51 protein-coding genes are annotated in these 57671 nt (G+C 60.1%); 13 read left to right on the top strand and 38 right to left on the bottom strand.

Annotated elements, in window-relative coordinates:
- Positions 1-873 precede the first annotated feature (873 nt).
- From F7P65_RS16150 to F7P65_RS16110, 9 genes are all read right to left on the bottom strand, one after another.
- On the bottom strand, positions 874-3066 hold the full coding sequence (locus tag F7P65_RS16150; RefSeq protein WP_150293435.1) for a TonB-dependent receptor: 2193 nt from the start codon (positions 3064-3066) through the stop codon (positions 874-876).
- 246 nt (positions 3067-3312) lie between these two features.
- Positions 3313-3822 carry an aromatic-ring-hydroxylating dioxygenase subunit beta gene (locus F7P65_RS16145; RefSeq protein WP_150293433.1) on the bottom strand — a complete coding sequence of 170 codons (510 nt, stop codon included), beginning with the start codon at positions 3820-3822 and terminating at the stop codon, positions 3313-3315.
- Between the two features lie 38 nt (positions 3823-3860).
- Positions 3861-5099: an aromatic ring-hydroxylating oxygenase subunit alpha gene (locus tag F7P65_RS16140; RefSeq protein WP_162854668.1), complete on the bottom strand. Its 1239-nt coding sequence runs from the start codon at positions 5097-5099 to the stop codon at positions 3861-3863.
- 816 nt (positions 5100-5915) lie between these two features.
- The gene (locus F7P65_RS16135; protein ID WP_150293429.1) at positions 5916-6638 is read right to left on the bottom strand and encodes a TetR/AcrR family transcriptional regulator; all 723 of its coding nucleotides are present in this window, start codon (positions 6636-6638) and stop codon (positions 5916-5918) included.
- 79 nt (positions 6639-6717) lie between these two features.
- Complete coding sequence (locus tag F7P65_RS16130) at positions 6718-7986, bottom strand: MFS transporter (protein ID WP_240334331.1); 1269 nt, start codon at positions 7984-7986, stop codon at positions 6718-6720.
- 241 nt (positions 7987-8227) lie between these two features.
- The gene (locus tag F7P65_RS16125; protein WP_162854667.1) at positions 8228-8734 is read right to left on the bottom strand and encodes an aromatic-ring-hydroxylating dioxygenase subunit beta; all 507 of its coding nucleotides are present in this window, start codon (positions 8732-8734) and stop codon (positions 8228-8230) included.
- Complete coding sequence (locus F7P65_RS16120) at positions 8734-10071, bottom strand: aromatic ring-hydroxylating oxygenase subunit alpha (RefSeq protein WP_150293424.1); 1338 nt, start codon at positions 10069-10071, stop codon at positions 8734-8736. The genes F7P65_RS16125 and F7P65_RS16120 overlap by 1 nt, the downstream gene beginning before the upstream one ends.
- Before the next feature lie 77 nt (positions 10072-10148).
- Entirely contained in the window at positions 10149-10523 is a 375-nt protein-coding gene (locus tag F7P65_RS16115) for a VOC family protein (RefSeq protein ID WP_150293527.1), read from the bottom strand.
- A gap of 80 nt (positions 10524-10603) precedes the next feature.
- Positions 10604-11614 carry an XdhC family protein gene (locus tag F7P65_RS16110; RefSeq protein ID WP_162854666.1) on the bottom strand — a complete coding sequence of 337 codons (1011 nt, stop codon included), beginning with the start codon at positions 11612-11614 and terminating at the stop codon, positions 10604-10606.
- A 692-nt stretch (positions 11615-12306) separates the two neighbouring features.
- Here F7P65_RS16110 and F7P65_RS16105 point away from each other — a divergent pair.
- Positions 12307-13194 (top strand): LysR substrate-binding domain-containing protein, encoded by an 888-nt coding sequence (locus tag F7P65_RS16105; protein WP_162854665.1) that lies wholly within the window; start codon positions 12307-12309, stop codon positions 13192-13194.
- A gap of 43 nt (positions 13195-13237) precedes the next feature.
- On the opposite strand, the gene F7P65_RS16100 is transcribed toward F7P65_RS16105, so the two are convergent.
- From F7P65_RS16100 to F7P65_RS16045, 12 genes are all read right to left on the bottom strand, one after another.
- Positions 13238-13738, bottom strand: a complete 501-nt coding sequence (locus F7P65_RS16100; protein ID WP_150293525.1) for a flavin reductase family protein — start codon at positions 13736-13738, stop codon at positions 13238-13240.
- 15 nt (positions 13739-13753) lie between these two features.
- Positions 13754-14998 carry a M24 family metallopeptidase gene (locus F7P65_RS16095; protein ID WP_162854664.1) on the bottom strand — a complete coding sequence of 415 codons (1245 nt, stop codon included), beginning with the start codon at positions 14996-14998 and terminating at the stop codon, positions 13754-13756.
- Between the two features lie 83 nt (positions 14999-15081).
- The gene (locus F7P65_RS16090) at positions 15082-15804 is read right to left on the bottom strand and encodes a dienelactone hydrolase family protein (RefSeq protein ID WP_205452123.1); all 723 of its coding nucleotides are present in this window, start codon (positions 15802-15804) and stop codon (positions 15082-15084) included.
- Between the two features lie 10 nt (positions 15805-15814).
- A complete protein-coding gene (locus tag F7P65_RS16085; RefSeq protein ID WP_150293414.1) occupies positions 15815-16606 on the bottom strand; it encodes a crotonase/enoyl-CoA hydratase family protein in 792 nt (263 codons plus the stop codon).
- Between the two features lie 65 nt (positions 16607-16671).
- Positions 16672-17892 carry a CaiB/BaiF CoA transferase family protein gene (locus tag F7P65_RS16080; RefSeq protein ID WP_150293411.1) on the bottom strand — a complete coding sequence of 407 codons (1221 nt, stop codon included), beginning with the start codon at positions 17890-17892 and terminating at the stop codon, positions 16672-16674.
- Positions 17893-17923: 31 nt separating this feature from the next.
- The gene (locus F7P65_RS16075) at positions 17924-18400 is read right to left on the bottom strand and encodes a (2Fe-2S)-binding protein (protein ID WP_150293409.1); all 477 of its coding nucleotides are present in this window, start codon (positions 18398-18400) and stop codon (positions 17924-17926) included.
- 4 nt (positions 18401-18404) lie between these two features.
- The gene (locus F7P65_RS16070) at positions 18405-20711 is read right to left on the bottom strand and encodes a xanthine dehydrogenase family protein molybdopterin-binding subunit (RefSeq protein ID WP_205452121.1); all 2307 of its coding nucleotides are present in this window, start codon (positions 20709-20711) and stop codon (positions 18405-18407) included.
- A complete protein-coding gene (locus tag F7P65_RS16065; protein ID WP_162854662.1) occupies positions 20708-22273 on the bottom strand; it encodes an FAD binding domain-containing protein in 1566 nt (521 codons plus the stop codon). The genes F7P65_RS16070 and F7P65_RS16065 overlap by 4 nt, the downstream gene beginning before the upstream one ends.
- A complete protein-coding gene (locus F7P65_RS16060) occupies positions 22270-23076 on the bottom strand; it encodes an alpha/beta fold hydrolase (protein WP_150293406.1) in 807 nt (268 codons plus the stop codon). Before F7P65_RS16060 ends, F7P65_RS16065 begins: the two co-directional genes overlap by 4 nt.
- Before the next feature lie 272 nt (positions 23077-23348).
- Complete coding sequence (locus F7P65_RS16055) at positions 23349-24569, bottom strand: acyl-CoA dehydrogenase family protein (RefSeq protein WP_150293404.1); 1221 nt, start codon at positions 24567-24569, stop codon at positions 23349-23351.
- The gene (locus tag F7P65_RS16050) at positions 24566-25639 is read right to left on the bottom strand and encodes an aromatic ring-hydroxylating oxygenase subunit alpha (protein ID WP_162854661.1); all 1074 of its coding nucleotides are present in this window, start codon (positions 25637-25639) and stop codon (positions 24566-24568) included. Before F7P65_RS16050 ends, F7P65_RS16055 begins: the two co-directional genes overlap by 4 nt.
- Before the next feature lie 79 nt (positions 25640-25718).
- A complete protein-coding gene (locus F7P65_RS16045) occupies positions 25719-26189 on the bottom strand; it encodes a hypothetical protein (RefSeq protein WP_150293399.1) in 471 nt (156 codons plus the stop codon).
- A 383-nt stretch (positions 26190-26572) separates the two neighbouring features.
- On the opposite strand from F7P65_RS16045, the gene F7P65_RS16040 reads away from it, so the two are divergent.
- Both F7P65_RS16040 and F7P65_RS16035 read left to right on the top strand, forming a co-directional pair.
- Complete coding sequence (locus F7P65_RS16040; RefSeq protein WP_150293397.1) at positions 26573-28537, top strand: linalool dehydratase/isomerase domain-containing protein; 1965 nt, start codon at positions 26573-26575, stop codon at positions 28535-28537.
- A 1-nt stretch (position 28538) separates the two neighbouring features.
- The gene (locus F7P65_RS16035; protein WP_150293395.1) at positions 28539-28814 is read left to right on the top strand and encodes a hypothetical protein; all 276 of its coding nucleotides are present in this window, start codon (positions 28539-28541) and stop codon (positions 28812-28814) included.
- 139 nt (positions 28815-28953) lie between these two features.
- On the opposite strand, the gene F7P65_RS16030 is transcribed toward F7P65_RS16035, so the two are convergent.
- Together F7P65_RS16030 and F7P65_RS16025 are read right to left on the bottom strand one after the other, a co-directional pair.
- Positions 28954-30144: a cytochrome P450 gene (locus F7P65_RS16030; RefSeq protein ID WP_150293394.1), complete on the bottom strand. Its 1191-nt coding sequence runs from the start codon at positions 30142-30144 to the stop codon at positions 28954-28956.
- An 83-nt stretch (positions 30145-30227) separates the two neighbouring features.
- Complete coding sequence (locus F7P65_RS16025; RefSeq protein ID WP_205452118.1) at positions 30228-31196, bottom strand: PDR/VanB family oxidoreductase; 969 nt, start codon at positions 31194-31196, stop codon at positions 30228-30230.
- Between the two features lie 325 nt (positions 31197-31521).
- On the opposite strand from F7P65_RS16025, the gene F7P65_RS16020 reads away from it, so the two are divergent.
- Entirely contained in the window at positions 31522-32205 is a 684-nt protein-coding gene (locus F7P65_RS16020; RefSeq protein ID WP_162854660.1) for a TetR/AcrR family transcriptional regulator, read from the top strand.
- A gap of 193 nt (positions 32206-32398) precedes the next feature.
- On the opposite strand, the gene F7P65_RS16015 is transcribed toward F7P65_RS16020, so the two are convergent.
- From F7P65_RS16015 to F7P65_RS15965, 11 genes are all read right to left on the bottom strand, one after another.
- Positions 32399-34861, bottom strand: coding sequence for a TonB-dependent receptor (locus tag F7P65_RS16015; protein WP_162854659.1), 2463 nt, complete (start codon positions 34859-34861; stop codon positions 32399-32401).
- Positions 34862-35366: 505 nt separating this feature from the next.
- A complete protein-coding gene (locus F7P65_RS16010; protein ID WP_162854658.1) occupies positions 35367-36446 on the bottom strand; it encodes an alcohol dehydrogenase in 1080 nt (359 codons plus the stop codon).
- A 50-nt stretch (positions 36447-36496) separates the two neighbouring features.
- The gene (locus tag F7P65_RS16005) at positions 36497-37867 is read right to left on the bottom strand and encodes an aldehyde dehydrogenase family protein (RefSeq protein WP_150293519.1); all 1371 of its coding nucleotides are present in this window, start codon (positions 37865-37867) and stop codon (positions 36497-36499) included.
- A 222-nt stretch (positions 37868-38089) separates the two neighbouring features.
- On the bottom strand, positions 38090-39052 hold the full coding sequence (locus F7P65_RS16000; RefSeq protein WP_150293386.1) for an alpha/beta hydrolase: 963 nt from the start codon (positions 39050-39052) through the stop codon (positions 38090-38092).
- Between the two features lie 108 nt (positions 39053-39160).
- Positions 39161-40576 carry an aldehyde dehydrogenase family protein gene (locus tag F7P65_RS15995; RefSeq protein WP_150293517.1) on the bottom strand — a complete coding sequence of 472 codons (1416 nt, stop codon included), beginning with the start codon at positions 40574-40576 and terminating at the stop codon, positions 39161-39163.
- A gap of 2 nt (positions 40577-40578) precedes the next feature.
- The gene (locus tag F7P65_RS15990) at positions 40579-41712 is read right to left on the bottom strand and encodes an NAD(P)-dependent alcohol dehydrogenase (RefSeq protein ID WP_150293384.1); all 1134 of its coding nucleotides are present in this window, start codon (positions 41710-41712) and stop codon (positions 40579-40581) included.
- 37 nt (positions 41713-41749) lie between these two features.
- Positions 41750-42622, bottom strand: coding sequence for a MaoC/PaaZ C-terminal domain-containing protein (locus tag F7P65_RS15985; RefSeq protein ID WP_205452114.1), 873 nt, complete (start codon positions 42620-42622; stop codon positions 41750-41752).
- Positions 42619-43023 (bottom strand): Zn-ribbon domain-containing OB-fold protein, encoded by a 405-nt coding sequence (locus F7P65_RS15980; protein WP_150293382.1) that lies wholly within the window; start codon positions 43021-43023, stop codon positions 42619-42621. The genes F7P65_RS15985 and F7P65_RS15980 overlap by 4 nt, the downstream gene beginning before the upstream one ends.
- A gap of 2 nt (positions 43024-43025) precedes the next feature.
- On the bottom strand, positions 43026-44165 hold the full coding sequence (locus tag F7P65_RS15975) for a thiolase family protein (protein ID WP_205452112.1): 1140 nt from the start codon (positions 44163-44165) through the stop codon (positions 43026-43028).
- Positions 44162-45367, bottom strand: coding sequence for a CaiB/BaiF CoA transferase family protein (locus F7P65_RS15970; protein ID WP_205452109.1), 1206 nt, complete (start codon positions 45365-45367; stop codon positions 44162-44164). Before F7P65_RS15970 ends, F7P65_RS15975 begins: the two co-directional genes overlap by 4 nt.
- A gap of 71 nt (positions 45368-45438) precedes the next feature.
- Entirely contained in the window at positions 45439-47154 is a 1716-nt protein-coding gene (locus F7P65_RS15965) for a thiamine pyrophosphate-binding protein (protein WP_205452107.1), read from the bottom strand.
- 254 nt (positions 47155-47408) lie between these two features.
- Here F7P65_RS15965 and budC point away from each other — a divergent pair, with 254 nt between their 5' ends.
- From budC to F7P65_RS15930, 7 genes are read left to right on the top strand one after another with little or no spacing between them, the layout of a single operon-like run.
- Positions 47409-48263, top strand: a complete 855-nt coding sequence (gene budC, locus F7P65_RS15960) for a meso-2,3-butanediol dehydrogenase (RefSeq protein ID WP_275897563.1) — start codon at positions 47409-47411, stop codon at positions 48261-48263.
- Positions 48264-48314: 51 nt separating this feature from the next.
- Entirely contained in the window at positions 48315-49067 is a 753-nt protein-coding gene (locus tag F7P65_RS15955) for an SDR family NAD(P)-dependent oxidoreductase (RefSeq protein ID WP_150293372.1), read from the top strand.
- Positions 49068-49080: 13 nt separating this feature from the next.
- The gene (locus F7P65_RS15950; protein WP_150293370.1) at positions 49081-49788 is read left to right on the top strand and encodes a CoA transferase subunit A; all 708 of its coding nucleotides are present in this window, start codon (positions 49081-49083) and stop codon (positions 49786-49788) included.
- Positions 49788-50435 (top strand): 3-oxoacid CoA-transferase subunit B, encoded by a 648-nt coding sequence (locus F7P65_RS15945; protein WP_150293368.1) that lies wholly within the window; start codon positions 49788-49790, stop codon positions 50433-50435. Before F7P65_RS15950 ends, F7P65_RS15945 begins: the two co-directional genes overlap by 1 nt.
- 2 nt (positions 50436-50437) lie before the next feature.
- Entirely contained in the window at positions 50438-51604 is a 1167-nt protein-coding gene (locus tag F7P65_RS15940) for an acyl-CoA dehydrogenase family protein (RefSeq protein WP_150293366.1), read from the top strand.
- On the top strand, positions 51601-52665 hold the full coding sequence (locus tag F7P65_RS15935) for a phosphotransferase (RefSeq protein ID WP_150293513.1): 1065 nt from the start codon (positions 51601-51603) through the stop codon (positions 52663-52665). Before F7P65_RS15940 ends, F7P65_RS15935 begins: the two co-directional genes overlap by 4 nt.
- A gap of 51 nt (positions 52666-52716) precedes the next feature.
- Positions 52717-53751 (top strand): alcohol dehydrogenase catalytic domain-containing protein, encoded by a 1035-nt coding sequence (locus F7P65_RS15930; protein WP_162854657.1) that lies wholly within the window; start codon positions 52717-52719, stop codon positions 53749-53751.
- Positions 53752-53867: 116 nt separating this feature from the next.
- Here the strand turns inward: F7P65_RS15930 and F7P65_RS15925 are convergent, their stop codons facing one another.
- The 4 genes from F7P65_RS15925 to F7P65_RS15910 form a co-directional block, all read right to left on the bottom strand.
- Positions 53868-54668: an IclR family transcriptional regulator domain-containing protein gene (locus F7P65_RS15925; RefSeq protein WP_150293362.1), complete on the bottom strand. Its 801-nt coding sequence runs from the start codon at positions 54666-54668 to the stop codon at positions 53868-53870.
- A 58-nt stretch (positions 54669-54726) separates the two neighbouring features.
- Complete coding sequence (locus tag F7P65_RS15920; RefSeq protein WP_150293360.1) at positions 54727-54933, bottom strand: hypothetical protein; 207 nt, start codon at positions 54931-54933, stop codon at positions 54727-54729.
- A gap of 18 nt (positions 54934-54951) precedes the next feature.
- Entirely contained in the window at positions 54952-55722 is a 771-nt protein-coding gene (locus tag F7P65_RS22650) for a DUF7146 domain-containing protein (RefSeq protein ID WP_420853322.1), read from the bottom strand.
- 81 nt (positions 55723-55803) lie between these two features.
- A complete protein-coding gene (locus F7P65_RS15910; RefSeq protein WP_162854656.1) occupies positions 55804-56232 on the bottom strand; it encodes a sigma-70 family RNA polymerase sigma factor in 429 nt (142 codons plus the stop codon).
- Between the two features lie 289 nt (positions 56233-56521).
- On the opposite strand from F7P65_RS15910, the gene F7P65_RS15905 reads away from it, so the two are divergent.
- Complete coding sequence (locus F7P65_RS15905; RefSeq protein ID WP_150293354.1) at positions 56522-57100, top strand: sigma factor-like helix-turn-helix DNA-binding protein; 579 nt, start codon at positions 56522-56524, stop codon at positions 57098-57100.
- A 63-nt stretch (positions 57101-57163) separates the two neighbouring features.
- Entirely contained in the window at positions 57164-57508 is a 345-nt protein-coding gene (locus tag F7P65_RS15900) for a hypothetical protein (protein WP_150293352.1), read from the top strand.
- Positions 57509-57671: the final 163 nt, after the last annotated feature.

Below are 57671 nucleotides of genomic sequence, written 5' to 3'. Positions count from 1 at the left end.
CCCATAGGGTCCGCGCTGTATCTCGTTGAGTCCCATCAAGCTGCAAGCTGCTGAGGCCAGCCAACCTGAGCATGGCGGTCGTTCGCCAAAGCCCGTTGCCGAACAATCCGGCGATCCCCGGCGATGGGGCTTCATCAGTCCTGAGCGGCATGGGCACGACAATGTTGAGTTCATATCGCAACAGAAGCGCATTGATCCGGTTCAGCGACACCTTGGATCGCTTAGCGATTAGGGCGTAAATTCATAAATGGTGCGTTCGAGGCGCCAAGGTCAGCATCGTCAGCAATCCACCCGTCAGGAAAATCCAACGCCAAGAAAGGAACGACAGAAGAAAAGCTTACGCCAGACCTCCCATCGCCGCACCGATCGTGTCGCCGACGCCAAGCAACGCCGCGGCTCGGTCGCGTCCTTCCTCGTTGGCCGTCCCGGAAGCCAGAGCGGCCGGAGAAGGATTGAGCCTGCACTGCGGGAATCCCCCAGCGCCACCAGCGCCAAGCATCCGGGCGCGATGGTGAGGTGGCCGAACCTGTCGGCGGCGCGCCCGAAAAATGTCGCGCAGCCCTCCGCTCTGCGACTTTGACTGCCAGCAATGCGCCAAGCGCGCCGCCTCCGATGTTTGCTTCACGCGCAAATCCCGTCGCTGCGAGGCCGACCGATATGACGTCAAAACCTTCAACCGCTAGAATGATTGAACACAAACCGACTGCGCGGCGCGGCGCCACGCTCACGGGTTGCGTGCTCAAGGATATGAGGCCGTTTTCCACGGCCATTCCTTCGCCCGTATCGACGAGCATCCGTCAGAAAGACAGGCGGCGTTTACGATGAAGTCCATCATACATCATGCACGCCGCCGCTTTCCTTTAGCTCGCGTACCTAGAACTGCATGCCCAGAATGACGCTGAAGGTCCTGGGGTCCGCCCACGTGCTAGTCAAATTGCCGTTGGATTGGGAGCCCGCAGACGCCAACGTCCGGCGATCCGTCAGATTGCGGCCCACGATCGAGATCGAATAGCCGTCCTTCGACGTCCATTTCAAGGAAGCCCCCAACTTTGCATAACGCGCCTGACGCAGGACATTGTCAGATTCAAAGAAATATCCGCTATTGTAATAGATGTTCCCTGAGGCCTGCAACTCTCCTGATGCGACTTCCCTTGTGTAGTTCAGCGCTCCACTGGCTGTGAACTTCGCCGCGAAAGGCACGTCGTTGCCCGTGCATGACCCGGTGACTTGAGGAATACCGCCCATGGGTTGGGCGATGGGACAGCCCTCAAAGCTCTTGAACTTCGTGTCGATCAGCGCGAAACCGCTGGTAAGCGTCAGATTGTCGGTCAGCGACGCCGTGACATCAGCATCGACCCCATAGATCCGGGCCTTTGCGCCATTGAAGACGATCAGCGCGAAGGTGCCGGTCCGCTGTACTTGCAAATCCTTGTAATCATAATAGAAACCCGCCAGATTAATGCGAAGCCGCCTGTCGAACAGATCCGACTTAAGGCCGACTTCATAGGCCGTGAGACTTTCGGGCTTGAAGGCGGGCTCGCCAGGCGAGTTGGTGTTGTAACCGCCGCTCTTGAACCCGGTATTGACGGAAGCATAGGCCAACAGCTCGTCGGAGAAGCGATGGTCCAGGCTCACGCGGTAAGTGAACTTGCTGTCTGTCCGGCGGCGGTCGGCGACCGGTATCAGGAAGCCGGAGATACCGACCGGATCGATGAACTGGGATGAATTTTTCTCCTCGCGCCGTTCGGACGTATACCGTCCGCCGAGCGTCAGGTTCGTACCATCCGTAATCTCGTACGTCGCCTGACCGTAGACGGCGCCCGACTTCCCCTGCTGTGTCGCATCGATCGTGATGGCCGCAGCGTTCACACTGTTGGAAAGGTCGACTAGAATGCGAGGATAGGCGCTGGTCAGATTGAAATAGAAAACGCCGGCGGTCCATTTCAGTCGCGACGAGCCAATCGAGCTAAGCTGCAGTTCCTGGCTGAACTGCTTGTCGGTCTGAAGCAGGTCGAGGATAGCGACATTCGATGGCGTGAAGTCGAGATCGCGGTCGATGCGCAGATTGGCCTTGCGATATGCGGTCAGGCTCATGAAGCGGATGTCGCCCATATCATGTTCGATCTTCAACGAACCGCCCGCCGTCCAGCCATCCAGCTCGAAGTTGAGATCCGTATCCGTATCATAGCCAAGATCAGGGTTCACCCGACCCGTCCAGCCATTGACAGTGCCCGGGGCTCCGACGCTGTAGCCGGCGCGGTTACGCCCGTCCCAATAATTGCCGATCGCCGTTATTCGGGTGTCTGGCCCTGGCTTCCACAAGATTTTCGAGCGGACTAGAATGTCGTGATGGATGTCGCCTACATCCTCTCCAGTAGTGATGTTCTCGCCATAGCCGTTGCGCGTTTGCGCTCGTACGGCGAGGTCCATCGCTAGGCCATCCGCGATTCCACTGGAAACATATCCCGTCCCCACGAGATTGTTGTAGCTTCCATATTCAGCCGAAAACTTGCCCGACGGCGTTGATTTCGGTTCAGCCGTGCTCACCTGAATAAGGCCGCCCGTCGCATTTCGTCCAAACAGGGTTCCCTGCGGACCCTTCAACACTTCCACGCCGCCGATATTATTGAGCGCGAGTTCGCTGGCGAGCGGTGTAGCGATGTAGACGCCATCGACATAAAGGGCCACGGGCGATTCAAGACCCGGCGAAAAACCGAGCGAGCCGACGCCGCGAATGCTGCTCGAAAAGATGCCGCTGGACGCGGTCGAATTCAGCGCCGGCGCAGCCACGCGCAAGTCGACGACGCTGTCCACGCCTGCCGCCTGAAGCTGTTCGTTGGACGCAACCGTGACCGCAACCGGAACATCCTGAAGCCGCTCATCGCGCCTCTGAGCCGTCACGATAATGTCTCCGATCCCGCCGCTACGTTCCTGCTCGACCGCCGTTGCTTGCGCCAGCGCGGGCAACGAAACGCTCCCGCAAATGATAGTCCCGGCAAGCGCGGCACCCTTGATTGAAAAGATTCTCATCATCACTCCCCACTTATTGAATTTTAATTTGGCCATTCATGTATCGATCGCGGCATTGCTTTCTGACGGCTGTCCATCCGCCTTTCCCAATTCGAATGCCGAACGTGGATCCGGAATTTACGGTCAAGGCCTCCTTCCGGGACGATCAATACATCGTTTCTAATCATGTCTTCCGCAGGTCACCTATATCCAAGAAAAGCGACCTCTGTTCGCATGTCAGGCAAGACGCGATCTGGCCCGCTCCCATCAACCCGGCATCTACATCGCCGGGCGAGATAATACTTAGAAGAAATGATTCATGTTCTTCGCAGTTATGACGGTCTGGTCCAAAAGGATCGTCCTTCGCGCAATTCTGAACCCTTGATCAACCTTGCGCAGAACATCCTCCCTGCGACCGACAAAATAATCCTCCTCGACTTCAAGCGAGCAGCGATAGAAAAGGAAGTTGCAATTGACCGTTATCTCGTCGTCATGTACCTCGGCAATCCTGACATTCGTGCACATGTGCCTTGTGCGGGGCGCCGGACTCTGGCCCCATGCATAGGGGCTCTCCAGCTTCCTTACCCTCTTCTCGAGTTCCGCGCGGCCTTCGTCAAAGAAAGCGATTTCCCCTTGCTGGGAAAACTCCGCGTCCTCCTGCCTTGCAAGCCTCGTTTGTCTAACGGGCATCCAGTAATGGCAGTCCTCAGTAAACAGTTCAAACCACTCAGTATAGCGATGCTCGTCCAACAACGCCGCTTCCATGTATAAAAATTGCTCTACTTCATGACATAGCTCTGCATTCAGGAACATCGATCAGCCTCGATTTGTCAAAAGTATTCGAGTGAATTTCAGATCACCGCCGGATTGCTATGCTTCTCCAGCAAAGCCGGCCAGGATTCCGCATCCATCCACTCCGCCCAGCAACGGAGCTGCCAGCGAGCATATTCCTCAGTGGTGCGCGGCCCGCCGCGCAAAAGCGGAAAGCCCACGGCAGAACCATCATCCATTTCCCCTTTGCCGATCCCCATCTGGTAATTAAATGGAACATCGCGCATGGCGGAAGATGCCGCGCCTTCCGTGCAAAATTCCCAGTTTTCTCCGTCGTCCTGTTCAATCATTCCCGTCGGACCAAGCCTGCTGATGTTCCGCCGGATGACTTCCCGCTTCTGTACTTCAGATGCATTTTTGTCTACGAAGGAGAAATACCATTGCTCGACTTCTGCCGGACCTTTGGGATGACGCACGACAACCGCCTGGAGAAGATCGGTGAAGATGCACATGTGCGGGAAGATATTCGCGTGAAAATGACCGGGAATGGTATCCTGGACATGCCCAAATTCACCCAGGACGAGATCGCCGACATTGTCGTCCCAGTAATTCTTGTTGACCGTTGTCCGCGCCACGCCCCAAGCGTCGAGTGCGGAGGCATGTGTGATCCCGACGTGATAATAGTCCTGATCATTTTCCATTGCCAATTTCCAATTCGCGCGAAGACGATGCCTGATAATTCCGGGAATCACCTCGATCTCTCCGTAATTGGCCAGATTGTCGATCATGTAACGCCCCGCATTGCCGAGGAACACCTCAAGCGAGGGAGCACTTTCGTCCAGAGTCGCGAAGATGAAGCCGCGATAAGATGAAACTTTCGCAGCCTTCTTCAATCCCCATTCGGACCGATCAAGCTTGCGCTCATAGAGTTCATTCATCCCGGGCACCCCGATGAGGTTGCCGCTCAAGTCATAAGTCCATCCATGGTAGGCGCAGATGAAGTTAGGCGTATTGCCGCTGTGTGCTCGGCAAACTGTGGCACCCCTGTGCCTGCATGCGTTGAGCATAACCTCGACGCTTCTGTCGCGAGATCGCACAACGATGACCTTTTCTTCCCCCATATAGGTTTGGAAGAAATCGCCAGCGTTCGGTATTTGGCTCTCATGGCACATGAAAAGCCATGCCCTGGAAAAAATCTGCTCTAATTCGGCTTTGTAGATCGCTTGATCTGAAAAAATGGCGCGGTCTACGAGGCCGTTCTCGTGATCTATGCTTGAGCGAAAGGTGGTTGAAGCGCGTTCCGTTGCGGCTGAAGCCATGATCATCTCTCCATTGGGCCAACTGATGTGTCCCGAAGGCGCGACACAGATCGCACCATCCTAAAAAAATGCGATAGTTGCCCGCGGTGCCGAATAGTTGGACCTACCCGGACCGCCCAGCAGAGAGCCTGACGCTAGTGGCGCCTGGCAGCGTTAGCCTGACGGCGCGAGGGGGAACTGTTAAGCCCGATTCAAGACCGCATCGAGGACATATTATCACATGCACTCACGCGGGAAGCAAAGCTTCACTCCAAATCAAGCCAACTTGCAGGCCTTTTGCAGTCCACCTCCATTTATATTTTTAGTCTTGTTAAGATGGCGTCTGATGGACATTTAGTCAAATTAATTTGCTATGAAATTTTTTCATGGCCATTGAAATATGATTCAGACTTGCCAACTTGAGGAATCATCTCCTCTCCGGGTCGGGGTTCTGGTCCATTTTCGGGCTGACCTAACGTCTCGGGAAGTGACAAGCTTCTTTGCCATCGGCAATTTGTTCACCCGCCAAGGCAGCACCGCGATTGCCAAGAAGGACAGGATTCATCCGCCCAACATATCGCTGTCAACCGATCTCTGATCGATTAAAGCGTTTTCCAAGCAAATGGAATCATCTGCTTGGAAAACACGGCAAAACAAGGAGCTAGAGCAACCGGTCCGATACAATCGGGTGGGAATCTGCTCTAATCTCAAGGTGCGGGCGATGTTAGGATTGGGTCCGCTTTCCCAAAATGCCCTGCTTTCTCCCGCACAATGCGCGAATGATAGACACCCTGATGAGATCAGCCAGGTCGGACCGCTCATCTCCGCAGCTATCTCTTACTTTCTGTGGGGATAAGCAATGAACGGCTCTGTTTCCGTAAGATCATGGCCCAGTTCTAGGCCATGCTCCTTGAGAAACACGAATGGGTCTGGGAGCGACGGCCTGATACATTTTTCGATCAGCGTGTCACTGACCCGCAAGCCTCTATATATTTGGGCGACGATTTGTTCAGGATAATCGCTTTGCCTTTCACTGTTGAGCAGGGTGATCATGGCAGCCAGCGACGTGCCCATCACGAGATCGAAGCCGACCGACGCGTTGGGCGCGGAAAAATGCTCATTGATAATTCCCACCTCTACGCCCGACATAGCGTAACGGGCCGTCTCCTCGCCGAAGATTGGACCTCCGGCGCTCAAATTTACCATCGCCCAGCCCCAAGCGGGATCCTCCCGGGTGCGGTGCAGATAATAGCGCAGGGCGAAAGCCAAGCCGATCGCGCCGCTGGGCAGCCGGATCAGGACGGCCCTGACGGCGTCGTTGAAGTCGTGACTGATCGCGAAAGCAGTCAATCGGAAAAGTTCATCAACGCTTGTGAAATGGTTGTAAAAGGTAGCACGGGATACCCCGGCCGCCTGACAAATTTCGTCTATTCGGCTCGATCTCCCCTCGGGCCTGCCGAGTAATTCGAAGGAAGCGCGAAGAATAGATGATCGCGTACGCGCCCGCCGATCTTCTCCAGCCTTTGCGTGTCCGCTTAGTTCAAGCTCGTTTTTAGACATGGGCGATCTTTGGGCCTAAGCGACCCAAAAATCCAGCCCTCATCGAGCCGGATACCATCGACACTTACTTTCCCCAAGATCAATGCCCGTAATCATTTGCGCGGCCGAGCGGTCGCGCCGCCAGGATCGCCGCAGCCGCAAGCGATCCTGTCGCCATGATCAGCGCGGTCTGCCAGCGATCCAGACCCACGGAGAAAAGCACGCCCGCCGCCGCTGGTCCTAGCACGCTGCCGAACCGGCCGATGCCGATCACCAATCCGATTCCAGACGCCCGCACGGCGGTGGGAAAGCTCGCCGTCATGAGCGCGTAGAAGCCGATCACGGAGCCCGTCAAGAACAGGCCCATGACAGCCGCCGCCAGCTTCAGCAAGGTGAGTTCCCCAGGCGCTCCGCCAAAGACGGCGACCAGCACGGCGGAACAGGCGAGCATGACCGCCATCACCGTCCGAATGGGAAAATGGGAAGCCAGCAGGCCCACGACCATCCCGCCGATAGCGCCACCCATGTTCGCCCAGACTGAAACTTGGGTCGCTTGCGATGCTGAATAGCCCAATTCGGCGACCACGGACGGGATCCATGTTATCGCGTAATAATAGGTCGCCGAGTGTAGAAAATAAGTCGCCAGGAGAACCAGCGTGCGCGCAAGCAGATTGCTCTTGACGACATCGAACCAAACGGCGCGCTGCGCAACTGCCTCCGGCAGGACGGGGACAGGGGCATGTCCCATCATCGCCAGCGCCCTGTTGACTCTCTCCAGTGCGCCGGGCGGCCGCCGCGTCAGGAGGAAGCCGATGGATTCCGGCATGGAACGCCAGACAACCGGCACGGACAAGGCGGTCATCACGCCACCGAACAGGAAAATGCTTCGCCATTCATAGTGGATCAAGAGCCAAGCCGCGACCGCACCCCCGACAAGAGCGCCGATCGGGAATCCGATCGCGATGAACGTGACCGCCAAATGTCGCCGCCTGGCATTGGAATATTCCGCTGTCAGTGAGGTGATGCTTGGAATGATGGCGCCGATGCCCAGCCCGGTGAACAGTCGGAGAGCGAGCAGCGCAGTCCAGGAACTGGCGGCCGACGCCAACAACATGCCGATCGCGATGAAGGAGAGGAACACAAGCGCAACCGGCCGCCGGCCCACTCGATCGGCCATTGGCGCGAACAGCAGCGATCCGATGGCCATGCCCGCCAGCCCGGCGGAAATGAGCAATCCCACGGCGTGGGCATCCAGCGACCATAGCCTCGCGATATTCGGCGCGGCGAAGGTTATCGACAGGAGGTCGAAACCGTCGAGAGCGTTCAGGCTGAATATGACCGCAATCCCCCGGACCTGGAGCCAGCTCATGGGGGAATGGTCTATGATTGTGCGAGGATCGCTGGCGTTCGTCATGTCGATCAGGCTGCTTTCCGTTCATTTCCAAATGACAAACACCACGTCCTCGCGACTATGGTGTAATCCGATCAGACTGGATCGGATCACGCTCCATTTGTCTTTTATTTTTCGCATTTTCTTGGCCAGCAGGTGGTGCCCCCTGCTTCGAAAATACTCTAGACGCAATGATCCGAAACTCCCCGATTTGGGAAGATCAAAGGCAATAAACATCCAAGAAGGTTTCGATATAATCATTCTGGAGCTGCACGATCTTCTCCTTGATCCGCCATTGCGCGTCCGCCTGGACGATCTTGACGCGGAGGTTCCCGAAGCAAATGCTTGGTTTCCTATCCTTGGGAGCATAAAAATGCGTGGCGAAGGATGCTCGAGCCTTCAACATCCCGCCGCTTTGTTCCGCATCCTCCAAACGAACATTGCTCACCAGATGGGTTGTACGCGCCAGTTGCTCTCCCGCTGGCGACTGCCCTGACCTGATCCGGATCACTCGATCCTCCAATCCGCCGCGGCTTGCATAATAGATGAGCGAAAGCTCTCTGCGGGGGTCGGAACATAGCGTACCGTCCCGTCGCCATGCGGGCACCCAATATAGACAATCGGGCGTGTAGAGGCTGAGCCAGTCGTCCCAGCGCTTTTCCTCCAGGAAGATCGCCTCCTGCTCCAATATGTCGCGGACGATCGCAGTCGCTTGCACCCGTTCCATCACGCCGCCTCCATGCGCGCGTCGCCCATCATCGCCGCCCATTGCCGGTAGGCGGCGTGCAGCTGCGTTTCAAAACCGCTCCTGATCGAACCGGTCGCCGACTGGTCAGCCCGTACGCCGAAGGCCCGCGCTCGTTCGCTGTCGCCCGGTTCAAGGCTTTTGACGCCGCGCATATAACCCTGCAGCCATTGCCCATCGCCGCCGGCCAAGCCGCGTTGACACATTTCATAGACGGCGCTGTCATCCGGTGTGGCCAGTCCGGCAGCATTGTAGAAATCCTCGAAGGCCCGCAGCCGCATGGCGCGCCGATCGTCATCCTCCCCAATGGCGCCTAGGCAGAAATAATGCATCTCGGTAAGATCCGGCGACAGCGGACGAATGATCCGCAGCGCGAGCGCGGTATTTTGAATGAGCTGAAGATTGGGAAAGATCAGCGTGTTGTAATTCAAGTCAACCCACCTCGCCCTTTCTTCCGGAATCCTGGAGCGGACTTCCTCCATGTCGATGAAAGGTCGGCGCGCATCCTCGGGCAATTCGTTCACGAGCGCGCAATGGCCGTTTGGAAAGGCGAAAGCGCTCTGGCGAGCATCCATGTTCTTCGCGAAATCAAGCGAGTTTGCGGATGTATTGCCCTGACCCGTCCGGCGGCGCATCATCACCTCCAGAAAGCTCGCATGAGCCGTCGTCAGGTGATAGCCATCCAGCCCATTGTCGAGCTGGAGCTTCCAGTTCCCCCTGAAACTGTAGACGGAACGCCCGGGGATGGGCTCCATGCCGTGGGAACCCTGATCCATAGCAAGATCGATGAAGAATTTCATCGGCCCAAGATGGTCCTCGAGCGAAGCGACGTCCTCGCTCAGGCTGCCGAAGATCAGCCCTCGATAGATCCCCACCCTGGCAAGCGGCGTCAATCCATGCGCCATGGCGTCGAAGTTCGAGGGATAGGCTCCCGCAGATTTTTCCTTCATGCCGATCAACTGACCAGCGCTATCGAATGTCCAGGCGTGATAGGGGCAGACAAAGGCACGCGCGCTGCCCATTTCCTGCTGACATACGGTCGCTCCCCGATGCGGGCATCTGTTGAGAAATGCCCCAACCTCTCCATCCTTGCTGCGGGTGACCAGCACGGGCGTGCGGCCGATGCTGGTAGTCACGAAATCATGCGCTTTCGAAAGGTCTGCCTCGAACCCCAGGAAGTTCCAGGTCCGTGCGAAAATCAGCTTCATCTCCAGGTCGAACAGAGCCGGATCGGTGAAAAGCCGGCTGTGCACCCGGAAAATGCCTTCAGCGGGCCGGTCGTCGATCAGGTCCCGGACGGTCGAGGAAAGGGAGGGCATGATTTTTACTTCCTTCGAAGGGCGACGGCCGGGGGCCGGGAATTTTCCAGGATCGCCGGGTCAGCTAGGGACCGGCATCAGCCCATCTGACAGGATGCGCAAAGCTTGTTCCCGTCGGGATCGCGCAAATAGGCTGCATAGATATTACCCGGCGCTTCCGGCCGATGGCCCGGCTCGCCTTCGCTGGTTCCGCCACTGGCCAGGCCGGCCGCATGCCAAGCATCCACGGCCGCAACATCAGGAGCGGCGAACCCCACCGTTCCGCCATTGGCTGAAGATGCCGCCTCGCCGTCCCGTGGCGCACCCACGCCAAAGCCCAATCCGCCATGACTGTAGAAAGCCCGCCCCTGAAATTCCGCGCCAGGACCGGCGCCGAGGGCGGCGAACACGGCATCATAAAATTGCCGGGCCTTACCGATATCGTTGGTTCCGACCATGACATGCGTGAACATGCTCATCTTCCTCTTCTTGCGTGAATATGCGGAATGTCAAAGTTTGGGCCCGGACGCGACTGCGGCGGGATCAGCTATCTCTAAAACCCGTACCGGCTCGCCCGTCGCCCTGAACCGCTGCGGCCTTGTGGCCGTTGAGTCCCTTCCACATCAGCAAGGCTAAACGCGAAGTGAGCGCGGCGATAGGCGTCGGCCACTTGCGCCAGCACGGAAACCGCGAGCGTCGATGGGTCGCGGGCCGAGTGAAACAGCCCGATGGGGGCTTGGATCGTATCGATCCTGTCCTGGTCCACGCCTATGTTCAATAGGCTCTCGACACGGACCTTGTGCGCCCGCCTGCTTCCCATCGCGCCGACGAAGAAATGCGGCTTGTTGAGTGCATCGGCCAGGAGGAAACGTTCCCAGTCGTGATCGTGAAAAAGAAAGATGATCGCTGTCCACGCGTCGGATTGAATCAGGTCCACGTCCGATGTCTTTTCCAGCCTGTCCGCCTTGTGCCCGTCGCGCCTTAGTGAACAGACCAGGTCCGCGTCGGGGGTACGGACGGCGATCTCGGCACCCCATGCCCTCCCCTGATCCGCAAGGCGGGCAACCGCCGCGCCATGTCCCACTATCAGCAACCGAGGCCGAGGCCAGTGTCCCGTATGAACGACGCGCCGTTCCATGTCCCACACCGTCGGCTGATAGCCGGCAATGAATGCGGGAGCCGACCCGTCCAGAAACAGGTCAAGGCCAAAGGGCTCGCGACGAGTCAGCGCTGCTTCGACGCGATCGTCCAGTTCAGGGAAATCCCAGGGCTGGAAATGAAGGTCGACGCCCCCACCGCAGGGAAGCCTGATGTCGATATAGGAGGAACCCTGTCCAAAGCGCACCAGGCGCGGCTCTGCCAAACGGATCGCCTCAACCGCCTCGGCCGCGACCGCTCGTTCGATGCAGCCTCCCGAAAAGGAGCCAACATAGCGGCCATCTTCGCAAACGGCCATGTGAGCACCAGGCGCGCGGACCGACGATCCCAGGGCAGTGACCAGAGTGACCAGCGCCCAGCGTCCTTCAGCCTTTTTCAGCCGAGCGAAAATCTCGTGATCGTCCATCGCTCGACTCTCCCGTGTTGCCGAAAACTGGTTGGCAGTCGTCTGCGCGCAGCCGTTCCTGTTTCCGACGCCAAAGCCCGTTGGAATGTGGCCAGTCCGTGCAACCTTTCCGTCCAGCACTTCCAAGTTGTTAGAGTGCTCAACCATAAAATGCGCCTGCGCAGAAGCAAATGAAATGGGCTGATTTGCTCATGATTGGATTTCATGACGCCTGTCGAAGGATCAAACGGCTGAGTCATGAACGATGTTGCGGCGTTCCTTCACCATGAACAGGTTTTACCTTGCCGCCCGCCCAGCGCTTCATCCAGCGTGAACATGTGAGGAAACATCATGCTGGCTAGGGCCTCAATGCCAATCAGATAGACAACAATAGCGTCACCGCAGCCCAGCCTAAACCTCCCAGCCTCATACTCAGCGCACTCGCCACGCAGAGCCTAAAGAGGCAGATCTCGCGGGCAAAAAGCCGATCCCACCTAAGCAACTCGCCAAGATCGTCCGCCTGCCGCAGGAACTGCCCCCGTATCAAGCGCTCCATTAACGGGACGCGCGAAGGCGAAGGTGGCTTGCCAGACGAACGACTTCTTCGCGATTTCGATATTTCCCTTGGACCGCATTCATGCCAACGACAAGATCGAGCGAAAGATGAAAGGTTCGAATGCGTGAGTGGAGCAATGCGAAATATCTTCCCTTCCATGACCGGACTTCGCGCGTTCGAAGCTGCCGCGCGCCATCGCAGCTTCACGCGCGCTGCCATTGAACTCAACCTGACGCAGAGTGCTGTCAGCCATCAGATTCGCAAGCTTGAAGAACTGCTGAACATCAAATTGTTCGACCGCGTCGGCAATGAAATTCAGATTACGGAGTCAGGTTCGGAAATCTATACCGTCGCGCGCGCGGCGATCGCCGAGTTGCGCCTGGCCATGGATCGGGCGACGCGCCAGAATAACGACGACGTCCTCACCATCGGCACTCTGGGCACCTTCGGGATGAAGTGCCTGATCCCGCATCTTAAAAGTTTCACCCGCGCCAATCCTGGCATTCACGTGCGGCTTCGGATCCTGCCCCCTTCGCCCGACGCCACTCATGGCGACTGCGACGTCGCGATACTCTACGGAGTGGAAAGCGACTGGCCTGGCTATCAGGTCAGCAGGATAACGACCGAAGAACTCTTCCCCGTATGCAGCCCCAGCCTGCTGGATGGGCCGAACCCGCTTGACGATCCCCAGGATCTGGCTGACCAGGTCATAATCAGGACCGTGTCCCCCCTCATCCTGCGGGACGACTGGCCATTCTGGTTCCGCAAGGCGGGATTGTCCGACCTCGGCCTGTCGCAGGACATCACCTGCGACCTGCTCTTCCCCTCCTACCAACTTGCAATCGAAGGATTAGGCGTTGCGCTGGGTCGCAGCGCCGTCGTGCGGGACGACATTGCCGCAGGTCGGCTGATCGAGCCATTTTCGATCCGGCTCGAAACCTCCTTCGGCTATCATCTCGTTTATCCCTCGATGCGCGAGGAATATACGAAGGTATCGCGGTTCCTCGCCTGGGCCAGGGATGAATTTTCGGAATTGTTGAAATAGCTTCAGGCGACGGCGTCCGCCCGGTTAGGCTCGCGCATCGCTATCAAACCAGGCCGGAGAAGCCGCCATATCTGCCGCAGAAGAAGAGCAGGGGATCGGTGGCGTGAACAGCCTCCATTCCCAAAACCTCTCCCAGCACGAAATAATGATCGCCTGCGTCGTTGACGGAGTGGATGCGGCATTCGATGCTGGCCAGCGCGTTGGCGATGACGGGCAAACCGTGAGTCGATATGCTGTATTCGACGCCGGCGAACCTGTCGCCTTCTCCGCTGGCTATCTGGCGGCAAAGCCGGGCTTGGTCCGCCGCCAGGATATTGGCGCAGAAATGCCCGGCCATTTTTATCGCCGACCAGGTTCGCGATTTCCTGTCGGGAAAAAATCCCACCAGTGGCGGATCGAGCGAAACCGACGTGAAGGTGCCGACCACCATCCCGATCGGTTCGCCCTTTTCCGAAAGGGCCGTGATCACGCTCACCGCCGTCGGGACATGGCCCAATATCCGGCGAAACTCCTTCGGGTCGCGGAAATCGGCCGCTTCGAACATTGGCTGCATCGCTGATTACTCGACGAAGCGCATATGGTTGGGAAGATCGTTCAACTCCTCGCAGCCGGTCGGCGTGACGAGGACATTGCCGCCGATGTTCACCTGCTGGCGTCCGAAGGCGGCATTGGGCTCGAGTTGGATGGACATGCCTGCTTCGAGAACGACGTCCAGCCCGCTTGCCCCCAACTGATCCACCCGCTTGAAAGCCTGAAGGACGCTCGGATCGAGATCTTCGGTAACAGGGCTGACCAGAGTCAGGGGCGTGCAGCTATGCACATGGGGCGTCAAGTGCCAGGCTCCGGCCCGTCGCAAAGGCTCCTGCATCGCCTCGGCCACTTCGCCGAAGGTCACGCCGGCGCGAATAGTGGCAACTGCGGCTTCGTAGGATTCCCGCGCCACTGCTGCGGCGCGATGGAATGGTTCGGCCACCTCGCCCACCCCGATGCACATCTGCGCCTGCCCCTCGACGCCGCCGACGACGGCCATGACTTCGGACATCACCACGTCGCCCCGCTGAATCACGCGGGGCTTCTGCGCGCGGTAGAGCCAGCGCGGTGCGTCCCAGCTAAGATTGTCGGTCCCCGAATGGATGAACAGGTCATGGGCCGGGGTAGCGCAATGGCGGTAATAGACGCTCATCATTGCCGCGTAGATTTCGCTCTCGGCGACGCCGGGCCGCGTCATCTCCAGCATCGTCTCGCACACTTTCTCGCATACGTCCGACACATAGCGATAAAGAGCGACCTCCTCCTCGCTCTTTGTCAGCCAGATGGCGGCGAAATCGTCCCACAGCTCCACGAAGGTCGCGTCGGGTAGGGCGGCGGTCAGGCTGGTCCACAGGCCATGGGGCGTCCAGCCGACCGGGGCGAGATTGGGACCGCCCAGCGCGGCGATCGTGCCGATCCGCGCGTTGGTCAGACCCCTTTCCTTGAGCACTTCGACGATCAGCGCTCCGCGCGGGCCAAACCGCATGTCCTCGATCCAGTCGCCCTCTCCCCAATCGCGCGCCTGCAACCAAGAACCGGCCACAGAAGCGCCCCGATGAAAAGCCACCGGATCGCTGTTGAGCGGGAACACCACAGTGCATCCGGGGATGGAGTTGGTGAAATACTGGTCGGCGGGATAGCGGTGCGAAGCAGGCGGCACCAACAGGCATTCGACATCATTCTTGCGCATCATCTCGCGCAGCAAGCCCCAGCGGCGATCCCTTTCCTTGCTGGTAAGAACGGGCGGGTTGGGAACGAAGGATGTCGCAGTCATGATGGCCTCGAAAATGCTTGTTCGAAAATGGGGCCGCGCGCGCCGGGTGGCAGGTCCATCCATTCTCGCGCGGCGAGGGGCTGTCAGGCGTTCGCCGGCTCGGGCGCCAGATGCCGGTTGAAGAATTCGATCGAAAGGTCAAGCGCCTTGTCGGCTTCCGGCTTGCTGTAGGTCAAGCCGCCGTGCCGGGCGAAGGCATGATCAGCGCCCGGATATTGATGGATTTCTACCAAAGGATTAGGGGACAATTTCCGCAGCAGCAATTCGTTGACTTCCGCCTGGACCCACCTGTCCTTCATCGCCATGTGCAGCATGAAGGGGCGGTGCAAATTGCCCACCTCGCGGATATTATGTTCGATATAGGTGCCATAATAGGCGACCGCACAGTCGATTTCGGTGCGGCAACACATCATGTAGCAGAGCTTGCCGCCAAGACAGTAGCCCACGGCCCCCACCTTGCCGTTCGATTCCGGCAGCGTCCTCAAATAGGCTTCGACATCCTCCATGTCCTCGACTCCCAGATCATAGTCGAAGCCATAATAGAGGTCGAACGCCTTTTCGACGTCGGCGGGATTCCTGTCGGACAGTTCAACGCCTTGCTCCTGCCGCCAGAACAGGTCCGGGACCAGGCAGATATAGCCTGCTTCGGCATATTCCTTGGCATGGTGGCGCATCGTGTCGTTGACGCCCCAAATTTCCATGATCGCGATCACCGAGCCGGCGGGCGTGGTGTCGGGATAGGCGACATAGGCGCCCATTTCCCCACCGTTGCGCATCGGCACTTTGACATATTCGGTCCGCATCATTCTTTCCTTTTTACTTCTTGTTGCCGCCAAGACGGCCCACGGCCGCGTCAATCCGGTCCCTGTGATCCTTCGTCGCATGCGCCAGCGCCTGAAAGGACGCCGACAGCTCCAGCACGGTTTCCAGGCGGGAATGTTGCGCTTCCCGCAGCAAGCGCTTCGCCATCCGCAGAACGTGCGGTGGGTTCCTTGCAATGCGCTGCGCCATGTCGACCGCACGGGGCAGCAGTTCCTCGGCAGCCACCACCTGTGACACGAGCCCGCATTGGAGCGCGGTCGGCGCATCGATGACGTCGCCCGTGAAGGTCAGCTCCGCCGCCTTCGAAGGGCCCACCAGCCGTTGCAGCAGAAATGCGCCGCCATCGCCCGGAATGATGCCCAGCGTCACGAAGCTCTCGGCGAACTTCGCGGCCTCGCTCGCGATGCGGATGTCACACATGCAGGCCAGGTCCAGCCCCGCCCCGATCGCCGGCCCATTGACCGCCGCGATGACCGGGACCTCCAGATTGTAAAGCGCGAGCGGGATCCGGTGGATGCCTTCCTTATAGTGATAGCGGTCCTCGATCGGCTCCAGGCCAGGGTCCAGCACGCGGTCGCGCATCAGCTTGATGTCGCCGCCCGCGCAAAAGGCGCGCCCCGCCCCTGTCCACACGACGGCGCGGATGGAACGGTCCGCTGAAATACGCCGGCACACATCCTCGATCGCGCCATATTGCACGTCCGACCCAAGCGCGTTGCGCGTCTCGGGTGAATCCATGGTCACGATCATGACGCCGTCGGCAATCTCTGTCTTGATGAAGCTCATAAATCCTCTTCGATTCCCTGCCGCCTTCGCCAGCGACATTCTACCTCGGCCATCTCATCGATAGCTTACACGATCCCCGCTTCGCGAAGATCCTCTATCCGATCGTCGGGGATGCTCAGCCATTGTTTCAGCACTCTGCCCGTGTCGTTGCCCAATGTGGGCGGCGCGGACCGGTATTCGACCGGGGTTCGCGACAAACGCAGCGGATTGGCGACACTGGGCGCCGACCCCGCCTCGTCCCGTGGAAGGTCGAGTTTCAATCCCCGCGCCACGATTTGCGGATCTGCAAACACCTGTTCTAGATTGTTGATCGGGCCGCACGGCACCCCGACCTCTTCCAACAGCTCCACCCAATTCGCCGTCGTCCGCCGCCTGGTCAGGGCTTCAAGCTGGGGCACAAGGGCGATGCGGTGTTCGACTCGGCCCCGGTTGGTTCGATAACGATCGTCCTGCGCCAGCGATGCGTCGCCCAATGTGGCGCATAGCCGCGCGAACTGCTCGTCATTCCCGACCGCTATGACCATGAAGCCGTCGCTGGTGGGGAAGTCCTGATAAGGGACGATATTGGGGTGGGAATTGCCCATCGCGGCCGGGGCCGTCCCGCCCACCAGATAATTCATGGCCTGATTGGCGAGGCAGGCGACATGCACGTCGAGCAAGGCGACGTCGATATGCTGCCCTTCGCCCGTCCGTTCGCGGTCGGCAAGCGCCGCCAGGATGCCGACCGTACCGTAAAGCCCCGTCAATATGTCCGTCAGCGCCACGCCCACCTTTTGCGGCCCCGCGCCTTCTTCCCCTTCTTTCCGGCCGGTGATACTCATCAACCCACCCATGGCCTGGATGAGGAAATCATAGCCCGCGCGCGGCGCATACGGGCCGGTTTGGCCAAAACCCGTAATCGAACAATAGATCAGCCGGGGATTGATCGCCTTGAGCGATTCATAGTCGAGGCCGTATTTCTTCAGGCCCCCGACCTTGAAATTCTCGATCACCACGTCGCAATGCCGCGCCAGTTCCTTGACCAGCTCCTGCCCTTCCGGACGGGTGAAATCGATCGTCACCGAACCCTTGTTGCGGTTGGCGCACAGGAAATAGGCGGCGTCGCCCGCCCCGCCATCCTGCGTCTCCAGAAATGGCGGCCCCCATCCGCGCGTGTCGTCCCCGGCCCCCGGCCGCTCCACCTTGATCACCTCCGCGCCAAGGTCGCCAAGAAGCTGCGCGCTCCACGGTCCCGCCAGAATGCGGGACAGGTCCAGGACGCGAATATGGGAAAGGGAACCGTTCATCTCTACTTCCAGACGGGTGGGCTATATCTGATCAAGCGGCGGCCGCGGCCATTCTGGCCGCTGCATCCTTCACCGCCTTGACGATTTCCGGATAGGCGGCGCAGCGGCAAAGGTTACCCGACAGATAGCTGCGGATCTCCTCATCGTCAGGCTGAGGCTTTTCCCGCAGCAACTGTTTGGTCATCATGACGAAGCCCGGGGTGCAGAAGCCGCACTGGAACGCGCCCTGATCGATAAAGGCCTGCTGCACGGGATCGAGCTCACCGCCGGCGTCCAAAGACTCCACCGTTTCGACCATCGCGCCTTCCAGCTTGAGGCCAAGCGTCAGGCACCCTGACAGCGGCTTGCCGTCCACGCGGACGGTGCAGCATCCGCACAAGCCCTGACCGCAGCTCTCCCTCGCGCCGAACAGGTCGAACCGACGAAGAACGTCAACGGCATTCTCGTGCGAACCGACCGTCACGCGCACGGGCCGCGAGTTCAGAGTGAATGCAATATCCTTACTCATGATGTCAGTCCTCAAGGGGATTGCCGCCAGCGCTGCGGATGGCGCGCAACACTTTTTCCGGGGTCAGCGGCAATTCGTAAAGCCGCACCCCTACCGCGTCCTCGATCGCATTGGCGATAGAGGGCGAAATGCCGAAGGTCGAGCTTTCCCCGACGCCCTTCGCGCCGAAGGGTGCCTTGCTCTGTTCGGCCTCGATGATATGGTTTTCCATGATGCCGGGGATGTCATGGATACCCATGATCTTGTAGTCGGCGAAGGACGCGTTGGTGACCTGCCCCGCCTCGAAATTCATCTCTTCCGACAGGGTGAAGCCCAACTGCATCGTCGCCGCGCCCGAAATCTGCGTCTCCACGATCCGGGGGTTGAGCGGCTTTCCACAATCCACCGCATTGATCATGCGGACAATATTCAGATGACCCGTGCGGACATCGACTTCCACTTCGACCGCAGTCGCCCCGATCATCCAATAAGGGGTGACGAGAGGCGATTGTCCGTTTTCATCCGCGGGCGCGTAGTCGGGAATGAAGGTGCCCGTTCCGATGATCGTCCCGGCCTGCATCCCATAGTGGGCCTTGAACACGCTGGGCCAGGAGAAGCCGCTCTCTGTGTCTATGCCCGCGTCGCGCGCCATCGCCCACAGCTTGGTACGGGCGTCCTCCGCCGCCAGCTTGACGGCGTTGCCGGTGTGATAAGTTGATCGCGAACCCAGGGTCGCCATGTCATAAGGGGTCGCATCCGTGTCGGGATGGACGACATTGACCTGCTCGGTCCGGATACCCAGCACTTGCGCGACGATCTGCGCCATCGCCGTGTCCGAACCCTGCCCCATGTCCACTGTCGAAATGGATAGCGACACGCTGCCATCGGCGGCGATCGTAACCATCGCTACCGACGTGGTGGGCGAAATAGACGCCTTGAACCCAACCGCGATGCCGCGCCCGCGCCTTATATCGCCGGAACCGCGATCAAAAGGTTCGTTCCAGCCGAGCCGTTCCGCGACCAGTTCCAGCGCTTCGTGGATCGCGCTGTCCTGCATGATCGTTCCGGTCGCCTGCGGCCGCCCGTCGCGCAGCAGATTGTGGCGGCGGAATTCGAGCGGGTCCTGGCCCAGCGCGCGGGCCATGATGTCCGCCTGGCTTTCATACGCCCAGACGAGCTGGGGGATGCCAAAGCCGCGCAAGGCTCCCGCCGGCGGCCGGTTCGTATAGAGCGCGTAGGAGGACACCTCGACATTCTCTATGTCGTAGGGGCCCGGCGCGGTGAAGCCTGACTTCTGCGTCACGCGCGGGCCGATGTCGGCATAAGCGCCGCCATTCCAGAAAATCTCGCACTTGCGCGCGGTGATCCGTCCTTCGGCGTCCACCGCCGTCTTGATGCGGAAGGTCGTGGGATGCTTGGTGATGGTGTAGAATTGCTCTTCCATCGTCAGCGACAGCTTGACCGGCGCGCGAGCGATCAACGCCGCGCAGGCGACCAGTGCTTCCAGCTTGATGTAGAGCTTCGCACCGAACCCCCCGCCAAGATGGGGCACCTTCACTTGCACCCGGTTTTCCGGCCAGCCCAGCAGACGCGCGATTTCCAGCCGGACAAAAGAGGGGCTTTGCGAGGCGGTATGGATGATCAGGCGATCATCGTCCGGCACCGCCATGGACACCATCGGTTCCAGCGGCACGTGCATGGTGGCCTGCGTGCGGAACTCATTTTCGAACACCCGGTGGGCGCTGGCGAACGCCGATGCGACGTCGCCCCGCCGCAGATGATAGTCCAGCGCGATGTTGGTATTGCGCTTGCCGTGCAGATGCTTGAGGTCGGGGAAAGTCCCTGCCGGCTTCAATTCTTCATGCACGACCGCCTTCGACGTCATGGCCTCGATCTCGTCATCGACGGAATCGAGCAGGTCATAGTCGGCGATGATCAGGTTGACTGCATCCGCCGCGACATAAGGGTCGTCGGCCAGCACAACGGCCACCGGCTCGCCGACATAGCGCACCTTGTCCAGCGCCAGCACGGGCTGGTCGTGGAAGGCAGGCCCATAATAGGGATTGGGCACGATCTGGCGGATGTCTTCGCCGGTCAGCACCCAATGCACCCCCGGCAGCGCCAACGCCTCGGATACGTCGACTGACCGGATCCGTCCATGCGCGACGGTGCTGCGAAAAACCTTGGCATGCAGCATCCGCGGCGCGGATGCGTTGTGGACATAGGCCGCCCGGCCCGTCACCTTGCGCCGGGCCTCAAGCCGCGGCGGCGAGGCGCCCACCTGCTGGGCCGAGCCCGCGTCCTGACCCTTTATGAAATCCATCTTGTTCATGCGGCGACTTCCTCTTGGAGGAATGTTTCAAGCGCGCGGGACAGCTCGACCTCGACCAGCACCTTCTTGTACGCTGCTGTCCCCTGGACATCGCTGACCGTGTCGACGGACCGGGCGGCCAGTTCTCCGGCCTCCTGGCAAAGGTCAGCGGATAATCGCTTGCCCTGAATCAGCGCCTCGACGTCCGTCAGGCGAGTGACCTTCTCGGTCGCCGCCGACACTACGATGCGGCTGTCACGAACCACTCCGTCTTCCAGTTGCAGCGAAACGGCGACGCCGAGCGCGGGCCAGTCGTCATAGGTTCGCACGGTCATCTTGCGGTAGGTGCTTGCCCAGCGATCCTGCGGAGGCACGTGGATCTGGACGATGATCTCGCCCTGGGCCAACTGCGTCTGGTAGTAACCGACGTAAAGCTGATCGATGGGCGTCCGCCGCGTGCCGGCGGGACCGACGATCTCCGCTTCCGCCCGAAGGCTCGCGAGGATCGGCGGCAGGTCCATGTGGGGATCGCCATGCGCCAGGCAACCACCGACGCGGGCCGCGTTGCGCACGCGCACGTTGGACAGGCGCGGGATGATCCGCGTGATGACGGGCGCAATTTCGCCTATATCCGCATTCTCGCCCAGTTCGGCCAGGCGAACCAGACCGCCGATCCTGAGCGCTCCGGACGAATCCCGACTGATGTGGCCCAACTCTCCTTCCAGAGCCGACAGGTCCACGAGCCGGCTGGGTTTGTAGACCCCGCTTTTCATCATGAGCATCAGCGCCGTGCCGCCGGAAAAAGGTCGAACGCTCTGATCGTCGATGCTCAGCATTCGAACAGCTTCGGCCACCGATCCGGGCCGGACGAGATCGAAGGACAAGGACGTGGTCGCGGCACCGCCCCGATGCACGGACCCGGTCGCCAAAGCCTGTTGCGCGTCTCCTGACGCAGCTAAGGCCCCTTCGCCAGGCACGCGCTGCGCCGCATCCGGCTCTGGGTTAAGCTTGGCCGCGATAGTCCTGGCGACCCGCGCAGCCCACAGGCGCAGCGCGCCTTGCCGAACCCTCCCGCCATCCTGACGCGCTGCGGGCGCGACCACTGCGGCGGTCTGGGCGCTCGGCGAAGTCCCATCGCCCACGAAGGCTGCGCTCGCCTTGCGCACGAAGCCCTGCTCCATCTCGCGTGCCTTGGACTTCATCACCGGCTGGCCCAGGCTGCCCAGCTTGCCGGTCATCGCGACTTCCATCTCGTAAACGATGTCCGTCTCGCGGCCGTCCTCCGCATCGACCAGGTCCGCCACCGCTGTCGAGGTCAGCCGGCCCACCGTGCCCAGCGGCGTGCCCTCAAGCTGCGCGACCACGCGACTTGGCGCAATCCTTTCCAGCAGGGCCACCTCAACGTCGAAGCGGAACTTAATATAAGCGATCCGCGTCTCCAGCTTCGCGGTATAGTGATCCTCGTCAATTTCCTGAAGGTCGCTCACCCCTTCCAGGCAGGCGACAAAAAAATGCGGATCGTTCAGTCGTGCGAACACGTCCTGGCGCGGCGCTGGGATACGGAAGCGGCCTTCGAATTTCACGCTTCCACCTTCCGCGCGAGAGTGAGCAGCCGGTCGGCGATCAGGTGGGGGCATTCAAGCGGCGTCAGATGACGCGCACCCGGAATGACCTCCAGCGACGAACCTTTGGTGAGGCCGTGCATCTGCTCCGCCATCACTGGCGGCGTCGCGTAATCCTCGTCGCCCACCAGGATCATGGCAGGCACGGAAATGGCCGGCAAAGTGGCCACCAGGTCCGCCGAACCCAGCATCCGGCAGGTTTCGACATAAGCGTCAATGTCGTTCGCGCAGAAGATGCTGACGCATGTTTCGACCAGTTCCGGGTTCGCGGCACGGAAGTCATCGCTGAACCAGCGCGTCACTTGGAAGGCCGTCAGCGATGCCAGGCCCGCCTCCCGCGCCTTTTGCGCCCGTTCTTCCCACGCTTGCGGAGCGCCCTCACCGTAGGACGCCGTGGTGTCGATGAGGCCCAGACCGATCACGCGCTCGGGATGCCGCGCGGCGAAGGCGAGCGTCACCGTACCTCCCATCGAAGCCCCGGCGCAGATCGCGCGGTCCCAACCCGCTGCGTCGAAAACCGCCGCCAGATCGTCGCCGAAAGTTGCGATCCGGTAGGGGCCGGCCGGCTTGTCCGAACCACCATGGCCCCGGCAGTCCCATGTCAGGACGGCAACCTCGTTGCCCAGCGCCTCGACCAGGCGATCCCAGAACCTGCCATCCATCGCCAGCGAATGGGTCAGCGCGAAACGGATCGGCCCTGAACCGCGCACCTTGTATTTCAATCTGGTTCCATCCGCGGCGACGGCAAAACTCTCGGTGGTCATTGCTCCTACAGAGCCTCTCATAGAATTAGATGAGTTGAACATTTTCTTGCCATCCCAACCGCGACCGAAGAAGCGAATTGATTTCGCAGCGCCATGAAGGAAATTCGTGCGGCGGACCGCGAAACACGGGGTGGATATCCGACCGGCAAAGACTTGGTTCCAAGGCCTTAGCCTCTGCAGGGATGACTGCGTTCTCCGCCGCCTCCCGACATCTGAAAAAATTCATTCAGGCGCCGGCCGGGCAACCCGGCGCGGCGCTTGGATCGACGGCCTTAATAGGCTCCCTGCGGCGGCAGGCCGAATTGCTCCTGTCCGTACATCAGGTAGATCGAATCGGTGTCCAGCGTCACATGGCGCACGCCGACCGACAAGTCCCGCCAGAAGCGCTGGAACATGGCTTTGCTTGCGAAGGAAGACGAGCCCGCGCCTTCCGACAGGATATTGATCGCTTCGAACGCCTGCCGAGCTGCAAATCCGATGTTGCGACGAATGCGGACGCGCTCCTCCACGCTGACGGTCTCGCCCGACACGACTTTCGCCTCGAACGGTTCGACGCTTGACAGCAGCAGCGCTATCGCGGCGTCGATCCGCGCCGATGCGTCCGCGACCCGCATCTGCACCGCCGGCGTCGCGCCCGCCGTGGTGGACGCACCCGCGACGAGCGACGTCTTCACCTTCGACCGCATCGCTTCCACAAAGGCGTCGAGAGCTCCGCGCGCCATGCCGAGCACCGGGCCCAGCAACACCACGCCGCTCAGCGTCGCGAAATTGTAGCGGGCCAGGTCATTGCCGCAAATCGTGCTTCCGGGCGTAGCTTCCGCCACTACCTCGGCCAATTTCACCCGCCGGACTTCCGGCACGAACAGCGGTTCCTTACGCAGCATCGTCTTGCTGCCCGTCCCCTGCATCCCGGCCATGTCCCAGCTATCCTGGTCGATGAGCAGTTCAGTCATCGGAACGATGAACCATTGGGTTTCGGGCTTATCCTCTTCCGTGTCCGCGATCGCGCATGAAATGATCGCCCAGTCGCAATTGTCGCTATTGCTGGCCCAAGGCCATGCACCCCATATCTCATAGCCGCCCTCTACCTTGCGGCCCTTGCCAACCGGGATTCCCGAAATGACAACCATGGTCGTGGGGTCGGCTCCCCAGATGTCGCGTTGCACCTCTTCGGGCCAATAGGAAGCGAACCAAGCGTTGCTGTTCGCTACCATCGTGCACCAGGAAGTGCTGGGGCAGGCGCGGGCCATCTCATAGGTGACTTTGAACACCGCGCTCGGTCCGTAGCCGAAACCGCCAAAGGCCGTCGGCTGGCTCACCCTGTTGAGTCCGGCCCCCTTCACGAGGCCGGTCAGCTCTTCAGAAACCCGCCCGTCGCGTTCCGTCTGCTGCGTGCGGGCAGACAGTTCCGGACGCAAGTCGCGCGCGCGCTGAACAAGCTCTTCGACAGTCGGCTTCGCCACATCCGAACGCTTCAAGACCTCGACGGTCATTCCATAATCCTTTCTTCGCAAAGGGCTTCATTCTCTCTGAGGATAAGCTGTTCCAGCTTGCGCCTCGCCAAAAGCTGCTGTGTATCGGTCCGCGCGCTGTATTCGCGCGGCACATTGCCGTGGCACGCCTGGAGCATCCGTTCGACGTGGCAAAGCCCCCACACGTCCTCCTGGATCACAGCTATTGTCGCAGCTCTCATCTCCTCATGTGCCTCCCTGCCGAAATTCCTGGCGGTGGCGAAGAAGTAGTGCGCCGAATTGCGCCGAGCCGGGGTGATCGCGTGATAGACCTGAAGCATCCCGAACATCTTGCCTGCCTCGGGATGGCCCTCTGGATAAAGATATTTGTCCCATCCATGATGGAGCGCAGGAAGGTAGAAACGCTGACCGATATGCCGGTCGCAATTCCCCGCATATCCGAGATACGCGGCGAAATGAGGCACGGTGGGAACATCGCGGATGATCCGTTCCGCTTCCAGCCACCCCTCGCCCTCACGTTCCGAAACTTTCGCCGTCGCGGAATCGTCGCCCCCGCCACCCAACGTGTTTCTGTGCAGAAAAGCGACATGGGTCAGATCCATCAAATTGTCATGGATCAACTGGTAACGCGCCTCAATCTCTCCGTGATACGCATCGTCGGTGGTCAGGTCGTCGCCTTCCAGGCCGATTGCATAATGATCTGGGATGAGGCCGGGGTCGGCAAGGACGGGGTCTCCCATCCAGATCCAGATCCAGCGCCATTTTTCAACCGTCGGATAGGATTTGATACCGCACCGGCTTGAAGGGCGTTCTTGCGAGGGTATCCGCACCGCCTGCCCGTCCGGCGCGTAAGTGAAACCGTGGTAGGGGCACTGAAGATTGTCGCCGATCACCTTCCCTTCCGCAAGAGGGAAATGACGGTGGGCGCAACGCCCCTCTAGCGCGACGACTTCACCATTCTCCCGACGATACAGGACGACGGGCTGATCCAGCAACCAGCGCTCAAGAGGGGAACGGGTAACGTCCCGGGAAAAAGAAGCGACATACCAGCAATTTTTTGCCGCATACACATCTTTGGAGAATGGATACATTTGGGTCTCCCCTCCGGAAGGACTACTGTTCTTGTAAATTCCCGGAGCAATTTTGAAATGGAACGGTATCGACCGAATCTCAGCTTTCAGATTTGGTCCACCGCCACATTTCAAGATTGACGTTCTTCTTGTAATCGGCCTGCATTTCAGGCGTAAGCACTTCAAGCAACATCCGGTTTTCGACCCAAACCTCGATGACATCGAAGAAGTCGCCCCGCGAACAACGCAGCGCACGCCAGCCTGCTCGTTCTGCTATAGCCAGGATTTCGTCTTCGGTCTTGTTGGACATTGTCGCGACATGGAACGCGACATATTGTGATGGGCTTTCGTCAGGGCGCGCCCAGGCGGCTCCCTCCCCCTCCCCGGGCGCCATGGTCTGTTCGCGGGGATAAACCTCCATCGTGGTTCCCCGTTCATCCCCCGCGATCGCAACATAAGCGCCAGGCCATGGGGGGAAGCGAAAAGCTTCGGCGTTACCGCCCCAAATTTCGGCGATCACTTCGGCAACCTTCTGCGGGTCGGTCGCCGGAATGGAGTTATGAAAAATCATGCAGTCCTCCAACATCCTCTAATTATGATCGCGGCGGCAAAACTCGCGCTATCTTGGCACGGATTATGCGCAGCCGGGCCACAAGTCGCAAACGACGAATTTTCGCACCTTCATAAAGGGCGTTCATGACCTCAAAGCCACGCTTTTGCGCCATTTCCCGCCGCTTGTGCCGAGTGTCAGGGGGCCTTTCGGTCCCCTGCGAGCCTGTGAAAACTGTCAAGACCTGTCGAACATCCCGCCCTGCCCAGCCGATGGACTATCGCGAGTTCGGGGAGAAACCAAGGGGCCGGGCGAACATAGATCGTCATCAGCATTGAAATGCCATTTCATCTTCTTTAGGGCAAGGTGCCAGTGCGTAGGCTCGATCACGGAGGATAATGCAAATGGCCGGCCAGCTTTCCCTGGGCAATGGATTGCATCTTCCCCAAAAATCACCGGGCACCACCGGTCCGGTCACCAGAGGACTGCGCCAGCGGACGATCCGCTTCCACGCCGCGCTTTGCGCGATCGGCCTGTTCCCGACCGTGCTTCGCCTAACGGGCGTGGCGGATGCGGGCCCCTCCGCCGAAGTGCTGGGCTGGAGCCTTTGGGCGCCGGGCGCCGGTTACGCGATGCTTGGCGGCTGGGGAATAGCGGCTTTCATTGCCAATCTCCTCCTTTTCCGCCTCGCCGTGTTCATCTGGATGATGAGCGGTTTTATGATCGTGCCGCTGCTGGTCTGGATCGCCCCTTCCCTCCTTGCCGTCGGTCTGGCTGACGGGCCGCCTGACGGCCTTGGCCAGGGGATCGTTGTCCTGTCGGCCCTGGGCTTCTGGGCTCTTCAAGAAGTGCAGCGCAGGCGCGACGTCACGCAAATCGCCCTTCGCAAGAAGGAACGCGAGCGGTCCGTTCCGGCGATGGCACAGCAATTGGACGCCTGGAGCCTCCAAAGTCCTCGTCCGGACGCAGCGCATCGTGAACTCGATCCCGAATCCCTTCAGGCGGCGCGCTATCTTTTCGATCTGGCTCTTCAGCCGGTCGGCAGCTTCGACGGCTTTACCCGGATCGACAATATTCAGGGCGCTGCGCTTCGCTATCAGCTGAACTGGATCAGTTACGGGCTGGCGCAATTGCAACATGCCTATACGCCCAATTTCCACGGCTATCTAAACGTCGCGCAGCGATATGCGATCGAAAGCCTGACCGCTCCCGAAGTATGCAGCTATTGGAAATGGCAATATGCCGCCAGCAAGTTCCAATGGGAACCCGATCCGATCGCGACCGACAATGTGATGCTGACCGGATGGTCGCTCCCTGCCCTTACCGTCTATGCGGCAAATACGGGCGACCTGCGCTATCAGCAGGATGGCGCGCTCAAGTTCCGGCCCTTCGCGAACAAGGACGCGGTCTTCGCCCATGATGCGGGCAGCTTCGTCCGGGTGATCAACCGGAATTTCGATGCAAATGCCCTGTGTCTTTATCCATGCGAACCCTTCTGGACGTTCCCGATCTGCAATATATTCGCCATGTGCGGGCTCATGCCCTATGATCGCCTCAACGGCACAGAGCATTTCGAAAGCAGCTACGCCCTCTTCATGCAAAGGCTCGACGAGGAATTCACCGCAGCGGACTGGGAAATTTCCGCCCTCACCTCGTCGCTGACGGGCCTGCACCGCTTTTCCCGGACGAACCCCATTCTGCAACAGCCCACCCGCGCAGTCATTTCCTATATAGCCAACGCCTTCAACCCCGCAGTCGCCCGGCGTTCCTACGCACTGTTGCGCGACGAAATGATCAGCTTGAAGGACGGCCGCGTCGAGCTATCGACCCCTTGGGCAAAAGAGATCGACCTCGGCAACTACCGCAAGTCCCCTGCCTACACGCTCGCCGGCATCGCCCAGGCGGCGGCGGAGCAGGGGGACGAAGAAATGCGGGTAGCCGCGCTGGCGACCGCCGACGATCTGCTCGAGCGGGAAGCATCCGATGATCGTCTTTCCTATCAGAAGGCTTCCAACTCCGCCAATGTGAAGCTCGCCGCCGCGCGCTGGTCTCGCCGAAACGATTGGCGCGACGTGATCGCGAACGGCCCCCGGCCCCATGCCGTGACCGGTCCCAAGCTGACCAATTGCAGCTATCCGGACGTTCTGGTCGGCAAGGCTGTCAGCGACGGGAAGGGGCTGAACCTTGTTCTCTACAATGGCGCAGCCCCGGGGCCGCAGCGGCTCACGATCGAAAATCTCGTGCCGTCCGCCAGCTACCGCGTCAACGACGGCGCAGAGCTTCATCGAGCCGATGAGAGCGGCCACCTTCTGCTGTCCATCCCGCTCGACGGACGGACGCCTGTGCTGATTAGCCGCGCTGGGGGATAGGATGGCCTGCTGCATCCTGGGCGCGATCGCGATCTCGCAACTCCTTGCCGTCATCCACTTCATCAGGAGCCCCAGGCTGTTAGCCTGCGGCATTGCGGCGGCGGCCTGCGCGATGCTGGCGGGCCTCGTCTATGTCTTCGTCGGCAAGGACGATCACGCCCATCACTGGTCCTCGCATCGCAATGCGACTGTCCAGTCGGCGCGCTACTGCGGCGGCAACCCTGACGTACGAAAGCCTGACGCCAGGCTGGCTGCTCTCGACCGCAGCCGGATTTGAACGAGAAATCCCCGCCAACTGACCGAAGGCGGGGCACATCGATATGGCTATCAAGGCAAGCGCTCGGCGGTGGTCCGCATGATAGCACATTGGCCCGGCCGCGCAAAACAAGGCTTGCGCAGCCGGACATCTTCAAAGCTCAGGCCGGTTCGAGGCGCAGCGGTAGTTCAAGCGGAGCGAGCACCGGATAGGTGCGGCGCTTCACGGGCCCGTTCACCGTGATGGACGAAGTCTTGTCCAGCAGCGTTTCGATTGCGATCCGCATGTCCAGACGCGCGAGGTGCTGACCCAGGCACTGATGCATTCCGAAGCCGAAGGACAGATGGCCCTTGCCCGCCCGGTCGAGGTCGAACGTCTCTGGATGGTCGAATTTCCGCGGATCATTGTTCGCCGAACCATAGTTGGTCAGAACGAACTGCCCCGCCTTGATCGTCTGGCCGCCCACGTCCGTATCGACCAGGCATTTGCGCAGCAGGGCTTGTTGCGGCGCGTCCATGCGGAGCGATTCCTCAAGCGCGTCTGGAATACGGTTCGGGTTGGCGCGCAATGTGGCCTGCAACGCCTGGTCGCTTGCCAGGCGCAGCGTGAAGTTGCTGATCGCCGCGGTTGTCGTCGCATGTCCAGCCAGCATCATTGCAATGACGAGATGAATAATCTCATGCTCTTCGAGCTTGCGCCCCTCGACGTCTCCGGTGACGAAGCTGTTGATGATATTGTCCGCCGGATTTTCGCGTCGAAAGGCGATGATCTTTCTGACGTAGGGCACGAACTCAGCCAGGATGGACTTCGCCATCCCCGCGGCAGGATTGGTGAACGCCGTGCTCAGCCGGTCATTGTCCGATACGAACTTGTAGTGAATGGGCCAGTCTTCGTCGGGCACACCCAGGAAGCGGCACAGAACACGGGTCGGGAATTTCGATCCGAATTCTTCATGGAAATCGACGTCGCGCTTGGCGACCATGTCATCGATCATCTCGTTCGCAAAAACCCGGATGTCCCCTTCGATCCGGCCGACGACAGCGGGCGGGAAGCTCGGATTGAGCAGCTTGCGAAAGCCGGTGTGAAGCGGCGGATCGGCAAACAGCGGAATGATCGTCGGCAATCCTCTTTCGTCCACACCGACCGTGCTGCTCATCGCGCGAAAATTCTTGAGAACGCTCAAAAGCTCGTCATAGCCGTAGGCGCCCCACCACTCGACCTGGGCATTGTTGATGTGCGTGCGGCTCACCGGGCATCGGGAAAGCACATCGCCATATATGTCCGCCGCCTCAATGCTTGGATTGGTCTCCATTTCGGCCATGGCCGCCAGCGGATCAAATTCCGACATCATTATTTCTCCTACGCCTTGCCATTGTTGCTGCTATTGGATGCGGGCAACGCGAACGCCGACGTCGGCTGTCGCCCGGACCCGGATCACGCGATGTCGAGGACCAGTCTGGAACTGTGGCAACGCGACACACAAACCATCAGGCAGTCGCCACGCGCCCGCTCCTCTTCGGTCAGGACAGAATCCCTGTGCTCCAGTTCGCCTGACAGGACCGGCGTCAGGCATGAGCCGCACGTGCCCTCGCCGCAGGAGCTAACGACGTCCGCGCCGGCTTCCTCCAGCACTTCGAGCAGGCTCCGGCTTGTGGGAACCGCGAAAACGCGGCCGCTTTTCGCAAGCTCGACTTCGAACGCCCTGTCCGGCGATTGATCGACCTGTGCCTTGGGGCTGAAACGCTCGATCCGCACGCTTCCCGACGGCCAGTGTCGGGACTTTTCCTGCAAGGCGTCCAGCAAGCCACCTGGGCCGCAACAATAAACGAGCCTGTCCGTCCCCGGATCGGCAAGAAGCCTGTCAAGATCCAACTGCCCCGTTGACAGCGGGCAAATGGCGGCGCGTTCCCGCTCTGCCTCGATCGCGTCGAGGAAAGCCATGGACGCCCGGCTCCGGCCGCCATAGGCGATGCGATAGTCCGCTCCGGCCGCCTTCGCCGCCGCAATCATAGGCAGCAGCGGCGTTATCCCTATGCCGCCCGCGATGAACAGGTAGGATGACGCCCTGTCAAAGGGGAAGTGATTGCGGGGGCCGCGCGTCCTCAGCACATCGCCTTCCTTCACCTTGTCGCACAGCCAGCGCGATCCGCCCCGGCCATCCTCTTCACGCAGGATCGCGATGCGCCAAACCTTTCGGTTCGCGGGATCGCCGCACAGGGAATATTGCCGGGCGCTGCCATCCTGCACGAACAGGTCAATATGCGCGCCCGGACTCCATTCAGGCAAATCCTCACCGTGCGGCGCTTCAAGCTCAATCGCCTCGACCCCTTCGGCCTCCCGCCATTTCCGGGCGATGCGCAGCTTCAAATCAACTTCGGACCGAAAATCCCGCATGATATTCATCGACGCTATCCTCAACCCAAGGGGTCCGCCAGGCGTTTGTGATCGCCAACGGACCGTTACCGGCAAGTCGGAAGCCGACGCATGCGGACATGATGAACGGGACGCCAGTCAACGACCTCTTCCATCCACATCATTCGCCACGCAACGCGCCGCCGTCATCGAGCGGCTTTCCGGCCATGACCTTTTTTAGTGCAATCATTCTTATGTCGTGCAGGAGGGAGCCGTCAACAAAAAAGAGAATATAAGATGATATTCTCTTAAAACTTGCCTCCATGCGCTGGTTGGATTAGCCCGTTGGACAAGCTGTCGCAGGAGCGGAATGAGAATGAACAAACCATCGATTGGCGCTTCCCCGATATTCCGGGAAGGCGACCGGCGAGGTGACCCCGCCGCCAATCCGCAGTCGCGCCGGTCGCGAGGGAGGCCCAGCCGAGCACAGAGCGAGTTGCGCAACCGCGAACTGCTCAATCGCGCCCTCGATCTGTTTCTCGAACGGGGTTTCGAAGGGACGACGATAGAAGCGATCGTGGATTCCCTGGGAATGGCGCGCAAGACCGTCTACACGCGCTACGGCGACAAGTTGACCCTGTTCAGGGCCGCCTTGCAGGGTGCGATCAACGATCTCGTGATACCCGCCGAACGGTTGCAACAAATCGAAAAGCCGGATTTGCACGAAACCCTGGTAGCGATTGCAGGACTCATTCTTTCCAGCATGAGGTCGACATCAGGGCGCAGGCTCATCAAGCTCGCGCACTCGGAGCTCTATCAGATGCCGGAAATCTGGAGCTATTTTCTGGGCCAGACCGTGCAAGTGACCCTGGGCCATCTCACCGAGCTTTTCGAACAGCACAAGATCGGACAGCCCGCCGAGGTCGCGCTGTCCTGCTATCTTCTTATCATTCATGGTTCCTACCAGGCGCAATCCTGGTTCGAAATGACGGAAGAGGAATTCCAGCGCCAGCTCCGCAACAGGGTCTCGTTGTTCCTCTACGGCGCACTGCCCCGTTGAGACGAACAATCGGGGGGATCCCTTTGGTTAACGCCTGACCCTATTTGCCGGGCTCGATTTCCGCCGCTCAGGTGCTGCGCCCCTATCCGCCAGTACGACGCAACCCTTTTCCTTCAGGCCCATTTTCTTCAGACAAAGGTAAAGGGGAGGCGCGAAAAATCGCGCCTCCCCCGCCACCCCCCCAGTGACAAGATTAGAAACGATAGCCGATCGTCAGCCCGTAAGTGCGCGGAGGCCCATAGGACTCCAGCGTACAGCCGCACAGCGTCGTATTGTCGAACCCGATCTGGCCGTAGCGCTTGTCGAACAGGTTGTTGACATATGCGGTCAGGCTGAGCCCGGTCGGCTCCTGCTTCCAGGCAGCACTCAGGTTGAAGATGGTGCGCCCCTTGAACCAGTTTCCGCGGAAGTTGCGGAGGTTGTGATAAAAGCCCGACGCATAGTTACCCAGCGCGTTGAAGGACAGCTCACCGCCAGCGACCGGAGCGGGCACCGTGTAGGTAACTGTCGCGGTGGCCTGCGCCCGCGGGGCGAAGGGCGGTCGGACAGTTCTGAAAACGCCCGGCGACACTTCGTAGTTCTCGATTTCGGCATGGGAATAGGATGCACCCACCGTTGCGCGCAGCGCATTGGTCAATTGAACGCCCAGGTCGGCGTCAAACCCGTAAATGGTGCTGTCCTGGTTCTTCACCAGCCCCGCGCCGTTCGTGAACAGGAATGCCTGGAAGTCCTGATAGTCATAATAGAATGCCGCAGCGTTCAGCGAAAACGCACGGTCACCATATTTAAAGCCCGCTTCGTAGGCGATCAGGGTTTCTGCCTTGTAGGGAATATCCGGGTCGGAAATGGCGACGCCAAAGCCCTTGGCATTGTAATTGCCGCCCTTCACGCCCCGGTTCACACCGGCGTAGATCAGCATGTCGTGGCTGGGACGGAACTCCAACTGCGCCTTCCCTGCCCATAGCGTTTTCGTCCGCTCGTTCGAATAGGGCGTGGTGAAGGGGAAGAGCACGACATCATCCTGGAGTTCGTAATCATCCGTGCTGGCATAGGCGTTGCCGGTGGAGGCGAATTCCTGATGCTCCCGGATGATGCGTCCGCCCAGAATGACCTTCCATTGTTCGGCAAGGCCGATTTCCACTTGGCCGAACGCGGAGATGGACTGGGTTTTCAGGTCCCCGACCGGCGATAGCTGAATGCCGTCCGCTGCCCGGCCAAAGGCGGCCGCCAGGATCGATCCGCGCGCCCCCATCAGACCACTGTGGAAATGGGTGCGCAGGTCAAGATAATAAGCGCCGCCCGTCCAGCGGAAGGCGTCCTCGCCGCCGCTCAGGCGGACTTCCTGCGAAAAGGCGCTTGTCTGGGCGTCAGCGCCGACGGCCAGGAAGTTGACCGGACCGCCGTCCGCGTCGAGCAGGAAGCTCTTCTTATGTTCCTGATATGCGGTGATCGATGACAGGTCGACCTCGCCCAACTTGTAGTCGATATGGCCGGTCGCCATCCAGACCGAAGCCCGATTGCGGTCCTGGATCGCATAGTCGGACGACAGCTCCAGGTCCTTCGCGTCCAGCGGCACATAGCCGAACCAGTCCGCTCCAGGCGCCCGGGTGCCGTTGCCGGGGAAGGAAAAGAGTGAGAAGGGAATGCCGACCGTCGGCAGGTTGTTGCCGTCGGGGCCGATCGCCAGCCGCGTTTCCGTGGACGAGGCCCGATCATTCTGAACATAGCCACCGGCCGTGTTGTAGGTGCCGATCGTCGCGACGGAAGTATAGGGCGCCACCGATGCGCGCGACTTCGTGCCCGACAGGCCGAGGCGGATGCTCAGGTCGTCAATCGGCTCCCATTTGAACTGGGCCCGGCCAGCATAGGTCCTGCTCCCGCCCAGATTTTCGCAGCACGGGGACAGCGCCGGTCCGAAATTGCCGGGCGCGCCAGCGGACAAACCTTCAGGATAGCGATTCTTCCAATAATCGTCGATCCGCGAATAATATCCCGAAACACGCAGCGCCGCCGTGCTCGACAGGGGCACGTTGATCGCGCCTTCCGCCTTGACTTCGTTGAACCGGGCGTAGGTGAGGTCAGCATAGCCGCTGAATGCCGAGGCATCCGGCTGCGCGATGACTGTGTGGACCAGGCCACCCGTCGCATTGCGACCGAACAAGGTGCCCTGCGGCCCCTTCAGCACTTCGACGCGATCGATGTCGAACAACGACAACATGTGGCCCTGTTGCGTGGGAATATAGACGTCGTCGATATAGACCGCCACCGGAACTTCCAGGAAGTCGGCATAGGCCGACTGGGTGACGCCGCGAATGGTGAACTGCTGGGTCTGGCCGCCATAGCTGCCCGATGCGTAGACGCCCGGCGTGATCTGCGCGATGTCGGTGCTTCGCGACAGGCCCAGTTCCTTCAGGGCGTCTCCTTCGAACGCTGCGACGGCAATGCCGACATCCTGGAGCCTCTGCGCGCGACGCTGCGCCGTAATGACGATGTCGGCGTCCCTGGCATCCCCGGTGGCCTGCGCGGTCGCGTCGGTCTGCGCGAGGGCCGAATGGCTCAGTATAGTAGAGGAAAAGATGCTCGCGCCAGCAAGCAGCGCGATACGACCGACCTCAAGCGGACTGACCCGATTGGCTGATGAATTTTTCTTGGACATTATCCCTCCCAGTAATTTTACTAACCTGAAGTCATCGATTACGTACGAAATCGAGACCAACCTTTCAGTCGTCAATCGATGTCGTGAAATGATTCCAACGCAAAGGCATGTATGTAAGCCCCTTACGTCTACCTTATGATCCACGCCAGGAGGATTCCGACCAGCGATCGACATCCTCCTATTTGCCGAAATCCGGCAATTCCGGCGAAGAAGCGCCGGCCGCGCAAGTGAACCGCCTTCGCTCGCGGACAACTGCTCGGTCAGTAATCCGCCAATCAAGAAAGATCGCCCGCCTCCTCTCACTCCCCGGTCTCTTGACCCGGTCTATTTCAGTCAATGACTAGAATATATACGCCGCATCTTCGCAAACGAATGTTTTCGCTATGGGCATGAACGAAATTAATTGGCTGCTCGCGCAACTCGATGACGGCGTCAGTCGCGCTGCGATACGCACGCGCCCTCTTTTTTCGCCCGTGTTCAGCGGTCGCGCACCCGTCCCAAAATCTCATGGCTTTGCTTTATCTGGCACTGCCGCTGTAAGGACGATCCGTCCCCTGCTCTCTCCTTTCGCCAGCCTCTGCAAAGCCTGGTTCACCTCGCTCATCGGCATCGTTTCGACGGGCGGGACGCCAAGCCCGCGCCCCCGCGCAAGATCAAGCAACTCGCCCAGTTCCTGCGGCGATCCGACGTAGGATCCGACGATGGACAGCGCCTTGACGATCAGACCGACGAGCGAAACCTTCATCTCCCCGCCAAACAGGCCGACAGCGACATAGGTCCCGCCGCGCCTCAACATGGCGATCGCGTTCAACGCAGACTCTTCGGAACCGACAAAGTCCAGCGCCGCGGCGATGGGGCGGGCCGGCGACGCGGAATCCTGCCCTGCGCCGGGATCGGCCGGGTCGAAGACCGCCGAAGCACCCATTTCCAACGCAATGGTGCGGCGCTCCTCCAGCGTGTCCGCCACCACTATATGCGCATGACCCAGCGCCTTGGCGATCAGCAGTGCGCTCTGGCCCAATCCGCCAAAGCCCATGATCATCAACGCCTCCGTCGCGGGATCGCCCGAACATTTGCGGATGGCGGCGTAGGCGGTCAGGCCAGAACAGGCATAGGTCGCCGCCACGACGGGATTTATGCCCTCCACGTCGAACAGATAGCGCGGATGAGGTACGATCAGTTGTTCCTGATACCCTCCCGGACGCTGGATGCCGATCGCTGCGACGTCGGGGCACAGATTTTCCTGGCCGCTGCGGCAAATGGCGCAAGTTCCGCATCCGATCCACGGATAGACCAGGAAGTCGCGCCCGATTTGCGCGGGATCAACCGGCGCATCCGGCCCTGCGGCAATCAGCTTGCCCAATATTTCATGCCCCAGGACGATCGGCGGATGGACGCCCCGATCCGCCAGGGTAAACTTCTTGTCACCCCCCACGTCATAATAGCCCCGGCAAAGATGCAGGTCGGTGTGACAGACGCCGCATTGCATGACTTCGATGACGACTTCCGATCCCTTGGGTTCCGGTGCTGGCTGCTCCACGCATTCCAGCGGGCGGTTGAAGCCGGTCAGTTGATAGGATTTCATCGCCCGCTTCGCCGTCCCTTCATGCTTCCGACGCTCGCCATCCCCTTCGCTCAAGCTCCCAGGGACACCTTGGAGATGTTGATGACCTTTGCCTGCGTGACTTCGAATATGCCGGCTCGGCCCTTTTCACGGCCGATCCCAGATTGCTTGGCCCCGCCAAAGGAGACGTCGGCAGGCAATTCCAGATGCTTGTTGATCCAGACCGTGCCCGTGTCCAATCTTTTCGCCAGTTGCTCGGCGCGTACGATGTCCGAAGTCCAGATTGTGCCGCCCAGCCCATATTCCGTGTCGTTCGCTCGCGAGACGACCTCATCGATCTCGTCATAAGGCAGCACCGGCATCACCGGCCCGAATTGTTCCTGCTGGACCAGCGCCGCATCATCCGCGATATCGCAAACAACCGTGGGCGCAATGAAATATCCCGGCCGGTCCACCGCGTCGCCGCCCGCGATGATGCGCCCGTCGGTCCGCGCCTGATCAATCAGGCCGATCAGCTTTTCATATTGCTGCCGGTTCTGGACTGGGCCGATCTGCACGCCCTCTTCAGATCCGTCCCCCACCACCGCGCTCTCCGCCAATCTGGCGAACGCGTCGCAAAATGCGGGATAGAGCGCGCGCGGCACGAAAATGCGCTTCGCCGCCAAGCAGACCTGACCCGCATTCACCATAGCGGCGTCGAACACCTTGCGCGCCACCACCGGAACATCGACGTCGTCAAGAATGATCGCAGCGTCATTGCCGCCGAGCTCCAGCGTAAGCCGCTTCAGCGTTCCAGCGGCACTTTCCATCACTCGCTTGCCCGTGGCTGTCGATCCGGTAAAGCCGATCTTCGCGATGTCTGGATGCGCCGTCAGCAACGGCCCCAGGTCATTGTCGTCCACGATGACGTTGAAGACGCCAGGCGGCAGCAGTTCGGCCGCAATGCCGCCGATCAACAAGGTTGTCAGCGGCGTCGTCGGCGCGGGCTTCGCAACCATCGTATTGCCCGCGCTCAGGGCCGGGGCGAGCTTGTTGACCAGCAGGCTGATCGGGAAGTTCCACGGGGTGATCGCCGCTAGAACACCCAACGGTGCGCGATATTCGATGATCTGCTCATTGTCGTTGTCGCGCAGAATTTCGGGCTGCAGCTTGAAATCGGCATAGTAGCGCAGGCACGCCACGGCGCCGCCCACCTCACCGCGCGCCTGCCTTAGCGGCTTACCCTGTTCGCGCGTAAGCAACTGAACGATTTCCTCTGACCGCGCCTCGATCGCGGCCGCCAGTTTGTGGAGATACGCATTACGCTCCGACTGCTCCAGCGATGACCATGAAGGAACAGCGCGCTTGGCCGCAGCCACCGCGCTGTTCGCCTGCTCGCTGTCAGCGCGCGCGCAGGTGGCGAAGACCTTGCCAGTCGCCGGATTGACGACCTCCAGGCTCATTGCGCCTTCCACCCGTTGTCCGTCGATGATCAAGTGATAATCTTCGGCGCGCGCTTGCGCGGCGTTCGCATTGTCCAAGGCAGTCACATCGTCATCCTTTACGTCGGAACATCAAAGGCAAGGAAAACAGACATTCCGCGCGGGGCATCATGATGCTCGCCGGAAGGCCGCTCAAATGATGAAAATTCGCGGGGTCATTGCCGAAGCTCATGGCCTTCGCCCTCACACATCCAGATCGCGGACGAAGCGCAGCAGCGCATCTGTGCATTCGGCCGGGCGCTCCTGCTGTATCCAGTGCCCGGCGTCTGGCAGGATCCTCTCCATGCGCAGATCCTTCAGCAATTCGCGCTGCCGTTCCAGCGCGCCATGATACATCGTCAGCACGATTTCCTTTTCCCCGCACAAAAATCCAGATGGCTGCGCAATTCGAAGGTCGCCCACTTGGGCTAGCCGCTGGAAGTCGTAGGGATAATTGCGATACCAGGAAATCGGCGCGAAAAAGCCTCCGGCTTCATAGGCGACGGCATAACGGTCGAGCACCGCATCATCCATGAAGGAAAGCTCGCCCGGCGGCGGCGGCGTCAGGCCTTTCAGCAGCGGATCGTCGATCGGCCGTTCGCGCAACCAGTCCGCCAGCGGCGCATCACCCGACAGCGAATAATAAATGCGGCGCAGGGAATCCCGGACGTCCCGCTCCAGCTCCGCTTCTGCCGGACCCACGCTTTCAAAATAGCGCATGTAGAAGAAGCGGTCGGGGAACATGACATCGTAAAGATCGTTTCGCGGCGCGGGCGTCGATCCGACATAAGGCACGCTGAACGAAAAGACGCCGGCGACCCTGTCGGGATAGCTCAGCGCCGTGCGCCATGCCACGTTCGACCCCAGGTCATGACCCACCGAGATCCAGCGGCGATGGCCAAGATGGTCGGCGACGGCCGCCATGTCGTCGGCCGCCGCGAAAAAACTGTAATGCGCTGTGTCGGCCGGCTTGGACGACAATCCATAGCCGCGCATGTCCGGCGCGGCGACGGTGTAGCCTGCGTCCGCGAGCGGCTTCATCTGATTGCGCCATGACAGGCCCAGTTCAGGCCAGCCATGCATCAGGATGATGAGCGGCCCTTCGCCCACCACTCTGGTCGACAGGACCAGGTCGCCGGACGGAATGTTCAGAAGTTCATCGCGCATCACTGCTCCTCGCGTCGATCTCGATAATATATAGGACACGGGAGCGGCGCCGTGGCGAAGCACTCGCCGCAGTCCCCACAGCACCACAGCCAAAGACCACTGAATCCGTCACGAACGCGCCAGGTAGATGGCTTGCGGAGCCATGAACTCCAACAAGCCCTCCATGCCATTCTCCACACCCAGCCCGCTCTGCTTCCTGCCTGCGAAGGGGGTATCAGGCCGCAGCACCAGATTCTGGTTAATCCAGACGGTGCCCGTCTCGATCCGCTCCGCGATCGACATGGCAGCGTCCTCGTCCGCGGACCAGACCGCGCCCGCCAGGCCGTAATCGCTGGCATTCGCCCGGTCGATAACCTCGTCCACCGACTGGAACTTCAGCATCGGCAGGATCGGGCCGAACGCTTCCTCCTGCACGACCCGCTCATGTTCGGGCGGATTGTCGACGATAGTGACGGGAATGAAAAATCCCTCTTCGGGCACATCCCCCCCTTGCAGCAGCGTCAGCCCCTTTTCGCGGGCATCGGCGAGCAGTTCGCGCACACGCTCCCATTGCCGGGCGTTCTGAATCGGGCCCAGCGTTACGCCCTGCTGCGAACCGTCGCCCACCTTCGCGGCCTGCGCCAACTCCACCAGCCGGTCGCGCAACCGGTCATAGACGTCGGCGTGGACGTAGAGCCGCTTGGTCGCCACGCAAATCTGCGCGCTGTTGTAAAACGCCCCGTTGAAAATCTTTTCCGCAACCGCGTCGACATCGACGTCAGGCATCACGATCGCCGCGTCATTGCCCCCTAGTTCCAGCGTAACGCGCTTCAGATCCCTGGAAGCGGCTTCCATGACCCGCTTACCCGTGGCGGTCGATCCGGTGAAGGAAATCTTCGCGAAGCCGGGGTGGCTCGTCATCCAGACGCCCAGATTGTCCCCGCCGCACACGACGTTCAACACGCCCGCCGGCAGCACGTCGCGAAGCAATTCGGCGATCTTCAATGTGCAGAGCGGTGTGAAGGGGGATGGTTTCAACACCATCGTGTTACCGGCAAGCAAGGCCGGCGCGATCTTCCAGATGGACAATGTCACCGGAAAGTTCCACGGCGCGATGGCGCAGATGACCCCCAGCGGGACGTATCGGGTGCGAATCAACTGTTCCGTGCTGTCCTCCACCACATGTTCGGGCGGGGCCATGCGGGACACGGCGCGCAACCACTGCACCGCCCCCTCGATCTCCAGCCGCGCGCCAGCGGTCGAGCGACCCTGTTCGCGGGTGAAAAGCCGCACGAGCGCCTCGACGTGCGGCTCGATGGCGTCGGCGGCCTTTAGCAACAGCGCCTGACGGTCGGACAGCGGGAGCGCGCGCCATTGCGGGAACGCGGCCTGCGCGGACGAAACAGCCTCGTCCAGTTGCTCGCTCGTGCAATCCGGCACCTGCGCGAACGCCTTGCCCGTCGCGGGATTGACGACATCCAGCCAAGAAGCCGCTGTTGCCGGCCCGCCGTTGATCGTCATGCTGTAATCGCGGTCGAAATCCATGGTCACTTACCTCTGCTTGCGGTCCCGGCGGCTTCTGGAATCAGCACCGGCTTGATGCACTTGCCGTCATGTTGATCCTTCACGGCCTTGTTGATGTCGCTTAGGGGATAAGTCGTGATCAGCCGGTCGAACGGCAAGCGGCCGGCCTTGTAATGGTCGATCAGCACCGGGATGAACTCGTCGGGATTGCTGTCGCCCTCAATGATCCCCTTGATGGAAAGGCCAAAGGTGACTGCCGTTCCCGCGTCGCCGGGCATGGGGGTTCCCGGTGGAACCACCCCCACCAGCCCCAGCACGCCCTTCGATCCAAGACATGCGGGTATCTGTTCGAGCACCGCCGGAATGCCAGTCACGTCCAGCGCGAAATCCACGCCCTGCGGCAGGATTTCCCGCACGGCCGCCGACAGCGAGCTCAACTGCGCCGGGTCGATGCAGTGCGTCGCGCCGAACTCCCGGCCCAGTTCGCGGCGGGCCGGTTTCGGTTCGACCAGGATGATCGTGGAGCAGCCGACGATCCGAGCGCCCATGACGGCGCACAGCCCCACCGTTCCCCCGCCGACAATCAGGATCGTCGAACCCTTGGGCGCGGCGAGCGAATTCATGACCGCGCCCACGCCGGTCTGGACGCCGCAGCCGAGTGGGCCCATCAGCGCGACCGGTACGTCGTCGGGCAATCGGACCACGTTGCGCTCGTAGGTCAGGCAATGGGTGGCGAAGGAGGACTGGCCGAAGAAGTTGCTCGCGACTTCCTCATCCCCCCGGTGCAGCGCCTTGCTGCCGTCCGTACGCGCACCCACCCAGTTCAATTCATAGGCGGACCGGCAATAGGATGCGTCGTGATGGCTGCACCTGTCGCAGGTTCCGCACGAACGAAAGCTAATGGCCACCGCGTCACCCGGACGCACCTTCGATACGGCGGACCCGACAGCTTCGACAATGCCCGCGCCTTCATGGCCATAGAGCGCCGGCTGCGCGATCAGCAGATCGCCGGCGTCGCGAAAGACCAGGTCGGTGTGGCACAGGCCAACGCCTTCGATACGGACCAGTATCTCGTCCGGGCGCGGCTCGTCCAGATCGAGTTCCTCGATACTGAAGCGGTCATCGCCCCGGTTGGAAACGGCTGCCCTTATTTTCATGAACTGCTCTCCACTTTTACGGCGGGGCGTGCCACCCTCAGTCGGCGACGACGGCCGTCCCGTTGCTCAGGGCGATCCGGCCCCGTGTCTCGTTCCACACGTCGAACCGGATGGTCGCCCCGTCCATCGACGATCGCACGGTCAGGCGATCACCGGGTGTGACGGGTGACGAAAAGCGCGCTTGCAGCCGTTTGAGCCTGTCGCTGTCATAGCCGCACCATTGCGCGACGATCCCATGCGCGGCGACGCCATAGGTGCAAAGCCCGTGCAGGATCGGCGCTTCGAAGCCCGCGTCGCGGGCGGTGGCGGGGTCGCTGTGCAGCGGATTCCGGTCCGCGCACAGGCGGTAAAGCAGAGCCTGCTGCGGCAGAGTCGTCGTTTTCCAACTCCGCTGCGGGATGGGCGCTTCGACCGGAGTGGCGGCCCGGCGCGACGCAGCGAGGCTCGATCCGGAAAAGCCCCCGTCGCCGCGCGCGAAGGTCGTGTGGCGCACGGTCGCGATCAGTTCCTTCGAACCAGCATCGAACAGATATTTGTCATAGGCGATGACGGCGCCCTTGTCGGCGCCCTTGTCCTCGACCGAAATCACTTTGTGCCGGGCGATCACCTTTCCTGCGGCGGGCAGCGGTCGGTTCCATTCGACGCTTTCCTCGCCATGGACGATACGGCTGAAATCGATGCCCGTGCGCGGATCGGCCATCCAGGACCCGGGAAATCCCAGCACCACCGCCATGGTCGGGAAGGCCTTGAGCGGTACGGCCCCCTTTTCCTGGACATAGGTCAACTGGGACGCATCGGTCGGATCGCCGCCCAATCCGATCGACAGGGCATAGAGCATGGAAAAATTTTCGTCATATTCCTGCACGACATCTTCAAACATCCATGCCAGCAGCTTGTCCGGATCGATCACGCCTCTTCGCCTCCTGGTGCAACTGCGCCGGGTCCCATCGCTTTTTCGAAGAAGAGCAGGTTTTCGTCCGCGATCGTCGCGATACGCGCGGTCACCTTGTCGCCAACCTCCACCTCCGGCGCGCAATGGCCCATAATGCGCGCGCCCTCCGCCAAGTCGACCAAGCACAGATCATAGGGAACAATCGATCGGAAAGCCGCTGACGGCGCGCGAAAAATACGTGTGCGCGCATAGACGGTTCCGTTCCGCGACGCCTCGTACGGCTCCATCGTCCGGCTACCGCACTGGGCGCAACGCGCCCGCACGCCCTTCTGCACGCTCCCGCAGGACGCGCATTTCTGCAATAGCAGCAGCCCGCGCGCCAGACCTGCGCTGAAAGAAGCCTCGGTCAATTGAGCCATCGTCAGCGATCCCTTACCAGCACCAGCGATACATGGGCGGACATCACGCCACCGTCGCCGTGGATCAGCGCCGTTTGCGGCTGACCCGATTGGCGGTCGAGCGCCTTGCCCTGCAACTGGCGCACGGCCTCCGCCACATGGGCCATGCCGCCCGCCACGCCGGAATGGCCGAACGACAACAGGCCGCCGTGCAGGTTGACCGGGGTCGGCCCGCCTTGGGCGAACTGCCCCTCCCGCGCGAACGCGCCCGACTGCCCAACCGGGGCGACGCCAATCTCCTCCAGAAGCATCGCCAAGGTGATCGAGAAGGAGTCATAGATACCAAGATAATCCATCGCCTTCAAATCAAGGCCGGCGGCTTTTAGGGCTGCCTTCGCGGCGTGGCCCGCGCCCGTTTCGCGCACATCCTTCATCGCCGAGATATGCTGATGGCGATGCGCCTGTCCGCTTCCCGCGATCCTGACGCCCCTCCCTCCCGGCTCGCCGGATACCACGAAAGCGACCGACCCATCGGAAATCGGGCAGCAATCCAGCAGCTTCAGCGGCGTGGCGATTGGCTTTGAATCGAGGACGTCGGCCAGCGCGATCGGCTCTTTCAGATGGGCGTCGGGATGGCGGGCCGCATGGTTCCGCATCAGCACGCAGAGCGCAGCCAGATCTCCTTCCCGCAACCCCGTCTCATACATGTATCTCGACGCCATCAGCGAGTAATAGGCTGGGACAGACGCGCCGGTCGGCACCTCGAACACGGGATCGCCCACCTGCGCCAGTGTCTGGATCGACTGGTCGCGACTCTGGCCGGTCAATCGGTTTTCGCCGGCAACGACCAGGATGTTGCGGCTCCTCCCGCTGCGGATCAAGTCGTCGGCCAGCGCGATCATCGCCGCGCCGGTCGCGCCGCCCAGTTGCAGCGTGAGCGACAGCGACAGCTCAAGGCCCATCCGCTCGGCGAATACGTCCGACAGCATCAGGTGCGGCATCGTCGTGGCGTATCCACAGAGCAGCCCGTCAATGTCGCCGGGTTCCAGCCCTGCATCGCCGATCGCCGCGAAGCTGCTTTCCTCCATCAGCGACAGGGCCGAACTGCCCTCCTTCCGCCCGAAGGCGGTGTTGCCGACACCGACGAGGTAGGAAGCGCTCACGGCCTGGCCATCAAGGAAGACAATTCGGCAAGCACTTCCTCTGTGTGCTCGCCCAGCCTTGGGGGCAGGCGCGGCGAAACTTGGCTGCATTCCATGTCGACCGGGAACCGGACGTAGCGGAAACGCCAGTCCGCGCCCGTTTCCATCTCGCCGAACATGCGGACGGCCCTCAGATGCTCGTCCTGCTCAAGATCGGCAACCCCGTTCACCGGCGCACACGGAATACCCAGCCGGTTACAGACGGCCAGCCAGTGTGCGGTGGACTGGCCCGCCGTTTCAGCCTCCACCAGCGGCAACAGCGTGCCGATATTGCTGGTCCGGTCCGCCAGCGTCCGGAAGCGCGGGTCATTCGCCAGCTCCGGCTTGCCGATCTCGCTGAAAAACTCCTGCCAGTGCCGATCATTATAGGGCATCAGGCAGACATGTCCGTCGCTCGTGACATAAGGGCGGCGCCACGGATCGATTGTGCGCGGATAGCAATATTCATCGGCCTGCCCGTTGCTGGGCGGCAAGGGATCGAAATGGCGCGAAAAATAATGCTCGGTCATCAGGAACTGGACCATGCATTCGAACATGGGGACCTCGACAACCTGGCCCCGACCCGACCTTTCCCGCTGGTAGAGCGCGGCCAGCACAGCATGGATCGCCATCTGCGCGCCCAGCTTGTCGGCGGCGATGGTGGGAAGGTAGCGCATCGTACCCGCATGACGTCGATTAAGGTCGACCGCGCCGCTGAGAGCCTGGATGATGTCGTCATAGGCCGGCTTGCCCGAATAGGGGCCGCCCGATCCGAACCCCAGCAGGCTGACATAGATGAGCCGGGGATTGGCCGCGCAAAGCTCTTCTGCCGCCAGCCCCAGATTTTCCAGCTTCTGCGGGCGGATATTGTGGATGAAGATGTCGGCGGTGGCGATCAGGGCCTGCAAGGCCGCCCGACCCTCTGCCGTCTTGAGGTCAAGGACCACGCTCCGCTTGTTCCGGTTCGATCCCAGGAACAGCGGGGCCATGCCCTTTTCGACGCACGCTCCGGTCATGCGCGTGCTGTCGCCGTCCGGAGCCTCCACCTTGATGACGTCCGCGCCATAATCGCCCAGCGTCTGGGTTGCGTATGGGCCGAAAACAACGGTGGTCAGGTCCACCACGCGGACTCCGTGGAGCGCGCCTGGAAAGGAACCATTATCCGCTGCCCTGTCAAATGCCATGCGCATCGCTCCGCTGGAAAAAGCTGGTTGAAACCCCGGCAACAATGTCCCTTCGGACCGGCCGGCCCCTGTCAGGACGGGATATTTTCATAATAGGGGATCATGGTGACGCCCTCACCAGCCGGAGCGGCCCCCAGCGCGGCGATCGTCACAGGATGCACGACGTCGGGATCGATCATGATCTCGATGCAGGAAGGCAAACCGCTGCGCCATGCCCGTTCACATGCGGGTCCGATCTCGTCATGGGCAGTCACGCGCTCGGCATGGCAGCCGAAGGCGGAGGCTATGGCGGCATAGTCCGTTCCACCCAGCTTGCTGATCGCGTGATAATCGGCCCCATACATGATCTGCTGGCCGTGGATGGACATGCCCCAAACCTGGTTGTTGAGGATCACCGTCATGATCGGCAGCTTCCTGCGGACCATGATGTCGAACTCGGCAAGATGGAATCCCATCGCGCCATCGCCGGTCACCTGAAGCACCCGCCTGTCCGGGCAAACCATCTGCGCCCCAATCGCCTGGCCCGGCCCGGTTCCCAGGCAACCCAGATAGCCAAGACCCATCAGGCTGCCCGGCGTGTCGATGCGGGCGTGGAAAGCCGCCCAGCTTGCCGACTCGCCGCCGTCCAGCACCAATATGGGGTCGCGCCCGGCGGCGGCTATTGCCGCCTTCGCCGCATGATAAGGATGGATGCCGCCAGGACCTTCACGATCAGCATAGCGCAGGTCCAGCGCCTTGCGCGCGTCAGCCACCCGCCTGCTCCATTCTCCGCGCTCGGGCCATTTGACCGAATTGGCGGCGCTCAGCAGTTGGCGAACAAACACCCCGCTGTCGGCAACGACGGGCAAGTCGATGTCCCGTATGCGGCCGATTTCCGCCGCATCGCTGAAAATCTGGATCACCTTCGCGTCGTGCGGTACGATGGAGCCGCTGCGGCCGCCGAGGCGGAAGCCCAGCCGCGCACCCAGGAGCATGATAACATCGGGCCGCTCCTCCCCTTGCAGGCTCGCCAGATTGGCGGCCATCTGGCCGTTGAGCGGATGGTCGGACCGCAGCACTCCCGCGCCCCGCGCCGTGGAAAAGACCGGAATGCGCGCCGCTTCGACGAAAGCGGTCAACTCCTCGCCGCAACTGGCGAAACCTGCCTCAACACCACAGATTATTGCGGGCCGCGCGGCGCTGCGCAACATCTCCAGCGCGACCCGCAGGTCCGCGTCCGACGCAGCCGGCCGGGGCGCCGGGTGCAGGCCGGCTGCCGGCGTGGCGCGATCGGCGGCCACGGACATATGAAGAATATCGATCGGCACTTCGATCAGCGTCGCGCCGCGGCGGCCGGACATGGCCTGCCGGATCGCCATCGCCGTCAGGTCGGGAATGCGCTCGGTGTTCGTCACTCTCTGCGCCCATTTTACAGTCGGCAGCGCCATCGCGACTTGGTCCAAACCGCCTTGGAGGACATTTGTCTCCATTTCGCGCAGCGGGGGAGCGCCGACGATGAAAAGGGTCGGGATGCAGTCCAAATGCGCGTTGGCCATCGCTGAAATGGCGTTGGTGAAGCCCGGCCCAGAAGTGACCACACAAACCCCGATCTTGCCGGTGAGGCGCGCATAGGCTTCCGCGGCGTGACCGGCGGACGATTCATGCCGAAAATCCACAAGTTCGACCTGATGATCGCCGCAGCCCTTGTAGAAGGACTCCAGATGCCCACCGTGAACCGCAAATATTTTTCCGACGCCGGCAGCCCTCAGGGTCGCCGCCAGCAACTCTCCACCAGTTTGGAGACTCACCGCTTGAGACATCCTCATTCCTTACTTGCCAACTCGCCCAGGTTGGGCAGCGGCATTAGCTGAACTCATCAATTGACCACCGGCGTGAAGCGCAAGGCCTGCCATTCTCCTAGTTCAAATGAAATACCATTTCAACAAAAAATGGCCGACCGCGATTCTTGCAGTCCCAAACCAAGCTCTGGGATTGAACGCCCTTAATTTCTGTTGAAATAGCATTTCATTCTGAGTTAGAATGATCGTGTCAGCCGTCGCGCATGCCGTACGGCCAAAAAAGTCTGGCGCTACAGAGAGGACGGCCGGTGAGATTTTCAGGAAAAGTGGCCATCGTTACGGCCGGTGCCAGCGGGATTGGCGCGGCAATCGTTGAGAGGCTCCTCGCTGAAGGCGCATCGGTTTGCATTTCCGACATCAACCCGTCGCTCCTGGAAGCGGCCGCGAACAAATTCCATAAGGCTGGAGATCGGCTGATAACTTGTGCGGCGGACGCCGGAGACGAATATGCCGTTTCCATGATGATCGAGGAAGCAGCAAGCCGCTTCGGTAAAATCGATGTTTTGATCAACAACGCTGGGTTCTCGATCCGCGGAAAAGCAGGGGTCCTTGCGACGTCCGATTGGCGCAAGGTGCTTTCAGTCGCTCTTGATTCAGTTTTTTTTGCCAGTCGTGCCGCGCTTCCCTACCTGCTTCAAGGCAAGGGATCTATTGTCAACACCGCTTCCATTTCAGGACTTTTCGCCGATTACAATTTCACAGCCTACGCTACCGCCAAAGGCGGCGTCGTGAATCTGACGAGAGCAATGGCGGTTGATTATGCCAAGGACGGCGTCCGCGTGAACGCCGTCTGCCCGGGTCTGGTCGACACCAATCTCACCCACCGCTTCATCGAAAACGAAACAACTTACAAAACACTGTCGGAGCGGATTCCGATGAGACGCGCGGCGACGCCTTCGGAAATAGCTGCGGCGGTCGCCTTTCTCGCTTCCACTGAAGCATCTTACATCACCGGGGTTAATCTTCCGGTGGACGGCGGGGTTACGGCGGCAACCGGTCAACCAGATTTCGCGGCACTGAGCGAAGTTTTGGGAACAGCCGGAGCGACGCCCGACTGACCGGCATGACATGATTGAGACTTGGATTGACACACTAGCAAAGGCGAGGTCATGATTTCGTGCGATCTGAAAGGTAGAGTCGCTCTCGTTACCGGCGCATCATCCGGGCTGGGAGCTGAATTTGCCCGTGTTCTGGCTTCAGCTGGCGCAGAGGTGATCTTGGCGGCACGGCGCCAGAGCAACTGTGAACAGCTTGCATCGACAATCCGTTCGACAGGGGGACAATGCAGCACTCTGGCATTGGACGTTCGCGATTGGATGCCGGATAAGGACACGATGGCCGTTGTCGAGAAGGTCGATATTTTGGTCAATAATGCCGGTTTGGCCAAGGAGTCCGCCGCTCTGGCACTGAGCGAAAGCGATTGGGATGATGTCATCGATACCAATTTGAAGGGGATGTTCCGCTTGGCCCAGATCGCTGCCAACGGCATGCGAGCCGGCAAGCGCTCCGGATCGATCATCAACATAGCCTCCATTCTCGGCTTGCGACAGGCAGGCGGCGTGGCATCCTACGCGGTGGCCAAGGCCGGCGTCATCCAACTGACCAAGGTGCTGGCGCTGGAATTTGCCCGCTACGGCGTTAGGGTCAACGCCATAGCGCCCGGCTACATCCAGACCGCAATCAACGAACCATTCTTCGCCAGCGAAGCCGGCCAGGCTATGATCCGCCGCATCCCACAGCGCCGTCTGGGCAGGATGGATGATCTGCACGGCCCGCTGCTTCTCCTCGCGTCGGACGCCTCGGCCTACATGACCGGATCGGTCATCGTCGTCGACGGCGGCCACCTCACCAGCACATTGTAGGAACCCTGCCTTCATGATCAGCAAGATATATGAAACAGCCGAGCAGGCGCTGGATGGGCTGCTGCGCAACGGCATGTCCATCGCCAGCGGTGGCTTTGGCCTGTGCGGCATTCCCGAAACGCTGATCGCCGCGATCGCGCGATCGGGCGTCCAGAACCTGACGGTGATATCCAACAATGCGGGCGTGGACGATTTTGGCCTGGGCATCATGGTGCGCAGCAGGCAGATCAGCCGTATCATCGCTTCATATGTGGGCGAGAACAAGGAGTTCGAGCGGCAATATCTGTCGGGCGAGCTGGAGGTCGAATTCAACCCGCAAGGCACGCTGGCGGAGCGCATCCGGGCCGGGGGCGCGGGCATACCCGCCTTCTACACGCGCACCGGCGTTGGCACGATACTGGCGGAAGGCAAGGAAATAAGGACCTTCGCCGGGTTCGACCATGTCATGGAAACCGGGCTGGTCGCGGACCTCGCCATCGTGAAGGCCTGGCGCGCGGACCCCTTTGGCAATCTGGTCTACCGGAAATCGGCGCGGAATTTCAATCCGATTGTTGCAACCTGCGGCAAGGTCACGATCGCCGAGGTCGAAGAGATCGTCGGCCCAGGCGAACTCGACCCCAGCCAGATCCACACACCCGGCATCTATGTGCAACGGGTGATCCACGCCGCCTGCAACGAGAAGCGGATCGAGCAGAAAACCCTCAAGAAGGAGGCGCTATAATGGTCTGGACTCGCGATCAAATGGCCGCACGGGCGGCCCGGGAACTGAAGCCCGGCAATTTCGTAAACCTAGGCATCGGAATTCCCACCCTGGTCGCCAACCATGTTCCCGCCGACATTGACGTGACACTGCATTCGGAAAACGGCATACTTGGCCTGGGGCCCTTTCCGACCGAGGATGAAGTCGATGCGGACGTCATCAACGCGGGCAAGCAGACGATCACCGAATTGCGGCGAACCAGCTATTTCTCCTCCGCTGACAGCTTCGCCATGGTGCGCGGCGGGCATATCAATCTATCCATCCTGGGCGCGATGGAGGTGGACGAGGAAGGAAGCCTTGCGAACTGGATGGTCCCGGGCCAGACGGTTAAAGGGCCGGGAGGCGCAATGGACCTTGTGGCCGGCGTACCACGCATCATCGTGCTGATGGACCATGTAACCAAAACCGGTTCAGCAAAGTTCCGGCGTTCCTGCTCTTTGCCTTACACTGGTCGATACGTCGTCGACATGATCATCACAGACCTTGCCGTCTTTGCTCGCCCAGACCGACAATCCCGTTTCACACTGATGGAATGCGCCCCTGATGTGTCGGTGCGGAATGTGATGGAAAGCACGCAGGCTAGTTTCGATCTGGGGGATTACTTTTAACCATGACATCGACTCCTTGTGCAGAGACCGTTGCGTCCAGAGTAGAAGCTTTCGTCCGCGAGGTCGTTATTCCCTTCGAATCTGATGCAAGGTTGGAAGAACATGGCCCAACTGACCATCTTGTGGACGAATTGCGTAGCAAAGCGCGAGATGCAGGCGTTTTGACGCCCCATATCCTTTCAAACGGAGCCCACTTTTCCCAACTGGAGACGGCCCTCATCCTCCGCAAGACCGGTCTTTCGCCGCTCGGGCCCATCGCGTGCAACACCGCGGCGCCGGACGAAGGTAACATGTATCTGTTGGGCAAGGTGGCCACCGCGCAACAACGCGACCGTTTCCTGACACCGCTCGTCGAAGGGCGAGCGCGATCGGCATTTTTCATGACCGAGCCTGCGGAAGAGAATGGCGCCGGCTCAGATCCATCAATGATGAAAACCCGATGCGAGCTTGTTGGGGATCATTGGGTGATCAATGGCCGCAAGAGATTCATCACTGGTGCAGCAGGCGCGCAAATCGGAATAGTCATGGCGAAGTCTGACCGTGGCGCGTGCATGTTCCTGGTCGATCTGCCCAATCCATCCATCAAAATCGTTCAGCTTCTTTCTACGATCGACAGTTCCATGCCGGGAGGGCATGCCGAAGTTGAGATCGAAAATCTCCGCGTGCCGGTCGAACAGATGCTTGGCCAGGAAGGCGAAGGCTTTACATTTGCGCAAGTCAGGCTCTCCCCCGCGCGCCTCTCTCACTGCATGCGCTGGCATGGACTGGCGACGCGCGCTCAGGAGATCGCTATCGACTATGCCAACCGCCGGCAGGCGTTTGGCAAGCAACTGATCGATCATGAGGGCGTAGGCTTCATGCTGGCCGAAAATGTCATCGATTTAAAGCAAGCCGAATTGATGATCGATTGGTGCGCAAAGGTGCTTGACAGCGGCGCCCTAGGAACTGTCGAGAGTTCTATGGCAAAGGTTGCGGTTTCCGAAGCGCTGTTTAGAGTTACGGACCGCTGCGTACAGGTCATGGGCGGCACAGGCGTTAGCCGTGAAACCATCGTTGAACAAGCCTTTCGCGAGATAAGGGCATTCCGAATTTACGACGGCCCCACCGAGGTCCACAAATGGTCCATTGCGAAGAAAATAAAGCGGGAGTGGGCAGCGAGGTCGCAATGAGCGCGCAGGATGAAAACAGCGGCACAACATCGGTCAGGTCGGGATTCGAACTGAATGCGGGACTTCTTGATCGATGGCTTCGGTCTCACGTCGACGATTATGGTGGCGCCCTGACGATCGAGCAATTCAAGGGAGGGCAGTCGAATCCAACCTACAAACTGGTCACGCCACGGCGCAGCTATGTTCTTCGCAAGCAACCCGCCGGCGATCTATTAAGGGGTGCGCATGCAGTTGATCGAGAAGCAAAGGTAATCCAGGCTCTCGGGGAGGCCGGCTTCCCCGTGCCTCGCATTTATGGGCTATGCACCGACACCTCCGTGATCGGGACAATCTTCTACGTCATGGAACTAGTGGAAGGGCGAATTTTCTGGGACGCGACGGCCCCGAACGTCAGCAAAGTTGAACGCCAGGCGATCTTTGCTTCCATGAATGCCACAATCGCACAACTGCACAGCATCGATTACCATCGGATAGGGCTGCAAGACTTCGGTAAAGCCGGCAATTATTTCGAAAGACAGATTGCTCGTTGGACTCGTCAATATCTTGAGGATGATACGGCAGGGCGCGATCTCAACATGGATCGACTGATTGAGTGGCTTCCAGAGAACATTCCAGACGGAGACGAAACAAGCCTTGTTCATGGCGACTTTCGAATTGACAACATGATCTTTCATCCGGTTGAGCCACGGATCATTGCCGTCCTGGACTGGGAACTCTCTACCCTCGGTCATCCCGGTGCCGACTTTGCTTATCATGCCATGATGTACCGGATGCCTCCTCACATCGTTGCAGGCCTTCGTGGCGCGAATATCACATCACTGGGCATTCCAACTGAGTCGGAATATCTGACCAGCTATTGTTTGAACCGCGGAATCGACGCCTTGCCCGGTTATGACTTTTACATGGCTTTTAACTTGTTTCGCTTGGCGGCTATTTTTCACGGTATCAAAGGACGATGCGTCCGGGGTACCGCTGCCTCTGCACAAGCCCGAGAGCGTGCACAATCATTCCCCGAACTGGCCCAGCTTGCATGGTACCAGGCAAGCAAATTATCATCTTGAGAATGGAACCAGAAGATGCGTGCGATTATAATGCGAGGCGGGAACTTGCAAATGATCGAGGCGGAGGATCCTGTTCCCGGTCCTGGCCAGCTTCTGGTCGCGCCGATATTCAACGGTATTTGCGGCAGCGATCTCCATCGACGTGAGCAAATGCGACTCGAAGGGGAAAGTTACGACGGGGATGCAGGCGACCTTCCAGCAATAATCCCTGGTCATGAATTTTCTGCTGAAGTGATCTCAATTGGGCCGGAAAACAGCACGGATATACGGCCGGGAGATCGCGTCGTTGCTCTTCCCTTCAGCCCTGATCCGAGCGGCGAAGGTTTCATTAATGTCGGCCTCTCGACGGCGCGGTCAGGGGGGCTGGCAACTCGGTGTCTCATAGATTCTGCTCGGACTTTCAAAATTCCTGACAATGTTCCAAGCGACGTTGCGGCGCTGACGGAGCCGCTGAGCGTGGGGTGGCACGCCGCACTGCTTGCTGATCGGAATGCCGGACCAAATCTCATCCTTGGAGCTGGGCCGATCGGCCTTGCCGTGCTCATCGCCCTGCAGGAGATGGGGCGCGGTCCGAACATATGCGTCGATTTCTCCAGCGTCCGACGAGAGAAGGCACAAGAGTTCGGAGCAGATTTGGTCATCGATCCGAAAGCAACATCGCCATATGATTTCTGGCACGGCTATGATTTTGTGCCTTCTTCCGCTTCACCATTAGCGCTGCGGCGGTTTGAGGGGCGACCGCGTGGGCTCAATATTTTCGAATGCACGGGATCGCCGGTCATTTTGGCGGAGATCATCGCTCACGCCCCGCAGCACAGTCACGTTATATATGCTGGCGTTTGCAAACACGAGGTAAGGCATGTCCCCGTCCATGCGATTTTAAAGGAATTGGCTATCGACTATTGCTTTGCTTACACACCAAAAGAGTTTGAAACTGTCCTTAATCTCATCGGCAAAAAGCCCGAATATTTTAGGAAAATGATCACCAATCAATTTCCATTGGAGAACACCGAGATGGCATTTGACTGCCTCAGTGGCTCTGCCAGCGAGGTCAAGATCATGATTGAAGTTCAAAATTCTCCTTAGAGCGCGCTGCGTTAAGTTTAACGCTGGTCACATGCTCAAAGTTTTTGTTGAAGAATAGTTAATCGCAAGGCCGGTTTCTTGCGCGCGATGCTCTAGAACTCTGTTCTCTGCCTAACCTAATCGTTTATCGTCACGATCCCGGACTGCAAGTTATAGGCCATCAACCGCGCTGTCTTCCGTAATGATGGGAGATATTTTTTGACGGCTAAGGCTTCAGAAACGGCATTGCGTATCATTATGAGATTAAGCGCGCCAAAGACGTGGTCCTTTAACTGGATTGGAACTGCCATCGCCCAAAGCGCGCCACCAGAGATGCGGTGGGAATATTCATCAGTCATTGTGGCGTAACCCTTGGCGCGTATCGCTTCGAAAAGCCTCTCACATGCGGCTGGGTCTCCGGCCAAATCGTTGAAACCGTCTGTACTGAGTTGGACACGTTCAAGCACGCGTTGGCACTTCATCGGCGGCAAAAAAGCTAAATAAGCCAGTCCAGCCGAGGACCCCAACATCGGAAGACGATAGCCTGGAGCCCGCTTGAGCGAGAGAATGCTCCCCTCTCTAGAGGTGTCTGCAATCACCATAGCGTCGCGGTCGAAAACGGCAATGTCCGATGGCCACCCAACCTTCACGCGATAATGCTGCAAAATGGGCCCAGCTATCTGGGCAATCGTCCGCGACCAATCATAGCCTTGGCTCAACTGTAAGGTTTTGCCCGTGGGATGGTAAGTCGCGCGCTCCGCATCCTTCGCCACATATCCCTCGTGCACGAGTGTTTCGAGCATCCGAACGATCGTCGCTTTATCTATGTCCGTCGCGTGAAAAATTGATGCGACGGTCGCGTCTTTACTATCATTGACCGAACGAAGAACATTGAGCGCTCTGATGACGGCATCCACAGGTTTGAATGAAGTGGTCATAAGCACACTCCTAACACAATCCGCCGATCTTCACCGTTCAGTTGTTGTTCAATCGTAGTCAAAAAATTTCCGCTTCTTCCATCATCTCTCCGCGATGCACGTAACGTAAGACGCCTTTTGGTTCAATCGCAAATTGCTGCTGCAAAAGGCCGAGCGCCGTCGCCGTCGGGACTGATGCCGGGATTCCTCCCTCCGACCAGCTTCTTATGCTGTGAAGTGGTGCGGGAAAACTGGACAGGGTGTTGAGCGACGTGGACAAATTCACTTGGGGGCGGTTCCGCTTTCAGAAAGGCCGGGACCTGAGTATGCTGGGATCATGTCCGAGTTCGACGCCATCGATCCCAACCCCCAGTTCAAGTTCAATCTTCGCGGGTGGGCCTTTTACCACTTTGTGAAGCTTCTGACGCCGAACTTGTCTGACCCGAAGGTTCTGGCCGAGACGATCAGGAAGGATCGGGCTCAGGGCCCGAGCAAACCACCTAGGAAGCTGGCGGACGGGCTGGATTGGCGTGAGAGCGCGGAGAATGGCATGCGCGTTTTTCGCGCGCGTCGGAAAGGCGCTCCGGCAACGACCCTGAAACTGCTCTATCTGCACGGAGGCGCTTATGTTCTCGACCTGCAGGCAATCCAGTGGAACCTGATTAACGGTCTGCTGAACCGCCACAATTTGGCGGCGCTCGCGCACGGCAGCGATCATGGCGGGACGAAAGGTCGCTTTTCTTCCGCTTCCCAAGGGCGCGCGTGGATGAAAGCGAATGGAGGACGGGATCTGTTCGATACCGCGCCTGCGGAGATAGTTCTCCCCGATCGTTCCAACGAGGGGAATGCTGGAATGCCAGAGATTATGAGCGCGCCGCAGATTCCAGGATGTAGGCGGCGATCCGGGCGGCGAATGGGTAGCTATCGATTGCAGGGCGCCGCGATCGATGGCCCGGACGATGCGCAGCACGTCTCTCGTGTCGCAGCCGGCAAAACATTTGAATAGAAGCGCTCGATCGCCGACCCGCACGGAGAGGCTCGGCGTGCAGTCATCATGTGCCGGGCAGTGGCACATCCCACCTTGTGGCGTCCATACTCCACCCAACTTCTCGACGATCGCGCGCCCTTGCGCATTCAGCGGCGAAACCATGCCACGTCAGCCCGAAGAACCGCGGCCGTTGGGTACGGCTCCTCTTGCGATGGTGCGGATCGCACGGCGAAGATGCCTACGGATCTTCCATCGAGGAATCGCAAATCGCTCGGCGATGGCATCAACGCCCATGCCGTGATGCACCCGAAGAGCAAGAATCGCGGCGGTCAGCGGAGGCATGGCATCAACCATCGACTGTATCGCAGTGTCCGGTGTATGCGAAAACCCATCCTGCTGGTCGGCGCCAACTCGATCGCAGACAGCCGCCAGTTCCGTTTCAGCAAGGGCCTGGCATTGCCGGTCTGGACGTTCGGCAGCCGCAAGATAGGCCCTGATCGCCCGCGCCACCGCAGCGTCATTGCGTAACGAGCCGCGACACAGCGTTCCGACGGCCAGCAGATCGCGCAATGCCTGAAAAACCAGCCGGCATGTCATGGGAATCTCCGGGTTGAGGGGAAGAGCGCGACCCACTTGCCGCATCACTACCCCTCCCTCTTTCCCTCCTCCCTATGACTGGGCGGTATCCAGACCCATCATGTAAATGCGGCGAACTTCTTTCGCGCGGCTGCCTCCGCGGCGGACGTCTCGACGGACCGATTCGGCATCCATTCTTCGTTGCTTTTACACTTCCATTTCATGACACTGCTGCGGTGCGCGACCGATCGCGCATCGCAGCTCGCGGCACATTCAAGGCGGCAGAGATGTGGAGGAGACATTGACCGTCATGACGTCCGACCCTGAACCGATCGACTGGGAACCATATCGAGAACGGCTCGAACGTCTGAGCGAGCGCGAGCGCGAATTGCTCAAGTTAGCCGGAAAGGGATATAAGGCGAAGGAGATCGCCAGGCAGTTGGACTCCACCTTTCACGCGGTCAACAAGGCGATCCAGAAAGCCCGTGAGCGGCTCGGCGGCGAGTTATACCGGACAGAGGCCGGACGTATGGTTGCTGCGTACGAAGCCACCCTCGTGCACGCCCAAAGCGGGGGCTATTCTTTAGCCCCCCAAAAATTAGACCTTCCGCAACCCGATAATTTCGGACCAGATGAACCCGCTAATGTTCAAGCGGATGCACAGGCCCCACAGGCAGAACCACCGGCGTTGGAACAGGATGCTTTTTCCAGCCTCCTCCGCCTTCTGGCCCGTCGGGACATTCTGACGCTCCGCAAAAGCGGGAGGCAAGACAATGACCTGAAGCTCATCGTAACCCTGGCCGTCATTGCGGCCGTTGCCGTCCTCGCTCTTGTATTGGCAGGGTCGGCCGCTTCGCTGCTTACGGCGCTCAATAGCGCATACACTTAAGGCAGCATTTTCCACATCATCAATGCAAGGACCCGCTCCTTACGGACGCGGGAAGGAGAAATCATGCGCTCACAACGTGAAACCATCGCCAAATCCGTGGCCGGAAAACTCTTTGCCGCCGAAGAGGCCATCGACATCGCGGCAGCCCGGATTGCCGAACTCAATGCCGCCTTGCCGATTGCCAGGCTGGATGCCCGCTTTGCGGCGGCCATCGGCCAGGACGCGCTCGTCAGTTCGGCATCGGCTGTCATGCTGATCGCCCAGACACGGCAGGAGATTGTCGCGACCCACGCCAATCTCAAGCAGACCAACGATGATGTCGGGCTTGCGGAGGTCGGCTATGGTGATCTGTTCAAGGCGCAGCACAGGGAGCGGCCCTCTGACGGACGCTATCTTCGCGCGGCTTGATCACGGCTCCTGCAGTTGTTGACGGATGCGCGCGGCTCTGTGCTTTTCCTATTGTTATGACACGACAATCTGGATTTCTGATGCTGCTGATCCTGAGCTGCCTCTATGCAGCGATGAGGGGCGGCCGACCCGAAAGGATCGGGGCGGCCACCCTCTTCGGCGG

The organism is Sphingobium estronivorans (assembly GCF_008692605.1).
GTDB lineage: Bacteria > Pseudomonadota > Alphaproteobacteria > Sphingomonadales > Sphingomonadaceae > Sphingobium > Sphingobium estronivorans.
Note: the sequence above shows the minus strand (reverse complement) of the source record. Positions and strands in the feature narration are given on the sequence as shown.

Bases quoted from the DNA above. Each gene is read 5' to 3' on its own strand.
- F7P65_RS16150 (WP_150293435.1), bottom strand. From the start codon at position 3,066: ATGGCCAAATTAAAATTCAATAAGTGGGGAGTGATGATGAGAATCTTT.
- F7P65_RS16145 (WP_150293433.1), bottom strand. From the start codon at position 3,822: ATGTTCCTGAATGCAGAGCTATGTCATGAAGTAGAGCAATTTTTATAC.
- F7P65_RS16140 (WP_162854668.1), bottom strand. From the start codon at position 5,099: ATGGCTTCAGCCGCAACGGAACGCGCTTCAACCACCTTTCGCTCAAGC.
- F7P65_RS16135 (WP_150293429.1), bottom strand. From the start codon at position 6,638: ATGTCTAAAAACGAGCTTGAACTAAGCGGACACGCAAAGGCTGGAGAA.
- F7P65_RS16130 (WP_240334331.1), bottom strand. From the start codon at position 7,986: ATGAGCTGGCTCCAGGTCCGGGGGATTGCGGTCATATTCAGCCTGAAC.
- F7P65_RS16125 (WP_162854667.1), bottom strand. From the start codon at position 8,734: ATGGAACGGGTGCAAGCGACTGCGATCGTCCGCGACATATTGGAGCAG.
- F7P65_RS16120 (WP_150293424.1), bottom strand. From the start codon at position 10,071: ATGCCCTCCCTTTCCTCGACCGTCCGGGACCTGATCGACGACCGGCCC.
- F7P65_RS16115 (WP_150293527.1), bottom strand. From the start codon at position 10,523: ATGTTCACGCATGTCATGGTCGGAACCAACGATATCGGTAAGGCCCGG.
- F7P65_RS16110 (WP_162854666.1), bottom strand. From the start codon at position 11,614: ATGGACGATCACGAGATTTTCGCTCGGCTGAAAAAGGCTGAAGGACGC.
- F7P65_RS16105 (WP_162854665.1), top strand. From the start codon at position 12,307: ATGACCGGACTTCGCGCGTTCGAAGCTGCCGCGCGCCATCGCAGCTTC.
- F7P65_RS16100 (WP_150293525.1), bottom strand. From the start codon at position 13,738: ATGTTCGAAGCGGCCGATTTCCGCGACCCGAAGGAGTTTCGCCGGATA.
- F7P65_RS16095 (WP_162854664.1), bottom strand. From the start codon at position 14,998: ATGACTGCGACATCCTTCGTTCCCAACCCGCCCGTTCTTACCAGCAAG.
- F7P65_RS16090 (WP_205452123.1), bottom strand. From the start codon at position 15,804: ATGATGCGGACCGAATATGTCAAAGTGCCGATGCGCAACGGTGGGGAA.
- F7P65_RS16085 (WP_150293414.1), bottom strand. From the start codon at position 16,606: ATGAGCTTCATCAAGACAGAGATTGCCGACGGCGTCATGATCGTGACC.
- F7P65_RS16080 (WP_150293411.1), bottom strand. From the start codon at position 17,892: ATGAACGGTTCCCTTTCCCATATTCGCGTCCTGGACCTGTCCCGCATT.
- F7P65_RS16075 (WP_150293409.1), bottom strand. From the start codon at position 18,400: ATGAGTAAGGATATTGCATTCACTCTGAACTCGCGGCCCGTGCGCGTG.
- F7P65_RS16070 (WP_205452121.1), bottom strand. From the start codon at position 20,711: ATGAACAAGATGGATTTCATAAAGGGTCAGGACGCGGGCTCGGCCCAG.
- F7P65_RS16060 (WP_150293406.1), bottom strand. From the start codon at position 23,076: ATGACCACCGAGAGTTTTGCCGTCGCCGCGGATGGAACCAGATTGAAA.
- F7P65_RS16055 (WP_150293404.1), bottom strand. From the start codon at position 24,569: ATGACCGTCGAGGTCTTGAAGCGTTCGGATGTGGCGAAGCCGACTGTC.
- F7P65_RS16050 (WP_162854661.1), bottom strand. From the start codon at position 25,639: ATGTATCCATTCTCCAAAGATGTGTATGCGGCAAAAAATTGCTGGTAT.
- F7P65_RS16045 (WP_150293399.1), bottom strand. From the start codon at position 26,189: ATGATTTTTCATAACTCCATTCCGGCGACCGACCCGCAGAAGGTTGCC.
- F7P65_RS16040 (WP_150293397.1), top strand. From the start codon at position 26,573: ATGGCCGGCCAGCTTTCCCTGGGCAATGGATTGCATCTTCCCCAAAAA.
- F7P65_RS16035 (WP_150293395.1), top strand. From the start codon at position 28,539: ATGGCCTGCTGCATCCTGGGCGCGATCGCGATCTCGCAACTCCTTGCC.
- F7P65_RS16030 (WP_150293394.1), bottom strand. From the start codon at position 30,144: ATGATGTCGGAATTTGATCCGCTGGCGGCCATGGCCGAAATGGAGACC.
- F7P65_RS16025 (WP_205452118.1), bottom strand. From the start codon at position 31,196: ATGAATATCATGCGGGATTTTCGGTCCGAAGTTGATTTGAAGCTGCGC.
- F7P65_RS16020 (WP_162854660.1), top strand. From the start codon at position 31,522: ATGAACAAACCATCGATTGGCGCTTCCCCGATATTCCGGGAAGGCGAC.
- F7P65_RS16015 (WP_162854659.1), bottom strand. From the start codon at position 34,861: ATGTCCAAGAAAAATTCATCAGCCAATCGGGTCAGTCCGCTTGAGGTC.
- F7P65_RS16010 (WP_162854658.1), bottom strand. From the start codon at position 36,446: ATGAAATCCTATCAACTGACCGGCTTCAACCGCCCGCTGGAATGCGTG.
- F7P65_RS16005 (WP_150293519.1), bottom strand. From the start codon at position 37,867: ATGAGCCTGGAGGTCGTCAATCCGGCGACTGGCAAGGTCTTCGCCACC.
- F7P65_RS16000 (WP_150293386.1), bottom strand. From the start codon at position 39,052: ATGCGCGATGAACTTCTGAACATTCCGTCCGGCGACCTGGTCCTGTCG.
- F7P65_RS15995 (WP_150293517.1), bottom strand. From the start codon at position 40,576: ATGGATTTCGACCGCGATTACAGCATGACGATCAACGGCGGGCCGGCA.
- F7P65_RS15990 (WP_150293384.1), bottom strand. From the start codon at position 41,712: ATGAAAATAAGGGCAGCCGTTTCCAACCGGGGCGATGACCGCTTCAGT.
- F7P65_RS15980 (WP_150293382.1), bottom strand. From the start codon at position 43,023: ATGGCTCAATTGACCGAGGCTTCTTTCAGCGCAGGTCTGGCGCGCGGG.
- F7P65_RS15970 (WP_205452109.1), bottom strand. From the start codon at position 45,367: ATGGCATTTGACAGGGCAGCGGATAATGGTTCCTTTCCAGGCGCGCTC.
- budC (WP_275897563.1), top strand. From the start codon at position 47,409: ATGCCGTACGGCCAAAAAAGTCTGGCGCTACAGAGAGGACGGCCGGTG.
- F7P65_RS15955 (WP_150293372.1), top strand. From the start codon at position 48,315: ATGATTTCGTGCGATCTGAAAGGTAGAGTCGCTCTCGTTACCGGCGCA.
- F7P65_RS15950 (WP_150293370.1), top strand. From the start codon at position 49,081: ATGATCAGCAAGATATATGAAACAGCCGAGCAGGCGCTGGATGGGCTG.
- F7P65_RS15945 (WP_150293368.1), top strand. From the start codon at position 49,788: ATGGTCTGGACTCGCGATCAAATGGCCGCACGGGCGGCCCGGGAACTG.
- F7P65_RS15940 (WP_150293366.1), top strand. From the start codon at position 50,438: ATGACATCGACTCCTTGTGCAGAGACCGTTGCGTCCAGAGTAGAAGCT.
- F7P65_RS15935 (WP_150293513.1), top strand. From the start codon at position 51,601: ATGAGCGCGCAGGATGAAAACAGCGGCACAACATCGGTCAGGTCGGGA.
- F7P65_RS15930 (WP_162854657.1), top strand. From the start codon at position 52,717: ATGATCGAGGCGGAGGATCCTGTTCCCGGTCCTGGCCAGCTTCTGGTC.
- F7P65_RS15925 (WP_150293362.1), bottom strand. From the start codon at position 54,668: ATGACCACTTCATTCAAACCTGTGGATGCCGTCATCAGAGCGCTCAAT.
- F7P65_RS22650 (WP_420853322.1), bottom strand. From the start codon at position 55,722: ATGTGCCACTGCCCGGCACATGATGACTGCACGCCGAGCCTCTCCGTG.
- F7P65_RS15910 (WP_162854656.1), bottom strand. From the start codon at position 56,232: ATGACATGCCGGCTGGTTTTTCAGGCATTGCGCGATCTGCTGGCCGTC.
- F7P65_RS15905 (WP_150293354.1), top strand. From the start codon at position 56,522: ATGACGTCCGACCCTGAACCGATCGACTGGGAACCATATCGAGAACGG.
- F7P65_RS15900 (WP_150293352.1), top strand. From the start codon at position 57,164: ATGCGCTCACAACGTGAAACCATCGCCAAATCCGTGGCCGGAAAACTC.